Below are 55,624 nucleotides of genomic sequence, written 5' to 3' on the forward strand. Positions count from 1 at the left end.
GGCATGTCAGGAAGAACGGGGTCATAGGCATTGCTGTTGCTGCGCAACAGATCGCGGGACAAGCCACGCTCCTGCAGAGGCTTGTCCCAAAGAAGGTTGCAATCAACTATTCGGCAACAACCGGCACGTGATGCTCTTGATGTAGCGCGTTTCCGGGATAGCCGGGTGTACCGGGTGGTCCGGACCCTGACCGCCGCGTTCCAGCAGCTGGATATTGCGGTCCAGGTGGCGGGCGCTGGTGAGGAGGATGTTCTGCAGATCGTCCTCAGGCAGGTGCATCGAGCAGGAGGCGCTGACCAGGATGCCGTCTTTGCTCAGCAGGCGCATGGCTTGCTCGTTCAGGCGACGGTAGGCGCCTTCGCCGTTTTTCAGGTCTTTCTTGCGTTTGATGAAGGCGGGCGGATCGGCAACGATCACGTCGAAGCGCTCTTCAGCGGCTTTCAACTCTTTCAAGGCCTCGAACACGTCGCCTTCAATGCAGGTGACTTTCTCGGCGAAGCCGTTCAGCCCGGCGTTGCGTTCAACACCATCGAGCGCGAACCCCGAGGCATCAACGCAGAACACTTCGCTGGCGCCGAATGCGCCAGCCTGGACGCCCCAGCCGCCGATGTAACTGAACAGGTCCAGCACGCGTTTGCCTTTGACGTAGGGTGCCAGACGCGCGCGGTTCATGCGGTGGTCATAGAACCAGCCGGTCTTCTGACCTTCCATGACCGGCGCTTCGAATTTCACGCCGTTCTCTTCCAGCGCCACCCACTCCGGTACCAGGCCGAACGCGGTTTCGACGTAGCGGGTCAGGCCCTCGGCGTCGCGCGCCGCGGAATCGTTTTTCAGCAGGATGCCACTCGGCTTGATCACTTGAATCAGCGCCGCCAGGACGTCGTCCTTGTGATGCTCCATGGTCGCAGAGGCCAGTTGCACCACCAGGATATCGCCGAAACGATCGACCACCAGACCCGGCAACAGGTCGGAATCACCGTACACCAGGCGATAAAAAGGTTTGTCGAACAGGCGCTCGCGCAGCGACAGGCAGACGTTCAGGCGATGCACCAGCAGCGACTTGTCCAGCGGCAGCTTGACGTCGCGCGACAGCAAGCGCGCGCAGATCAGGTTGTTCGGGCTCATGGCGACGATGCCCAGCGGTTTGCCGCCCGCTGCTTCCAGAATCGCTTGAGTGCCCGCAGCAAAGCCGTTGAGCGGGGTGGCGGCAACGTCTATTTCGTTGCTGTAGATCCACAGGTGACCGGCGCGCAGGCGACGGTCGGCGTTGGGCTTGAGGCGCAAGCTAGGCAGGGACATGACGTCGCTCCGGAAAAAAGAGCGGGATTATAACGCGTGATCTCGCCCGCGCGCGTCTGGCGATGAATTAACCGGCTAGCGGTCTGTCGGACCCAGAGAGTGTTTCAACGGTTGTCGAAGCATGGGCGGTAAGGGTTAGAATCGCCCCCTGACCTTGAGTGTGTAGTTATGTCCCAAGAGCTTACTTCCGAGCAGATCCAGCAGGCGTTGCAAGGCATCAGCGTTCCGCCCCAGCCGCAAATCATGGTCGATTTGCAGATGGAGCAGTACATGCCCGACCCTGATCTGGGTGTGATCGCCCGGTTGATCGCACAGGACCCCGGCCTCTCCGGCGCTCTGCTGAAAATCGTCAACTCGGCGCATTACGGTCTGACGAACAAGATCGCTTCGATTCAGCGCGCGGTGAACCTGCTGGGCAGCCGGTCCATTATCAACCTGATCAACGCGCAGTCGATCAAAGGTGAGATGACTGACGAAACCATCGTGGTGCTCAACCGCTTCTGGGACACCGCTCAGGACGTCGCCATGACCAGCCTGACGCTGGCCAAACGACTCGGCTCGCAGACGGTGGACGAATCCTATGCGCTGGGCCTGTTTCACGATTGCGGCGTACCGTTGATGCTCAAGCGTTTTCCGGAGTACATGAACGTGCTGGAGCAGGCGTACGCCAACGCCGGCCCGGACTGCCGTGTGGTGGACACGGAAAACCGCGTTCTCAACACCAATCACGCGGTTGTCGGGTACTTCACGGCCAAATCGTGGCGTTTGCCCGAACATGTCAGCAACGCAATCGCCAATCATCACAATGCGCTGGCGATCTTTCAGGACGATACGGGCCGTAATGCGCCGCTGAAAAACCTGTTGGCGACGCTGAAGATGGCCGAGCACATCTGCTCGTCCCATCGTGTATTGGGTAATCAGGCCGTTGACCATGAGTGGAACAGCATCGGTCACCTGATCCTCGATTACGTCGGCCTGTCCGATTACGACTTCGAAAACCTTAAAGAAAGTATCCGTGAACTGAGCGCGCACTGATCACGTGCGCCTGCGGTCCCGTCTCCTCCGAGCTGCTGCCTCATGCCTGAATTACCTGAAGTCGAAACCACCCGTCGGGGCATCGCGCCTCATCTGGAAGGGCAACGCGTCAGTCGCGTGATCGTTCGTGACCGGCGTTTGCGCTGGCCGATTCCCGAGGATCTGGACGTCCGTCTGTCCGGCCAGAAAATCGTGGTCGTGGAGCGACGCGCCAAATACCTGCTGATCCAGGCCGAGGTCGGGACATTGATCAGCCACTTGGGCATGTCGGGCAATCTGAGGCTGGTCGAGGCAGGGCTTCCCGCACTCAAGCACGAGCACGTCGACATCGAGCTCGAATCCGGGCTGGCGCTGCGTTACACCGACCCGCGCCGCTTTGGCGCGATGCTCTGGAGTCTGGACCCCCACAACCATGAGTTGCTGATTCGCCTGGGGCCTGAACCGTTGACAGACCTGTTCGATGGCTTGCGTCTGTACGAGCTGTCGCGCGGACGGTCGATGGCGGTCAAGCCGTTCATCATGGACAACGCCGTCGTCGTGGGCGTGGGCAATATCTATGCGACCGAAGCGCTGTTTGCGGCGGGTATCGATCCGCGCCGTGAAGCCAAGAGCATTTCCAAGGCGCGCTACATAAAGCTGGCCATCGAGATCAAACGCATTCTGGCGGCGGCCATCGAACGGGGCGGCACGACGTTGCGTGACTTCATTGGCGGCGACGGCCAGCCGGGGTATTTCCAGCAGGAATTGTTCGCATATGGTCGCGGCGAAGAGCCCTGCAAGGTCTGTGGCACCACGATGCGTGAGGTCAAACTGGGACAGCGGGCGAGCGTGTATTGCCCCAAATGTCAGAAGTAGGGCGCGGTATCGTGCGGATGTGTGTCGCGAATGAAACAGACATCCGCTTGCTTAACCCCGATCCCTGTTTATAGTGAGCACCATCACTTTTCGTTGAGCCTGAAGGACCACGCCATGCGCCCGTTTCGTATTCTCGCCGCTATCCTGGCCTTGTTCTTCGGCTTGCAGATGACACCGGCCATGGCGCAGGTCGAGGCAGCGGGCAGCGGTGATCCTGTCTACCAGATTCAGAATCCCCCGGCTTACGCGATGATGGGCGACCTTCTGATCGCACGTCCGCTGCTGATCGTGGCAACCGTGATCGGTGCGGGGTTGTTCGTGATCGCATCGCCGTTCGCTGCGGCGGGCGGTAATCTCGGCGCGACGGGCAAGGCGCTGGTAGTCGATCCCGGTAAAGCAGCCTTCGTGCGGTGCCTGGGTTGCACCACGAGTGGCTACGGCAAGCACGACTGATCCGTGCAGGCGCGCACCAGGTGCAGCGGCGCGTCGGGTCTGAACGTCGTCGATTGACCGACACCGCGAGGGTCACTCGCGGCTTCCACGCTGGCGTTGTTCTTGCGCCATAACAGCACTTGCAGATCGCCAAAATCGCGCTTGGTCTCCCTGACTCGGTGACCGCGCTCGCGCAGGTCGCTCAATTCCTCTTCGGTGAACGCACCTGCCTCGTATTCCACCACGTCCGGAATGTACTGGTGATGGTAGCGCGGTGCTGAGGTCCATTGGCTGACGGGCTGATCGTCCAGGTATTGCAGTATCGACAGCAGCATCACACTGGGAATCCGGCTGCCGCCTGGCGTACCGAAGGCTGTGAACGCCTGAGGGCTTTCAATGAAGCTGGGGCTCATGCTCGACAGCGGGCGCTTGCCGGGCTCGATGATGTTCGCCTGGCTGCCGACCAGTCCGTAGGTATTGCTGCCTTTGGGGTCAACGGCGAAGTCGTCCATTTCATCGTTCAAAAGTACACCCGTCCCGGGCACTGTGAACGTTGAGCCGAACGGCAGGTTCAATGATAGCGTTGCCGCAACGGCGTTGCCCTCGTTGTCGAGGACCGAGAAATGGCTGGTGTTGTCACCTTCTCGCCAGCGCGGAGCGGGCGGCAAGCTGTTGTTGGGCGTGGCCCGGTGAGGATCGATGCTGCCCGTCAGTTCAAACAGATAATCAGGTGCCAGTACCTGGGCGATCGGGTTGGGCACGAAGTCAGGATCGCCCAATAACACTCGATCTCGAAAAGCACGCCGCAGGACCTCCACCACGTAATGGGCGCGCTGCACCTTGTCCGATTCCCGCCACGGCAATTGCTGCAGCATGAACAGGCTTTGTGCCAAGGCGATGCCGCCCGCGGAAGGCGGAGGCGCGCTGATCAGTTCGCGCTGGTCTGCCAACTGGAAGCGAAGCGGCGTTCGGGTGATGACGTCGTATTCTTCGAAATCGTGGTAGTTCCAGATACCACCCGCTGCGCGAACGCCGCTGACCATGGCCTGTGCCGTCAGCCCGCGGTAAAAGCCGGCGCGACCTTTGTCCGCGATGCGATCCAGGGTCTGCGCGAGTTCGGGCTGTTTGATGACTTCGCCGATGTCAGGCACGTCGTTATTGCGCAAGAACAGGCGCGCACTTTCCTTATTGGCGCGCAGGGCGAACAACCGCCAGCTGGCGCGCTCCCGGTACACCTCATCGACCTTGAAACCGCGATAAGCCACGCGGATGGCCGGGGCCATGGAGATGCGCAAGGGCAAGCGGCCGTAACGCTCGGCGAGTTCCACCAGAGCGGCCGGTAAGCCCGGAATCGCGGCGGCCAGCGGACCATTCAGAGAAAGATCCGGCTGCGCGACGCCATTGCGATAAAACATCTTGAGCCTGGACTTGAGCGGTGCTTTTTCCCGCGCATCAAGAAACTGATACTGCACAGGCTCCCCTGCCTGACGCAGCAAAAAGAACCCTCCACCGCCCATACCTGAACCGTAAGGCTCGACCACGGCAAGCGTGGCGCTGATCGCGATCGCGGCATCGAAAGCGTTGCCGCCGTCGACGAGGATTTCCCGACCGGCGGCAGTGGCAATGGGGTGTGGGCTGGCAATGGCGGCCTGATCAGGGTGATCAGGACTGGCTTGGGCAGAGAGGGCGCACAGTGAAAGCACTGTGCAAAACAATGAGGGTCGTCGCCTCAGCATCGATGTCATGCGTATCTCGCCTCACGTCAACAGGCATTACACCCAGTGTTTTCGGCGAAAGCGCGGAAGCCGACAAAATTTGCCTCTGGTTATGCCTTACGAGTAATCAACTGGTATTTGGCCATGAGCTCTTCTTTGCTCTCGACGTGATTCTCATCCAGCGGAATGCAGTCCACGGGGCAGACCTGCTGGCACTGCGGCTCGTCGTAATGGCCAACGCATTCGGTGCACAGGTTCGGGTTGATCACATAGATCTCCTCACCTTGGGAAATCGCTTCGTTCGGGCACTCGGGTTCGCAGACGTCGCAATTGATGCAATCGTCGGTGATGATCAGGGACATGGATACTCCTGCCGCGGTCGACACCGGGGCATATCTGAACTAATGCGGCGAATTGTGCCGCATTAGCGCACGGTATGCACCTGCACATGACTCACGAACCGGGCTTAAACCTTTCCTTGAGCGCCTGAGCGACAGCCGGGTGTACGAATTTGGTGATGTCTCCGCCCAACGCCGCAATTTCTCTGACCAGCGTAGATGAAATGAAGGAATAGCGTTCGGACGGCGTGAGAAAAAGACTTTCCACGTCGGGCGCCAGCTGTTTGTTCATGTTGGCGAGCTGAAACTCGTACTCGAAGTCGGACACGGCACGCAGTCCGCGCAGCAGGATATTGGCGTTCTGCTCCTGGGCAAAATGCGCCAGCAGACTTGAGAAACCCACGACTTCGACGTTTGGCAGGTGTTTGGTGACTTCGCGAGCCAGTGCTACACGCTGTTCCAGAGGGAATAACGGGTTTTTCTTCGGGCTGGCGGCAACGGCTATGACCACTTGATCAAACAGGCGCGAGGCGCGTTCCACCAGATCGCCATGGCCCTTGGTGATTGGATCGAAGGTGCCTGGGTACAACACTCGGTTCATCGCGTCGTCCTGGTCGGAGTCCGTAGGGGACTCGGATGGTAGCGCAGCGGGGGCAAGGGGCCAAGTCGTACCCTCGCCTGTATCGGACCCCTGCGCTTGATGCGCTGTATCGTCTGTAGGAGCGTCAAGTACGCTTCAATCTGTCCAGCAACTCCGTCGCCAGCTTTGCCGTCAACCCATACACCGACAGCTGAGGGTTAGCGCCGATGCTGGTCGGAAACAGCGATCCGTCATGAATCGACAGGTTTTCCAGTTGGTGGTGCCTGCCCAGGCTGTCAGTGACGGCGTTTGCGGCGTCTTCGCCCATGGCACAGCCACCCATGACGTGCGCGCTGCCCAGGCGCGTGCGGAAAATCTCGAGTCTGAGGGAGTCGATCAGCGAACGCGCCTGAGCGGCGGTTTTCACATAGTCGGCGTCGCCGTGTAACGGCATGACGGCTTTGGCGCCGCCCGCAAACTGGATCTCGGCCATGGTGTGCAGCGACCGACGCACGCCGTCCCAGGCATAGGGCGACACTTGATAATCCAGTACCGGCGTGTCATCGCCGCGCAGTTCGACCGTCCCGCCGAGGCTGTCGGGGTGAAAACCATCGCGCAGCAGCGCCAGCATCATGTGCGTGTGCGGCAACTGGGCCATGCGCTCGGCATTCTTCTGACCATAATCGCCCAGCAACGTCGCCGTCAGCGCAGGCTGCAAGGGCGGGACCTCAAGCTTGTAGGCCATGGGGCCTGTCACGCCGTCGCGCCACTGAAAATGATCGGAGTAAATCGATTGCGGCGCGCCGTAGAACGGATTGATGACCTTGTCGAACAGGCCCGCCGAGAATGCCACCAGGTGCAGGAAAGTCCGCTTTCCCAGGCGGCCATGCGGGTCTGGTGCCTTGGAGCGCATCAGCAGGGCAGGGCTGTTGATGCCGCCGCCGGCGAGCACGGTGTGCCGCGCCTTCACGGTGATGTGGCGCCCAGTGGGCGCGACGCAACGTTCATCCATCGCCTGGCACTCTACGCCGAGTACTTTGCCCTTTTGGATGATCAGGCGGTCGGCGCGAGTCAGGTAAAGCAGCTCGCCCCCTCGTTCCAGCATTGCAGGAATGGTCGTCACGAGCATGGATTGCTTGGCGTTGGTCGGGCAACCCATTCCGCAATAGCCCAGATTCCAGCAGCCGCGCACGTTGCGCGGGATGACATGCCAGCTGTAGCCGAGTGCCTCGCAGCCTTGGCGAATGACGTCGTTATTGGCGTTTGGCGGCATGATCCAGGGCGCGACGCCCAGTCGTTGTTCCATTTTGTCGAACCACGGGGCCATTTCGGCCGGGCTGTGTCCTTTCACGCCATGCTCGCGGGCCCAGTGATCGAGGGTCTGGTCCGGCGTGCGAAAGCTCGATGTCCAGTTGATCAGCGTAGTGCCACCCACCGCGCGGCCTTGCAGGATCGTGATGGCGCCGTCCTTGCTCATCCGGCCGATGCCCTCCTGATACAGCGTCGAATAGGCCTCGTCCTCCAGCAATTTAAAGTCGGAGCTGGTTTTCAACGGTCCCTCTTCGATGATCACTACGTTGAGGCCGGCTGCGCTGAGGATTTCCGCCGTGGTGCCGCCGCCTGCACCGCTGCCGATGATGACCACATCGGCTTCCAGCGTCAGGTCCCGCTCAAGCATCGAGCCGTTATGGGTCTTCCAGCCGCGAGCAAGACCCTCGCGGAACGTGTCGGGAACAGGCATAAAACCTCGTTATTTTTATGTGTGCTGGATCAGATTTTCGGTGGTCCGGGATACCCGCACGCGGCCCATGACTCAGCCCGGCTGTACCAGGCCATGAGCACCAGCTGCAGCAATGAGCCGTGGCCCTGGCGCAAAAGATTCAGCGAGCTGTTTTGCCAGCGGCCGAGAAAATGTCGTATTTGCTCGGCGTCGGCGGTTTCCCAACCGCCCCAGATCCCCGTCAGCGGTCCTCGGGTGATGGCCATGGCCAGCACATCGAAGAGTTGTTGAGTCAGCTTGAGCATCTCCGGGGAAAGACGCGCCAGGCCACTGTCCAGGCTGTGCAACGTGGCTTCCACCGCGTTCTTTACGGTGACCGCCGCCGTTGCGCCCTCGAGCATGACCGGAATCACGGCCTGCAAAAACGGCATGTCGCTGACACGCAGTACGCTGAAACCCGGCGCGGCCGTGGTGCTGGAGCATCCGCTGAGACTCGCCGTTACGCCTGCCGTGGACAGAAATACCGTTGCCCCTAACCCGAGTTTCAGGACGCAGCGTCGGGAAACGCCCGAAGCCGCGACCCTCATCGCACGAACACCCGATGGATCAGCTTCTGTATCGCCTTGCCATAAGGCGGATATATCAGCCGCGCGGCATTGAAACGCTGCTTGATGAACACGCCTTTGGCCTTGCTGAAGGTCAGAAAGCCTTCGTGACCGTGGTAGTGCCCCATCCCGGATGCACCGATACCGCCGAACGGCAAGTCGTCTTGTGCGACATGGAGCAGGGTGTCGTTCAGACAGACGCCACCGGAATGCGTCTGTTCCAGTACGCGTTTTTGCTCCGCCTTGTCGTAGCCGAAGTAATACAGCGCGAGTGGGCGAGGTCGTTGATTGATGTAGTCGAAGGCCTGCTCGATGCGGTCATAAGGGATGATGGGTAACAACGGGCCGAAAATCTCGTCCTGCATGACCAGCATCTCGTCTTTGACGTTGAGCAAGAGGCTGAACGGCATGCGTCGTCCCTGGCCTTCTTCGTACAACGAGATGACGTTCGCGCCCTTGCTTTTCGCGTCGGCCAGGTAGCCGTTCAGCCGTGCCAGGTGCCGCGGGTTGATGATGGCCGTGTAGTCCGGGTTGTCGGCCAGGGTTGGATAGAAGCCGGTGACCGCCTTTTTGTACGCCTCGACAAAATCCATCACGCGGTCCCTCGGCACCAGCACGTAATCCGGCGCGACGCAGGTCTGGCCAGCGTTCAGCGTTTTGCCGAAGGCAATGCGCTCGGCAGCGTCCTTCAACGGCACGTCATGGGAGACGATGGCGGGCGACTTACCGCCCAACTCCAGTGTGACGGGCGTCAGATTCTCTGCCGCCGCGCGCATCACGTGTCGCCCCACGCTGGTGGCGCCGGTGAACAATAAATGATCAAAGGGCAGTCGGGAAAACGCCACGCCGACGTCCGCCTCGCCCAGCACCACCGACACCAGGTCCTCGGGGAAGACCCGGGCGAACAGCTTCTTGAGCAACTCGCCTGTCGCGGGTGTCGACTCGCTGAGCTTGAGCATCACCCGATTGCCGGCAGCCAATGCGCCCACCAGCGGGCCAATTGCCAAATACAGCGGATAGTTCCACGGCACGATCACGCCAATCACGCCCAGTGGCTGATAGATGACTTTTGCTGAGGCGGGCTGGAACGCCATTCCCACACGGCGCCGAGACGCGCGCATCCACGTTTTTAGATGGCGACATGCGTAATGGATGTTGTGGAGACTTGGCATCAATTCGGCGAGCAGCGTCTCGTCGGCGCTGCGGTGACTGAAGTCCGCACTGATGGCGTCGATCAACGCCTGGCGCTCGTCGCTGAGCAATTGACGAAGGCTGTCGAGCCACTGCAGGCGTTGCCCGGCCGCTGGCATCGGGTCCGCCGCGAATGCCCGCCGCTGACTGTCGAACAGTCGTTGAAGTTCGGCATTCGGGTCGGGTAGATCGCCAGGCAGAGGCAGGCGGACGGATTCAACAGGCATCGCTGCAGTTCCTTTTGGACGTTGTAGCGTTGTTTTTAGAGTCATTGCTCTAGAAAGTCAAATGCGCTCGTCATGTTCATCGCCGGCATTGTCATGCCGCTTGCACCGCGCAAATCCGCGGGCCAGACTGCTTGCGCCGGTTCCTGGCGAACCGATTCGCTACACGTGACATGGAGTCTCAATGCGTACGGACTATCTGGCGTTCTTCTTTTCCCTTTTTCTCTCGCGGTTGGCCGATCAGATTCTGTTGTTTCTGGTTCCGCTGATTGTCTTCCAGACCACCCAAAGCGCCTCCTGGGCAGGTGTGGCGTTTTTCGTCGAGACGCTGCCGCGCTTTTTGGCATTCCCCATCTGCGGCGCACTGTGCGACAAGTACGCCCCGATCCGCTTGTTGCACATCAGTCAGATGTACCGCGCAGTGATCTGCGTGGTTGCGATGGTCTTGTACGGAGTGTTTGGCGGGATTTACTGGCTGGTATTGCTTTCCGCGATCTGCGGGGTGCTGACCACTCAAGGGATCATGGCGCGTGAAGTGGTGATGCCCCATATCTTCGCGGACTATCGATACGGCAAGACGCTGTCCTACTCACAGATCGCCGACCAGACCGGGCTTGTCCTCGGCCCGCTGCTGGCGGCACTCTCGCTGGAGTTCTGCCCGTGGCCAGGCGTGGTCGTCGGCGTCGCGTTGCTGTTCGTGCTCGCTGACGTCGCGATGCGTGAGTGGCAGCGCAGCAGCAACGTGACACTGGAGACGTTCGAGCAGCATGCAGACATCTGGTTTCAACCCTTGCGGATTGCTTTCAGCCACATCCGGCGGTCCGCCGAGCTCAAAAAAATCATTTGCCTGGCGGCAGGCGTGAATCTCATCGTGGGCGTGACGCTGGCCAGCTCGGCGGCCATGGTCATCGGCTCATTCGGTGAAAGCAAAGACTTCTACGCGGCGCTTCAAGCGTCGGGCGCGCTGGTCACCATTGTGATTCTGTTCGGGCTGGCCCGTATCACGTTGCCGCTGTCGGTGCTTGGCAGGGTGTCTTACTGCGCCATCACGCTGGGTGCGCTGATCACCGCCACCGGTGCGGCCTCCGAGATTTACCTGATGGGCTTCCTGCTTATCGTCGGTTTCGACAAGATGTTCAATGTCTACATGCGGACCATCCGTCAACGCGTGATTCCCGTGCGAGATTTCGGCAAGACCGTCGGCGTCATCACACTGCTGAACAACCTGACCCAACCGCTGGCCGGTTTGTTGGTGGGGGTGTGGGCCGTGTCGATGGGGTTACGGGGCGTGATTCTCGCGCTGGCACTGGCCGCCGTGGTGATTGGCGTTGTCGTGGCCGTCGCCACCCGGACGAAGGTGGCGGCCCCCGTCGAGTCATGAGGGCTGCACCGCATCGCGGCGCTTGCGTTAAGATCGGACACATTCCTGTCACGTCCCAACGTTCGAGTCGAGCATGGCGCCGCGCATCAAAACCTTACGCATCAAGACCCGTGAACGCATCGTGCAGAGCAGCCTGGAGCTGTTCAATCAGCAGGGTGAGCGCAGCGTCAGTACCAACCACATCGCTGCGCACATGGAGATCTCGCCGGGCAATCTGTATTACCACTTCGCCAACAAGCAGGCGATCATCGCCGAGCTGTTCAACGAATACGAAGCCTTGGTGGACAGTTTCCTGCATCCGCCCAAAGGTCGCTTGCCGGGTGTCGAAGACAAGCGTCATTACCTGACCGCGATTCTGGACGGCATGTGGCGCTACCGTTTTCTGCACCGCGACCTTGAACATCTGCTCGAAGCCGACCCTGAGCTGGCGGCACGCTATCGGCGGTTTTCGCAGCATTGTCTGATCAAGGCCATGGCCATTTACGGCGGCTTCGTCGAAGCAGGGATTCTGGACATGGACAAGGTGCAGATCGAATCGCTCACGCTCAATGCCTGGATCATCCTGACCTCCTGGGTGCGTTTCCTCTGCACCACCCGGGAAAACGCCACACACCTGAACGAAGACGCCATTCGGCGCGGCGTGTATCAGGTGCTGATGCTCGAACTCGCTTACGTTACGCCCGAGGCTCGGGAAGCCGTGCATGCCCTTTGCGCCGAATTTTATGTGCCGCTTAACAAGGCACTGGAGGACGCGAGCTGAAGTGCGGCGCTCGTTCGCTCAAATGGATTGTCTTATCGCTATAGCCACTTTCACTGTCTGCAGGAGCCTGTCATGTCCATCGCGCAATTGATCAGCCCGCAACAACTGGCCGAACGCCAACAAGAGCCCGGGCTTGTGATTCTGGATTGTCGTTCCTCACTTGATGACCTGGATTACGGTCAGCGCAGCTATGCCGAGGGGCACATAGAGGGTTCTTCCTACGCAGACCTGCTCAATGACCTGAGCGGTCCCGTTACCAAAGGCGTCACCGGTCGCCATCCGCTGCCCGATCCGCAGGTACTGATCGAGCGCCTGCGTTTTTGGGGTGTCAATAACGACAGCGACATCGTGCTCTATGACGATGGCCCCGGCGCCTACGCCGCCAGGGCGTGGTGGTTACTGGCATGGCTGGGCAAGCGTGATGGCGTGTACATCCTTGATGGCGGGCTGAAGGCCTGGCATGCGGCGGGACTGCCATTGAGTCTGGACCCGCCGGAACATCGACAAGGTTCGTTCCAGGGCGCGCCCGATCAATCCCTGGTGTTGAGCGCAGCGGATTTGCAGGGGAGGCTGGGAGCGCCGGAGATGACCTTGATCGACGCCCGGGCGCCGGCGCGCTTTCGCGGTGAGGTCGAGCCGATCGACCCTATAGCAGGGCACATTCCCGGTGCTCAATGCGCAGCGTTTACCGACAACCTGGCCGCCGACGGACGTTTTCTCCCGGCCGAACAGCTCAAACAGCGGTTTGCACACACGCTGAAAGGGCGCTCGCCAGACCAGTTGGTGGCCTATTGCGGTTCCGGTGTCACGGCATGTCATAACCTGTTTGCCCTGTGTCTGGCTGGCTATCCGCTGGGCAGGTTGTATGCGGGGTCCTGGAGCGAGTGGATCAATGATCCGGCCCGAGGTATTGCGACGGGGGACTGACGACGGCTGTAGAAAACGGTGGGAGTGAGATCACGCTAGATCTGCCCCATCGCCCATCGCAGCAAAAAGAACACCACCAGACCGCCTCCTATGGTCGCCAGCAGGTTACGGCTGAACGCTGCAATCGCGATTGCAGCGATGCCGGCCAGCAAGTACGCGTTCTGGAACGACACCTGCCAGTGCTGGCCGTCTGGCAGCAGCATGCCCGGTACCACGATGGCGGTCAGGACGGCAGTTGGCACGTAGTGCAGGCCTTGTCGCACGACCGGCGGGAAGCGCAGGTTCGGCCAGGCGAAGAGGCTGTAGCGCATCAGGAAGGTGATCGCGCTCATGCCCAGAATCAGCCACCAATAACTCATGGATGCACCCCCTCGCGGGATCGGTCGTGAGGGCGCGCCGCCTGCCGACGTTCAAGCAGAACACCCACGGCAATCCCGCTGAACGCGGCAGCCATCAGCCCCAGCTTGTACGGCAGTGACCACGTGACCAGCGCCACGGCGCCCGCCACCAGGGCAGCGGCGATCTGCGGCTGATTGCGTAACAGCGGCACTACGATGCCGATGAACGTTGCCAGCATCGCGAACTCCAGGCCCCAGCTCGCCATGTCCGGAACCGCCTGACCGAACAATACGCCCACCAGTGAACTGCCGACCCAACAGGCGTAAAGTGCGCTCGCCACGCCGAGCCAATACCAATGCGCCAGCGGTTGGCGGCCGTGGACGATGTAGTAACGCTGCACAACCGCAAACGTTTCGTCGGTCAGCCAGAACGCCAGCAGCAATCGCCAGCGTTGGGGCAAACCCTGGACCTGCGGCTGCAAGGTGGCGCTGTAAAGCACATGGCGCAGATTGACGATGAAGGTGGTCAGCAGGATCACCACGGCGCTGGCGCCGGCGCCCATCAGACTGACAACGATGAACTGTGCGGACCCGGCATAGACGAACAACGACATGCCGACCGCTTGCCACAGCGACAAGCCACCGACACCGGCGAGGGTTCCGAAGATGATGCCGAACGGCGCGATGCCGACGAGCATAGGCACACTGTCGCGAAGACCGCGGACGTAGAGTTGATGGCGGGACATGCTGTTCTCCTTATGCCCCGAATGTTAGGCGGGTGCGGGAGCGCTGTCTTGAACGATCTTGCACAGATCAAAACCGGTCTTGAACCGTAGCAGCCGGCATTGCTGGCGAATGCGGTGGTTCAGTCACATCAACGGCGACTGACACTCCGCATTCGCTGCCCTCGTAACCTCGGACGGCTCCTACAAGATCCGCGTCGTTCTAAAGACATGGGGACGCCGCTGATGCTGTAGGAGCCGGCTTGCTGGCGAATGCGGTGTCTCAGCAACATCGATGGTGGATGACACACCGCGTTCGCAGCCCTCGTAACCTCGAACGGCTCCTACAGGATCGGCGGCGAATGAGGTTGTCTCCGTGGGAACGCCGTGCTCCCAGGTTCTTCGGCAATTTGAACAGTGAAGCGTCAGACCATCAGGCCTGCTTGAGCCCCGTGCACATCCACCAACCACTCCGGAATCCGTTTCTCCAGGTAATAGTTCGGCGTTCTGATCGTGCCTCCGACAAACCCCACATGACCACCATGGTTCTGCAGGTCGAACTGGGTGCTTGAGGACAGCTCGCCCGCATCAGGCAGGCTGTGCTTGAACACGAACGGGTCGTCGATTGATTGCACCAGCAGCGTCGGCGTGCGAATCGCGCCGAGGAAATAGCGGCTCGAGGCGCGATGGTAATAATCCTGAGCGTCGACAAAACCGTTGAGCGGCGCGGTCACTTTTCCATCGAATTCCCAGAACGTGCGCAGATTGTCGAGTGAGCCCAGCGCGGCGAGGGCGGCGAGGCCTTCGTTCAGGCCCTCATGCTGAAAGCGGCGCTGTTTGTCGCGGATATACCCGACCATCTCGCGCATGAAATGCCGTTGATAGACCTTGGAAAACCCCTGCCCGATGCGGTCTGCGCATTCGTCCAGGCGAAACGGCACCGAAACCGCCGCCGCGCCTTGCAGGTCGCTGTCCAGACCGGATTCGCCCAGGTGCTTGAGCAGGATGTTGCCGCCCAATGAATACCCGACCGCGTAAAGCGGGGCCAGTGGTCGTGCGGTGCGGATGTGTGCGATGACGGCCGCCAGGTCTTCGCTCGCGCCGGAATGGTAGCTGCGCGGAAGCAGATTGGGTTCGCCCGAGCAGCCTCGCCAGTTCAGCGCGACGCTGGTCCAGCCACGTTTCTCCATGGCTTGCTGCAGACCAACGACGTATGGCGAGTTGGAGGAGCCGGTAAGCCCATGCAGCACCAGCACGATGGGTACTTTCGCGTCGTGCGGACCGTACCAGTCCATGTCGAGGAAGTCCCCATCCTCCAGCCAGAGCCGCTCGCGCCGACGATCCAGGTGAATGGTCTTTCGCCAGAGCGGGCCCCAAAGGGTTTGCAGGTGCGGGTTGCCGAGTCCGAATGCGGGAATGAACGGACGGCTGTCAGCTGGCGACAACACTTCTTTCCCACAGCGCGTAATGCACTTGCCCGGCCTTCTTCTCCCGGTGCAGGCGCCAGTTGGCCGGCAGGCCGAGGGTCGACGGCGCAGTTTCGCTCTCGGTGTAGATCCACGCGTTATCCGCGAGCCAGTTGCGCTCTTCCAGAAGCGTGCAGGCGGGTGTCAGCAGATTCTGGTGGAACGGTGGGTCGAGAAAGACCACGTCGAACTGCTCAGCCGATTGCGACTCCAGGTACCGCAGTGCGTCGGTGGCGTGCGTCTTGCCGACGGTGCAGCGCAACGTGCCCAGGTGCTCGCGCAGACTGGAAATGGCCGTTGAGTTGGTGTCCAGCGCCAGGCCCATGCCGGCGCCACGTGACAAGGCCTCCAGGTACAACGCGCCGCTGCCTGCGAATGGGTCGAGCACGCGGGCGCCTTCGATATAAGGCGCCAGCCAGTTGAACAGCGTTTCACGAACACGATCCGGCGTGGGACGCAGGCCCGGCCCGTCAGGGAAACTCAGACGCCGACTGCGCCATTCGCCGCCGATAATCCGCAGTTGGCCCAGGCCCGTGTGGATTTTGTGCCCCTTGTGGATACGTGGCGGCTTGGAAGTCGAGGTCATTAGTGCTCCGGAACGCCGAGCGGTTGCTCAGCGGGTTTATCAGTAGGGGGCGGTAGCGGCTTCTGCGGGACGGTCGGACCGGCCGTCACGATCACCAGCTTGTCCGCGTCCAGATGCTTGTTCATCACCGTCTTGATCTGCTCGACGGTGACGCTCTGGGATTGGGTCATGAAGTCTTCGAGATAGCTCAGGGGCAGATTATAGAAGCCAATCGCACCCAGTTGCCCAACGATCGCCGAGTTGCTGGCGGTCGAGAGCGGGAAGCTGCCCGCCAGTTCGCGCTTGGCATCGTCCAGTTCTTTCTGGGTCGGGCCGTTGGCGAGGAAGTCACGAGTGATGTCCTTGACCAGCTTGAGCGTGTTTTCGCTCAGTTCCGCTCGGGTTTGCAGGCCGATCATGAACGGCCCGCGCGCTTGCATCGGGGTAAAGCCCGAAGAGACGCCATAGGTCAGGCCGCGTTTCTCGCGAACTTCCGTCATCAAACGGCTGCCGAAGCCGCCGCCACCGAGGATCGAATTGCCCAATGACAGCGCGGCATAATCCGGATCGGCACGGTCGATGCCCAGTTCAGCCAGCATCAAGTGCGTCTGCTTGGACGGAAATTCGATATGGGTTTCGCCCGGTTTGGGCTCGGTCGGTTCGACGGTCTTCGCCAGGGCCGGCCCTTTCGGTAACGACGCTGAGACCTGTGCCGCCACGGCTTCGGCGTCTTCGCGTGACAAGTCGCCGACCAGCGCGATGACTGCGTTGCCGGCCGCATAAGCCTTGGCATGGAAGGCTTTCAATTGAGCCAGAGTGATAGGCGCGATGCTTTTGGCCGTGCCCATGCTCGGGTGCGCGTACGGGTGATCGCCATACAGGCGCTTGAACAATTCGTCGCCCGCCAGTTTGCCCGGGTTCTGCTTCTGGTATTCGAAGCTGGCCATCAGCTGGTTCTTGATCCGCGCCAGCGAGTCGGCCGGAAAGGTGGGTTTGCCAACGACTTCCGAGAACAGCTTTAGCGCAGGCTCGCGCTTGTCCGGGGCGCTGAGGCTGCGCAACGACGCAATGGCCATGTCGCGGTAGGACCCGTTGCCGAAGTCGGCGCCCAGGCCCTCGAAACCTTGGGCGATGGCGCTGACATCCTTGCCTTTCACGCCCTCGTTGAGCATGGCGTTGGTGACCAGCGCGATACCCGGCGTCGCGCCGTCCTGGCTGCTGCCTGCAGCGAACAGCAGGCGCATGTCGAACATGGGCAGCTCATGGGCTTCGACGAACAGCACGCGAGCGCCCTCGGCGGTTTTCCACGACTGAATGTTCAGCGAGCGACGGGCGGGCGCTTTACCATCGAGTTCTTTCAGCGAATCGAGGGTATTGGCGGCTTTGTCGATCGCCTTGGGTGCGTCGGCGGTGGTGTCGGCCATCACCGAGGCCATGCTGAACAGGCCGAGGGTTGCAGCGAGCAACAACGCAGGGGCCCGCGTTCGCGCAAAGCGTATTTCGTCGCGCTTACTCATGGGCTTTCTCCTCCGGCAGAACGTATGCGACCGCCAGGCGTTCGCGGGTGAAATAGGTGCGTGCGGCCTTCTGGATGTCTTGCGGCGTGACGCTCTGCAGGGCGGCCAGTTCCTGATCGATGAGCCGCCAGGACAGGCCGACGGTTTCCAGTTCGCCGATGGTGCTGGCCTGACTGGTAATGGAGTCGCGTTCGTAAACCAGGCCGGCGATGACCTGGGCACGCACCCGCTCGAGTTCTTCCGCAGTGGGCGGCTTGGTTTTCAGCTCATCGAGCAGACGCCAGATACCGGCCTCGGTGTCAGCCAGGGTTTTCTTCTTCTGCTGGTTAGGTGTGGCGCTGATGGTGAACAGGCTGTCGCCACGGGTGTAGGCGTCGTAGTCCGACGATGCGCCGGTGACCAGTTCTTCGCCACGCTCAAGGCGGGTCGGGATACGGGCGCTGTAGCCACCGTCAAGCAAGGCGGAGATCAGTCGCAGCGCGTTCACCGACTGAGGGTCGGTGGCCGTGGAAAGGCTCGGCACGTTGAAACCGTACATCAGGCTCGGCATCTGCGTCGCGACATGAACGGTGATCTGGCGCAGGCCTGGCTCTGGCAGTTCAAGCGGTTTTTTCGAAGGCGGAACATCGCGGCGCGGAATCGGCCCGAAGAAACGCTCGGCCAAAGCCTTCACTTCGTCGGGTTTCACGTCACCGACCACCACCAGGGTCGCGTTGTTCGGCACGTACCAGGACTCATACCAGTGACGCAGCTCTTCGACCTTCATGCGGTCCAGGTCGGCCATCCAGCCGATGGTCGGCGTGTGATAACCGCTGGCAGGGTAGGCGATGGCCTTGAAGCGCTCGTAGGCTTTGGCGTTGGGCTTGTCGTCCGTGCGCAAACGACGTTCTTCCTTGATGACTTCGATCTCGCGGGCGAACTCTTCCGCAGGCAGTTTCAACGTCGCCATGCGGTCGGCTTCCAGTTCCAAGGCTACGCTCAAACGGTCACGGGCCAGCACCTGGTAGTAGGCGGTGTAGTCGTCGCTGGTGAAGGCGTTCTCTTCGGCGCCCAGGTCGCGCAGGATCAGCGACGCTTCACCCGGACCGGCCTTGGAACTGCCTTTGAACATCATGTGCTCAAGCGCGTGGGAAAGGCCCGTCTGGCCGGGCGTTTCATAGCTGGACCCGACCTTGTACCAGACCTGGGACACCACAACCGGCGCGCGATGGTCTTCGCGCACGACCACCTTCAGGCCGTTATCCAGCGTGAATTCGGACGTGGGTTGAGGATCGGCGGCGTTGGCTGCAAGGGGCAAACAGAGTGTGCCGAGCAGCAGGCCTGCGGCACAGCGGGCGAGAGCATTCATTCGTAATTTGAACCTTCGAGGCGGCCTGCTTGAACTTAGCGTCGGCGGGCGCGGGGGTGTTAGGATAGCGGCCAGTTTGGCTGCCGACTATGTCTAAGACTCATGCTTGGGAATCGGACTACGATGAAATCCGCCGCTATGGCGCATTTCTGTAGGGATTGCCGGGAGTGTTGAGCGATTGTCGAATAAAGCGTCGCTCGGCCAACAGATGAACAAGCAGACATAAAAGCAGTCTGTTTCGCATTGACAGAATTTTTCAGAGGCGCCGCTCTGGCGCGTCGCTACCTTGAGATAGCCGTCCTCCATGTTTGGTTCCAACGACGACAAGAAGACCCCAGCCCCGGCTGGCGAGAAGAAAGGCCTGTTCGGATGGCTGCGCAAAAAGCCGCAGGAAACCGTCGCAGAACAGCCAAAAGATTTACCTGCAGCAGCCCCCGAGCCTGTCGTCGAACAGACGCCGGTTGCTGCTGAGTCGCAGATTGCCCCTGCAATACCTGCCGAGCCCGTGCCAGAGGTCATTACCGCTCACGAGCCCGCGCCGATCGGCGAACCGCCTTCCAGCGAGCCCTGGCTGAGATTGCCGGTTGCCGAAGAACCGGTCGCATTGACGCCTGAGAGCGAGCCGCACGTGACTCCCGAGATCCCGGCTCACACCGCTTCTCATGTGCAATCTGACGTCGCCACCCCGCATTCGCCTGCGCAACCTGCGGTAGTGGACACCACGTCGTTCGAGGTGCCCCCGTCAATCGAGCCGATCCCTGTTGCTTTGCCTGACCCTGTGGCCGGTGATGATTTGCCCGCGATGTCGCAGTCGTCCCCGATCACGCCGGCTCCGGTCGCCACCCCGGTTGTACCGGTTGTCGAAGCGCCCGCCGCACCGGCACCCGTACCCGCCGAGGCGAAACAACCCGGTTTCTTCGCGCGTCTCAAGCAGGGCCTGTCCAAGACCAGCGCCAGCCTGGGCGAAGGCATGGCCAGCCTCTTTCTGGGCAAGAAAGCCATCGACGACGACATGCTCGATGAACTGGAAACCCGCTTGTTGACGGCTGACGTGGGTGTCGAAGCCACTTCGCTGATCGTGCGCAACCTGACGCAGAAAGTCGCGCGCAAGCAACTGACCGACAGCGATGCGCTCTACAAGTCGTTGCAAAGCGAGCTGACCGAAATGCTTAAGCCGGTGGAAGCGCCCCTGGTGATCAAATCCGAGCACAAGCCTTTCGTGATTTTGGTCGTGGGCGTCAACGGTGCGGGCAAGACCACCACCATCGGCAAGCTGGCGAAGAAACTTCAACTGGAAGGCAAGAAAGTCATGCTGGCGGCGGGAGACACCTTCCGTGCTGCTGCTGTCGAGCAATTGCAGGTCTGGGGCGAGCGCAACAAGATCCCGGTCATCGCCCAGCACACTGGTGCCGATTCCGCTTCGGTGATCTTTGACGCCGTGCAGGCCGCCAAGGCGCGGGGCATCGACGTGCTGATTGCCGACACTGCCGGTCGTCTGCATACCAAAGACAACCTGATGGAAGAACTGAAAAAGGTTCGCCGCGTGATCGGCAAGCTCGACGAGCAGGCGCCGCACGAAGTGCTACTGGTGCTCGATGCGGGCACCGGTCAGAACGCGATCAATCAGGCCAAGCAGTTCAACCAGACGGTCCAGTTGACCGGGCTGGCGTTGACCAAGCTCGACGGTACCGCCAAAGGCGGCGTGATCTTCGCATTGGCCAAGCAGTTCGGTTTGCCGATTCGCTACGTCGGGGTTGGTGAGGGCATCGACGATCTGCGTACTTTCGAGGCTGAACCCTTCGTTCAAGCCCTTTTCGCCGAGCGGGAGCGCACATGATTCGTTTCGAACAGGTCGGTAAACGCTATCCGAACGGACACGTCGGCTTGCATGAGCTGAGCTTTCGAGTGCGTCGTGGCGAGTTTCTGTTCGTGACCGGTCACTCGGGTGCCGGTAAAAGTACCTTGCTCCGTCTGTTGCTGGCGATGGAGCGCCCGACCACCGGCAAGCTGCTGCTGGCCGGGCAGGACCTGGGCCAGATCAGCACGGCTCAGATTCCGTTTCTGCGTCGACAGATCGGTGTAGTGTTCCAGAACCATCAGTTGCTGTTCGATCGCACGGTGTTCAATAACGTCGCGTTGCCGTTGCAGATTCTTGGTCTGTCCAAGCCGGAAGTGACCAAGCGCGTCGACTCTGCGCTAGAGCGCGTGGCGCTGTCGGACAAAGCCGAGCTGTACCCCGGTGACTTGTCCACAGGGCAACAGCAGCGCGTGGGTATCGCCCGCGCCATCGTCCATCGCCCGGCCTTGCTCCTGGCGGATGAACCGACGGGTAACCTCGATCCACGCTTGGCGGCAGAAATCATGGGCGTATTCGAAGACATCAACCGTCTGGGCACCAGCGTACTGATCGCCAGTCACGACCTGGCCCTGATCGCGCGTATGCGCCATCGCATGTTGACGCTGCAACGCGGTCGACTGATCGGTGATGGGGAGGCTGGCGTATGAGTGCCACTCGCAGCCCCAAGGTGTCTGAGCGCGTTGCGCCAAAGGCAGCCCAGCCTGGCCCGCAGAAGAAAAAGAAGCACGATGACGACGACGGCCCAAGTTTTGGCATGTTGTTCAATGCCTGGGTCGAGGCTCATCGCTCCAGTCTGCTGGACAGTCTTCGCCGTCTGGGCAAACAGCCAATAGGCAGCTTTTTTACCTGCCTGGTCATGGCTGTGGCGCTGAGTCTGCCCATGGGCCTGTCGTTATTGCTGAGCAACGTCGAACGGTTGGGTGGCTCGTGGCAGCGTGCGGCGCAAATCTCGCTGTATCTGCAACTGGATGCTTCACCCAGCGAGGGCGAAGGACTGGTCACGCAGATCAAAGGAATGCCCGGCGTCGCCGAAGCGGAGTACATTAGCCGCGATCAGGCGCTGGGCGAGTTCCAGCAGCAATCCGGTCTGGGCGAAGCGCTCAAGGAGTTGCCTGAAAACCCGCTGCCGGGCGTTGTGCTTGTCACGCCACAAGAGGTTGACAAAGCGGCGCTGGAGGCGTTACGTACACGTCTCGCTGAATTGCCGAAGGTGCAGCAGGCTCAGCTGGATCTGGTCTGGGTCGAGCGTCTGGCAGCGATCCTCAAACTGGGTGATCGCTTCGTGTTCGGGTTGACGGTGTTGTTGGTGGTCGCGCTTTTGCTGGTCATCGGCAATACCATCCGTCTGCACATTGAGAACCGTCGTACCGAAATTGAAGTCATCAAACTGGTAGGCGGCACTGACAGCTACGTGCGCAGACCCTTCCTTTATATGGGAGCGCTGTACGGGTTCGGCGCGGGGATTCTCTCGTGGGGCGTACTGGCGTTTGGTCTGGACTGGCTCAACGAAGCCGTGGTCCGGCTTGCGGGGCTGTACGGTAGCAATTTCTCCCTGGCGGGCGTGCCCATGGCCGATGGTCTATCACTCTTGCTAGGGGCGGTGTTGTTGGGGTATATCGGTGCGTGGATTGCCGTCGCACGCCATTTGAGAGAGCTGGCACCTCGTTGAGTTTTAATGTTCAGGTAATGTTTGTAGCGTAAATTTTGTTTCATCTATTGACTTTTCAGCTAAGGGAACTTGTATAGCGGTTCCCGGTCAATCTTTGCAGTGCTGAACTGCACGAGTCATGTGTCGGAGGTTTTTTCGTATGACCAATTCTTTGCAACCTGCTTATGCCTTGGTTCCGGGTGCAAACCTGGAAGCCTATGTGCACACGGTGAACAGCATTCCGTTGCTGACGCCCGAGCAGGAGCGTGAACTGGCCGAGAGTCTCTATTACGAGCAGGATTTAGGGGCGGCTCGGCAGATGGTGCTCGCCCACCTGCGTTTTGTCGTGCACATCGCACGCAGTTATTCCGGTTATGGACTGGCTCAGGCTGACCTGATCCAGGAAGGTAACGTCGGCCTCATGAAGGCCGTGAAGCGTTTCAACCCAGAGATGGGCGTGCGTCTGGTGTCGTTCGCCGTACACTGGATCAAGGCCGAGATTCACGAGTTCATCCTGCGCAACTGGCGGATCGTGAAAGTCGCGACCACCAAGGCTCAGCGCAAGCTGTTCTTCAATCTGCGCAGCCAGAAGAAGCGTCTGGCGTGGCTGAACAACGAGGAAGTGCATCGCGTGGCCGAAAGCCTCGGTGTTGAGCCTCGTGAAGTGCGTGAAATGGAAAGCCGTCTGACCGGTCACGACATGGCGTTTGATCCGGCTGCAGAAGCAGACGATGACAGCGCGTTCCAGTCGCCGGCCAACTACCTGGAAGACCATCGTTACGATCCGGCACGTCAGCTGGAGGATTCCGACTGGACCGACAGTTCGACTGCCAACCTGCACGAAGCGCTGAACGTGCTCGACGAACGCAGCCGTGACATCCTCTACCAGCGCTGGTTGGCGGAAGAGAAAGCCACGCTCCATGACCTGGCGGAGAAATACAAAGTGTCCGCCGAGCGTATTCGCCAGCTCGAAAAGAGCGCGATGAACAAGCTCAAGCTGTCGATTGCTGCCTAAGCGCCAAGCGCTGAAATGAAAAACGCCCCGAGATGATCGGGGCGTTTTTGTTTTCATGCTGCGGGGCCATTCAGTGTAGGAGCGCGCTTGCCCGCGATTGCATCTCATCAGCCGCTATGTACGTGTCAGGCAGACCGCCATCGCGGGCAAGCGCGCTCCTACAGTCCGATGTTGTCGCTGATCATCACCACTTACGGCTGTGATTCAACTCCACCAGATACTCATCCCCGCCCAACTGGCGCATCTGCTGACGAATCCATCCAGCGCGCCGCGAGACATAGCTGCTGGGATTGCTGGCGCTCCACTCGCGCGGATTGGGCAGCACGGCGGCCAGATAGCTGGCCTGTTGCATCGAGAGCTGGTTGGCATTGACGTGGAAGTGATGCTGCGCGGCCGCCTGGGCGCCGAATACCCCGTCGTCCCATTCGACGCTGTTGAGGTAGACCTCAAGGATCCGTTGCTTGGACCAGAACACCTCGATGAGCGCGGTGAACCACGCCTCCAGACCTTTGCGCAGATAGCTGCGGCCGGACCACAGGAACAGGTTCTTGGAGACTTGCTGGCTCAGGGTGCTGGCGCCCCGGATGGAACCGCCACGCTCATTGTGAACCAGTGCGGCCTGGATGGCGTCGATATCGAAACCCCAATGCTCGGCGAACTTCTGGTCTTCGCCGGCAATGACCGCGACTTTCAGGTCGTCGGAGATTTTCTCCCATGGCTCCCAGTCGCGCTGCAGATCAATGGGTTGGCCGTTGAACCAGGATTCGACCTTGCGCTCCACCATCAACGCCGTGAACGGCGGAGGGACCCAGCGGAAGATCAAAACCAGTACGACACTTGCCGCTGCGAACCAGAGCAGGCCTTTAGCGACACGACGAAGGAGGAAACGCAGCATAGAGATGGCTTGGCCGAACCCGTTGAGCGGGCCATTATACAGACCACGCGCCATTGGACGACTTTGCCTGGAGTTGCATATGTTACGAACGTTTCTGATGTTGGCCGCATTCTTTGGATTCACTGGCGTCGCGTTGGGGGCTTTTGCGGCTCACGCCCTTAAAAATCGACTCAGCCCCGAGTACCTGGCGATCTTCCATACCGGGGTGCTCTACCAATTGATTCATGCGTTGGCGATCTTCGGCGTTGCCCTGCTGGCAATGCAGATTCAGGGGCGACTGGTCGCCTATGCGGGAGTCGCGTTCACGCTCGGCATCATCCTATTCTCTGGCAGCCTTTATCTGCTGACGCTGACCGGCGTGAGCAAACTGGGCATTATCACGCCCATTGGCGGACTGTGCTTTTTGATAGGCTGGTTCATTCTCGGCTGGACGGCCTGGCGTCTGGGCATGGACACCCTGTAAGCCTGACCCGCAGGTCCGGGTTGAGACGAATGGCGTGCCTTTGCCTTGGTCATCCCGGCTGATCGGGCTAGAATGCTCGCCCCCTAAAATGATGGCTGCCCTTCGCATGCGCATTCAATTGAACGGTGAATCCTTTGAACTGCCCGACGGCGCGACCGTTGCGGCATTGCTGACCCGCCTGGACCTGGTCGGGCGTCGAATCGCGGTCGAGCTCAATCTGGATATCGTCCCGCGCAGCCAGCACGAAGCCACCACGCTGAACGAAGGCGATCAGGTCGAAGTGGTGCATGCCATCGGCGGCGGCTAGTCGCTCATAACCGACGGCACCACGCCCCGCCCCAGAAAGCACTGCAAGAACCTCAACCGTAAAGAGGATTTCCGATGAGCAATGTTCGTAACGACAAGCCGTTCACAGTGGCGGGTCGTACTTTCCAGTCGCGCCTGTTGGTCGGCACTGGCAAGTACAAGGATATGGAAGAAACCCGTCTGGCGATTGAAGCCTCGGGTGCCGAGATCGTCACCGTTGCGGTGCGCCGGACCAACCTGGGTCAGAACCCGGGCGAACCGAACCTGCTCGACGTGCTGCCGCCGGACCGTTACACCATCCTGCCCAACACCGCTGGTTGCTACGACGCCATTGAGGCCGTACGCACCTGCCGTCTGGCCCGCGAGCTGCTCGACGGTCACAACCTGGTCAAGCTGGAAGTCCTGGCGGACCAGAAGACTCTGTTCCCCAACGTCATCGAAACCCTCAAGGCCGCTGAAACGCTGGTCAAGGACGGCTTCGACGTGATGGTCTATACCAGCGATGACCCGATCATCGCTCGCCAGTTGGCAGAAATCGGCTGTTGCGCGGTCATGCCGCTGGCCGGTCTCATCGGCACCGGCCTGGGGATCTGCAATCCTTACAACCTGCAGATCATCCTCGAAGAATCTAAAGTCCCGGTGCTGGTCGATGCCGGTGTCGGCACAGCTTCCGATGCCACCATCGCGATGGAACTGGGCTGCGAAGCGGTGCTGATGAACTCGGCCATCGCTCATGCGCAACAGCCGGTGCTGATGGCCGAAGCCATGAAACACGCTATTCTGGCAGGCCGTATGGCTTACCTGGCTGGCCGTATGCCGAAAAAACTCTATGCCAGCGCGTCCTCGCCGCTGGATGGTCTGATCAAGTAAGAGCCTGTTGATGATTGATTCGCAAAAGCCCGATGCACTTCCGGACGACGAAGTGATGAACGACGAAGACGGTAAAGAGCAGGGCGATGACAGCCATCATCGGCGCATAAAAAGCTTTGTGATGCGCGCCGGTCGGATGACCGAAGGCCAGCAGCGGGGTCTGGACCAGGGCAAGCCGCTGTTCGTGCTGCCATTGGCCGATGCACCGGTGGATTTCGACGCCGTGTTCGGTCGTTCTGCGCCGCGCACCCTGGAAATAGGTTTCGGCATGGGGCACTCCTTGCTGGAGATGGCCGCCGCTGCGCCTGATCAGGATTTCATCGGTGTTGAAGTGCACCGACCGGGTGTCGGTGCTCTGCTGAACGGCGTGTTGACTCAGGGCCTGACCAACGTGCGGGTCTACGATTGTGATGCGATCGAAGTGCTCAACCGCTGCGTGGCCGACAACAGCCTCGACCGTCTGATGCTGTTCTTCCCGGATCCCTGGCACAAGGCGCGTCATCACAAGCGCCGTATCGTCCAGGCCGAGTTCGCCGCACTGGTGCGCAGCAAGCTCAAGCCGGGTGGCATTCTGCACATGGCCACCGACTGGGAACCGTATGCCGAGTACATGCTGGAAGTGATGAACGTCGCCCCGGGTTATCGCAACCTGGCCGAAGACGGCAAATGCGTCCCGCGCCCTGCGGAACGTCCGATCACCAAGTTCGAACGCCGCGGCGAGCGTCTCGGGCACGGGGTCTGGGATTTGAAGTTCGAAAAGATCGCCTGATTCATCCGGCGATGAGTCACCTGTGGGAGCGAGCAAACTTGCTCCCACAGGGTATGTGCCCGCGATGCGAGCGCGGAGTGTCAGCGGATGATCATTTGGTCCGCCACAACCCCGATCAACACCAGCACCACCAACAACACCGGCGCCAGGCTGTAGTGGCTGAACTGGCCCAGGCCGAAGACCACGCCAAGGGCAGGCGTCAGCCGGGCAGTCGCACACACATTTCGTCTGGCGCAGCGTGTAACGACAAGTACGTCAGCCCGTCGTTGTCAGTCTTGCGCTCGATGAGGGTGTCGTCGGGGTAAAAGTTGCACTTTCGTCGCGACATCGGTTCGGTTGTTTCGCTGTCGATGACCCTGAATTCGAAGGGTTTCTTCGTGGGCTGTAACGGTGGCTCCGCCGTCAGCTTTGCAATCGTTCGAGCAAACGTCTGTTCCTCATAGCCCTTGTCGAAGGTCTTCCAGTCAAAGCAGTAAGCCTCATCCCTGATCAAGAGCCAGTCCCTTCGACGAAATGTGTTCGACACTTTAAATTCAGAACCCAAAGGGAGCGAGCGGTGTAGGTGCTTCAGTTCTGAGGAACGAGAAACTGGCCTGAAGTACGGCTGCATCAGGTTCGGAGCTTGCTCTGGCGAGTAAACGAAATTGCGCTCCCATGGCATCAGGCGTGTCTGGCAGATTAGTTTCACACCTTACCCCTCCTGCCATTCATCAGCCCCCATGGTGCGACACACCTCATGGCGCTTGGTGATCCTGCGGTAGGCGATGTGGACCATTTCCATGACGGTGAAGTGTGCGCTGCTCAAGTCCTGACAGTGCGGCATGATTTCATCTATGCCGACGATCACGGCGTCTTCAAGCTCAACGGTGTAGTAGTTCTCCTGCGTCCCATGACTGGAAGTGCGGTAATAATCGAGACGGCATACATCCAGTGATTCGCCCGTACAGAAGGCATGGAAGATGAGCGGCGATGATTTGTCGATGGACTTTGTGATGATCATTGGAGTGTGCATCCGCTTTCCCGCAGTCCCGCCTTTAGGCACCCTGACAACGTGCTCCACGCCCTGAACGAGAATCTGATCCTCGTGGCCGAGCTGCCAGAGACCGCCAATGGATTCATCCGTCATTGCCCCGGCACTGATCAATCCTTGTCGGCTGCCCTTGATCGTCATGTAGGCAGGTGTTGGCATGTTGCTACTCCTTTGCGTGATGGGTATTGGTCATAGAGGTGACGGAGGCGCCGTGGGCTGAATTGCCGCGCGCTCAAGCGAACGAGTGTCAGTCGCCCTCTGGTTATTCCACATGGGCAGGCAACCAGGGCTTGGCGAGATTTAGCGTGATCAGGTAGCGCTCCTCGTCAGGATGGCGGTCATCCTTGAAGCGGTGGATATAGAACAACGCTTGGTATTTATCGCCAGCCTGCCAGAAAGTCCTTCCGCCTTTGTTTGGGTCGCGTAATCGGGCTCGCCACTCGGGTGTGTCTTCTATCGGTGGCGCACTGATACGACGCATTGGAACCCAGCCGCCCGCTCGCCACTGGTTCTGTATATCCAGAAAAACCTTGAGGGCATCATCGAGCAGCAAGGGTTCCAATTGGGGGGACATGCGCACGCTACCGACCCGTTCGTTGCGAAAACTGATCGCAAAGAAGCGCGCCTTGGGTGTGACGAAGCCATATTGAGGGTCTACCAGACGCAGTCTCGCATCGGTCTTCGGGTATCTTCCCCAGTATTCGTTTGGGATGGCCGGCCCTATCGAAGCCGTTGAGCGCTGTCGCATGTCTTCCCAAGGCTCGCCAATGAGCAGCGCGATTTCCGGATCGTCCGAGATCGCCTCCACCAAGGTCTGGCCCGTCGCAACCAGCGCCCAGAGCAACAGCGGAAAGCTGACTATTCGCCAACGGCCCTTCAGGAGTTTTCTGAGGCTCATAAACCAAAGCCTCCTGCCAACGTGACGGAGAATCGCCGCATGAATTCGGCCGTTCATTTGTATTTCACATGTGCAGGCAGCCAAGGTGCGCCGAGATCAAGGTTTATCAGATAGCGCTCTTCGTCGGGGTGACGAACGTCCTTGAAGCGGTGGATATAGAACAACGCTTGATATTTATCGCCCGCTTGCCAGTAAGTGGTTCCGCCTTTGTTGGGGTCTCGTAATCGGGCTCGCCACTCGGGCGTGTCCTCAATGGCGGGGTCCGTTTCCGGCCATATCACGGTCCACCCCGCCTTTCGCCATTGGTCCTGTATGTCCAGAAAAATCTTGAGGGCGTCATCAAGCAGCAAGGGCTCCACTTGGGGAGACATGCGTATATCGCTTACCCGCTCGTCATCAAAGGCGATCGAGAAGAAGCGCGCCTTGGGCGTGACGAAGCCATATTTAGGGTCTACCAGACGTAGTCTCGCGTCGCTGTCCGGATATCTACCCCAATAATGACCCGGTATGGCGGGCTCTATGCTGGCGGTTGACCTTTGGCGCATGTCTTCCCAAGGCTCGCCAATGAGCAGCGCGATTTCGGGGTCGTCGGAGATTGCTTCCACTAGCATCTGGCCCGTGGCAACCAGCGCCCAGAGCAACAGCGGAAAGCTGACGATCCGCCATCGGCCTTTGAGAAACTTTCTGAGGTTCACAGGAGCGGAGCTCCGGCAGCAATGTCCTTGATCGACTGTTCAACAACCGGGCGTTGGTCACTGTTCAGCAGTTCGTTGAAGCGGTTGGCAGCCCTCAAGACGAACGGCATCCGCTGCTCAATGTCGGAAAGGTCCGCCAGCGGGTTGCGGCTGAACTCGAGGGTTCGGCCATCGCCCAAACGCTGACATTGGTTGGCGAGGGTCACCTCAATGGCTTGCGCCACGCCGGAAGGGAAGCCAGTGACGTAGGAAAAATGATTACCGCGCAACAGCATGACCAGTTGGGTGTCGCTGTACATCGTCGGTTGCAGAATGTTGGCTTGCTCATGCCACGCTAGATGCTCCACGCTGTTAACGATATCGCCGCGGTCAATTGCCTCAAAACCGAGAAGAATGCGTTTATGAGATTGCCCAAATCTCAACGTCTCCTGCGCCACCGGCCACAGCACCGGAAACTTCGAATGCCCATAAATGTTGGCTCGTTGCTTAAGACACTCCCTAAACTCCGCCAGCCCACGCTTGGCGTAAAACGCGTGCAGCGGAAAGATGTCGAGAAATAGTGTGGTATTGCCCAGCGCCATCATTTCGTAGACGTGTTGAAACTGGCGCGAGGTCAGGGACGGCGACTCGGCGTCGCCGCGAATACCCAGCGATGGCACGGGATTTTGGGCGTCCGCCTGTCGGTAGCGATCCAAAGCCTCGGCCTGAGGCTCCATCTGGCCTGGCGTGAGCAACCCTGATTGCGCACGCAGTTCGCGCAGGTGTTTCAGCGCTTCGTCTTCTTGCTGGATGTGGTCGACGGCGCTCCTGGCGTGCAGCAGCCCGCAACCCACCTGCTTGGACGCGAAGGCCGCCAGCCCCGCCCACTGAAAGCGCTGATCGTGGAGCCATAAACGTGCGTAGGCGGCGTTAATCGCCCGGTTGCGCGCCACCGGGTCGGCAATCAGCACACCGTCGGGCGCGACGATGGACTCGGCCTCCCGTTGGTAGATACGCCACAGGCCTTCGCCGGTCAGGATCGGTATTTCTGTAACCGGGTATTTTTCGCCGTCCCGGTAGATGAATCGGGTGTCGCAGTCGGCCAGCGCCCGGGTGCTTTGGTTGAGCACTTGCGTATCGCTGGGATGGTCTCGAAAACACTGGGTCATGATACGGTCTCGGGGTGATGTGGGCGAACCCTATCAGCCGAAAACTGCCTGCGCGCATCGCCTCAATAATCAAGACGAGTCCTACGTGGTGAGTATCAAAAGACTTCAGAAAGACTTTTCCTTGTAATCAGAAATGTCCTACTTGTTTCAAAACGGACCCGCTGTTTTACCGAGTCTCCAATGGGCATGGTATGAGGGGCTTGAGGTTCTGAGGATTGCTTGAGTTGACGCTGAAGTCATCGGTGCCGAACATCGATCATTGTAGGAGCCGGCTTGCTGGCGAATGCGTGGGGTCAGCACGTTTGTGTTGACTGACCACCGCATTCGCCAGCAAGCCGGCTCCTACAGGTCGAGAACGATGCAGGCTCTGTGGATCACTTTCGGTCCGCCACAACCCCGATCAACACCAGCACCACCAAGAGCACCGGCGCCAGGCTGTAGTTGTTGAACTGGCTCAGTCCGCGAACCACCCAAGGGGTGGCATAGATCAGCGCAGCGCCGCTGCCGATGGTGCACAGCAAAGCCATGACCGGGACGCGCAGGGCGCCGGCAAAGCTGCTCAGACGTCCTTCGATCCAGCCTTTGATGTCGGCGCCGAACAGGATCAGCAGGCAGCCCACCAGCGCCAGTGCGATTTCCGAAAGGTTGCTGCGACTCCAGCGCGAGACGGTGGCCAGCAGGTCGAGTACGAGGTCCATTCAGTGTCCTTAGCGTTAAGCCTTAAAGAAGAAAGTACTGCAGCAGGTCATTGAGAAACAATTGACCGCGCGCAGTGGCGACCAGCCGGGCCGGATCGGCTTCCAATAAGCCCCGTTGTTCGGCTTGCTGACGCGCGCTGGCCAGCGAATCGACGGTTAGACCGGTGCGACGCTGAAATAATGCAGCATCGACGCCTTTTGTCAGGCGCAAGGCGTTCATCAGGAATTCGAACGGCATTTCGTCCACCGCCAGTAGCTTCTCTCCAGCTTGGTACGACTTGGCGGGGTTCAGATAATCCTTGGGCAAACGCGTTTTCCAGGTCCGCACGATACGTCCGTCGGGGTGGCTGAGCTTGCCGTGGGCGCCTGCGCCGATCCCGATGAAGTCGCCGAAGCTCCAGTAGTTCAGGTTATGCCGCGCGGCACGCCCGGCCTGTGCGTAGGCCGAAACCTCGTATTGCGCGTAGCCGTTTTCCCTTAGCAGGGTCTGACCCGCTTCCTGAATGTCCCAGAGAATGTCGTCTTCCGGCAGCGTCGGTGGTTGATTCCAGAATACGGTGTTCGGCTCGAGCGTCAGCTGATACCAGGACAGGTGCGTCGGCGCGAGCGCGATGGCTTGACGCAAATCACCCAAGGCATCGTCCTGCGATTGATCCGGCAGCCCATGCATCAGGTCGAGGTTGAAGTTGTCGAAACCGGCCTGACGCGCCATGTCGGCAGCGCGAACGGCCTCATCGCCGTTGTGAATGCGACCGAGCGCCTTGAGTTTGGCTTCCTGAAAACTCTGGATGCCGATGGACAGGCGATTGATACCGAGGCCGCGATAAGCGCTGAACTTCACCTGCTCAAAGGTGCCTGGATTCGCCTCCAGCGTGATTTCGATGTCGGGTGCAAAGCGAATGCGCTGCTCAACGCCCTTGAGCAGGCGTCCGAGGGCGTCGGCGCTGAACAGGCTGGGCGTTCCACCGCCAAAGAAAATCGTGCTCAGCTCGCGGCCATAGACGTGCGGCAGGTCTTGATCGAGGTCGGCCAGCAGTGCGTCCACGTACTCCTGCTCCGGCAGCACCGGGCTGGCGGTATGGGAGTTGAAATCGCAGTACGGGCATTTGCGCACGCACCACGGAATGTGGATGTACAGCGACAGTGGCGGCAGTTCGGACAAAGGAGAACGCGGTTGCTCCGAGCTGAAACCGGCCGCACCGAGAATCAGCGGCCGGGTGGTGGAATCCTGCGTCATTGCTGCCCGATATCCAGTTGCAGACGCTGGCGCAGAAGCGCCATGGCACGGGCGCGATGGCTGATCTGGTTCTTGTCGGCAGGACTGAGTTCGGCGCTCGACAGATTACGCTCCGGCACCCAGAACAGTGGGTCGTAGCCAAAACCGTGCTCGCCACTGGCGGCGGTGAGGATGCGCCCGTGCCACAGGCCTTCGCAGAGGATGGGCAGTGGATCGTCGGCATGGCGAACCAGCGCCAGCACGCAGACGAATTGCGCACCGCGCTGCTCTTGCGGCACGTCTTTAAGGGCGTCCAGCAGCTTGGCGTTGTTGGCGGCATCGCCTTGGCCGTCGGCATAGCGGGCTGAATAGATACCTGGTGCGCCGCCGAGGAAATCCACGGCAAGGCCCGAGTCGTCGGCCAGCGCAGGCAGACCGGAAATGCGCGCCGCGTTGCGGGCCTTGAGGATCGCGTTTTCGACGAACGACAAGCCGGTTTCTTCAGGCTCGACGCTGCTGAACTCGCCGATCGAGCGCAGTTGCACGCTGCCACCGAGCATGGCCTGCAGTTCTTTGAGTTTGCCGGCGTTATGGCTGGCCAGTACGAGCTGGGTGAAATTCATTATTGGTCCGAGAAAATCTGTTGGTTGAAGCTGAGTGTGTGCGTGTCGCCATCACCCGCTTTGACGTTGATCGTGAAGACGTAAGTGGCCGAACTGTCGGGCTCTACCGCGAACTGCGCGAGGTAATTGACCGAACCGTTTTCGCTGAGCGGTCTGAAGCTCAGGGCTTTCTTGCGCCCGGTCAGATCGGCGACCGAGCCGTCGACGCTGGCAGTGACGGTCTTGTCACCCTTGATCACCGCGATGTTGATGACGGCCTGCCCTTTGCTGCGGATCAGGCCGTTGTCTTTGGCGATCTGCGGTTGCAGCAGCCCCGATGCAAACGCGTTGTAGTGAACGATCACGTCGCCAAACGGCTGCTGTCGGTTCGGGCTGGCACTGTCAGCGGCCATGGCCGGAGTGGCCAGCGCAAACAGCACGCCGAGCATTGCGATCAGACGAGCCATGATCATTCTCCTTATTGTCGGGATCACACGGCGATCTGATGGTCCTGCAGACCCGGGCTGCTGACCCGATAGATGCCGATCTCACCCAACAGATTAGGCCATAGCTTGCTGGCCCAACCGTGGCGATGCTGCTGATCGACGGCCAACCGATCAATGACCTTGGCCGAACGGCCCCGGCACAGTTCTTCGAAGTCTTCGAAGGTGCAGAAGTGGATGTTCGGCGTGTTGTACCACGTGTACGGCAAGAACTCGGACACCGGCATCCGGCCTTTGCTCGCCAGGTACCAGCGGCAACGCCAGTGACCGAAGTTCGGGAACGTAATGATGCATTGACGACCGACGCGCAGCATTTCGTCGAGGATCTTGTCCGGGTAATGAACGGCCTGAAGGGCCTGGGTCATGACCACGACGTCGAAGCTGTTGCTGGCGAAGTTGCCCAGCCCCTTGTCCAGATTCTGCTCGATGACGTTGACACCGCGCGCAACGCAGCGGGCAATGTTATCGGCGTCGTTTTCCAGGCCGTAGCCCGTGACGTTTTTGTTGCTCTGCAGCCAGGCCAGCAACTCGCCGTCACCGCAGCCGAGGTCGAGCACACGGCTGCCTGCCGGTATCCAGTCTTGGATGATTTCCAGGTCGGCTCTCATGGTGTCCTCAGAGTGCAATTCGGTTCATGTAGCTGGAGAAGGCCTGCAGGTAGCGCGGGATCGGCATCAGGAAGGCGTCGTGGCCTTGCGGTGCGTCGATTTCCAGATAACAGACGTCCTTCTTCGCGGCCATCAGGGCGTCCACCAGTTCGCGCGAGCGCGCGGGCGAGAAACGCCAGTCGGTGGTGAACGACATGACGCAAAATTTCGCGCTGACGTGGGCGAAGGTCGCGGCCAGGTCGTCGTTGAAGTTCGCAGCCGGGTCGAAGTAGTCCAATGCTTTGGTCATCAACAGGTACGTATTGGCGTCAAACCGGCCGGAAAACTCTTCGCCCTGATAGCGAAGGTAGCTTTCGACCTGAAACTCGACGCTGTGGAAGTCGTAGTTGAGCTTCTCGCTCTTCAGGCCACGGCCGAATTTCTCGCCCATGGAGTCATCGGACAGGTAGGTGATGTGCCCGACCATGCGCGCCAGCATCAGGCCGCGCTTGGGAATCACGCCCATTTCCTGGAACGAACCGCCATGGAATTCGGGATCGGTCAGAATCGCCTGCCGAGCGACTTCGTTGAAAGCGATGTTCTGTGCCGACAGTTTGGGCGCCGATGCAATGGCCAGGCAGTGGCGAACACGGTCCGGGTAGGTCATGGTCCATTGCAGCGCCTGCATGCCGCCCAGACTGCCGCCGACGATGGCCGCCCACTGCATGATGCCCAGGGTGTCGGCCAGACGTGCCTGGCTGTGTACCCAGTCTTCGACGGTCAACACCGGGAAGTCGGCGCCAAACGGCTTGCCGGTTTCCGGGTTGATGCTGCTGGGACCGGTCGAGCCGTTGCAGCCGCCCAGGTTATTCAGGCTGACGACGAAGAATTTGTTCGTGTCGATCGGTTTGCCAGGGCCGATGCAGCTGTCCCACCAGCCCGGCTTGCGGTCTTCGGCGCTGTGGTAACCGGCAGCGTGGTGGTGCCCGGACAAGGCGTGACAGATCAGCACCGCGTTGCTTTTGGCGGCGTTGAGCTGGCCGTAGGTTTCGTAGATGAGGTCATAGGCGGCCAGCGAGCGACCGCAGGCCAGCGCCAGAGGCTCGCTGAAATGCGCCGTTTGCGGCGTGACTAGACCGACAGAATCTTCGGGAAAGACCGTGGACATCGACCCTGCTCTCGCTGAAATGAGGCGTAAGTCTAAAGATCGCGGGGGGTAGCGGCAACAAAGTAAATAATTGAAACGATTGATGATGGCTTTTGATTCTGCCCGTAGGGCGTAGGAGCGCGCTTGCCCGCGATTGTGTTGAGTCAGGTATCAATTACCAACCCGATCTACTGCTATCGCGGGCAAGCGCGCTCCTACAAAGTTATGCTTCAGATCAACCGCCACAACTCCTGCGGCATACCGGCATAAGCCGCCAGCTCAGGCATGACGTATGACTGCAGCACCTGGATCGCCAGGAAAGCGAAGATCGGCGAGATGTCCAGGCCGCCCAGGTTCGGGATGATGCGGCGGAATGGCGCCAGAATCGGCTCGCTGATCTGGTAGGCCAGTTCAGCGGCCGGATTGTGAGTGCCGGGCGCGATCCAGGACACGATCACCATGATGATCATCGCGACCCAGAAGATTTTCAGCAGCAGCGAGGTGATTCCGATGATCGACCACATCAGCAGGTGCGGTACGTCGCCGATGGTGCCATAGGTCATCATCAGCACGAACGCCATCAGCAACGCCTGGATCACGATGGCCAACAGCAGCGAAGATGTGTCCAGACCGAACACGCTGGGCACGATGCGGCGGATGGGTTTGAGCAGCGGCTGGGTGGCGCGCACGGCGAACTGGCTGAGCGGGTTGTAGAAGTTGGCTTTGACCAGTTGCAGCACGAAGCGCAGCAGAACAATGGTCAGGTACAGGCTGATCAGCGTCTGGATGACGAAAATCGTGGCGCCGGTGAGTGCATTCATGAATTGCTCCTTATTTGCCCAACAGTTCGGCCATCTCGGCCGAGCGATGTGCTGCGGCGCCAAGCGCTTTTTCTACCATCGCTTCGAAACCGTCCGCCTGGAACGACTTGATCGCGGCTTCAGTGGTGCCCGCAGGGGACGTGACGCGACGACGCAACTCGGCGGCATCGACGTCGCTTTCGGTGGCCATGCGCGCGGCGCCCAGCGCAGTCTGCTCGGCCAGCTGTTTAGCGACCTCTTGGGACAGCCCCAGCTTCACGCCTGCAGCGGTCATGGCTTCGATCAGCAGAAAGAAATACGCAGGCCCGCTGCCGGAGACGGCGGTCACGGCGTCGATTTGCGTTTCTTCTTCTACCCACAGGGCGATACCCACTGCGGACAACAGGGTTTCGGCTTGCTGGCGTTGCGCCTGGGTGACTTCAGCGGTGGCGTACAGTCCGCTCACCCCCTGACGCAGCAGCGCGGGGGTATTCGGCATGCAGCGGACGATGGGCTGCTCGCCCAGCCAGGCCTTCATGCTGGCGCAGGTGATACCGGCCGCAATGGACACCAGCAACTGGCTCGGCTTGAGCGCTGGCTTGAGCGCTTCGCAGACGGTTTTCATCATCTGCGGTTTCACCGCCAGCAACACCACATCAGCGCCTTCGATGGCTTCAGCATTATCCGCCACGACCTCAATGCCGTGCTCTTTGGCCACACGCTCGCGGGTTTCTGCGCCGGGATCGCTGGCGCGTATCAACTCTGCTTCGACGCCCTGGGCGCGCATGCCGCCAATCAAACTCGCCGCCATATTGCCGGCGCCGATGAACGCGATACGGGTCTTGCTCATGAACGATTTCCTGTGAGGCGAAGGTTAGGGCTGCCCATAGTTACGGGCGCCGAAGAGGGCAGTGCCGATCCGCACCCAGGTCGCGCCTTGTGCGATGGCGGCTTCCAGGTCGTGGCTCATGCCCATGGAAAGGGTGTCCAGCGGCAGGTTCAGTTGATCTTGCAAGGTACGTACAGCAGCAAAAGCAGCGTTCTGTTCGTCGCTGTCTTCTGTCGGTTCGGGAATTGCCATCAAACCGCGCAATCTCAAATGAGGCAGGGCGCTGATGGCTTGAGCCAGCGCAGGCAGGTCTTCAGGCGTGCAACCGGATTTGCTGGCTTCGCCACTGACATTGACCTGAATGCAAATGTTGAGCGGGGGCAGATCGGCGGGACGTTGTTCGGACAAGCGTTGTGCGATTTTCAGACGATCCACGGAGTGTACCCAGGCGAAGTTCTCGGCAATTGCACGCGTCTTGTTGGACTGGATGGGGCCGATGAAATGCCAGATCAAGGGCAGGTCGCTCAATTCGGTCTGTTTGCCGAGGGCTTCCTGCAGGTAGTTCTCGCCGAAATCGCGAAGCCCTGCGGCGTACGCTTCGCGCAGCTCGCTAGCCGGCTTTGTTTTGCTGACGGCGAGCAGACCCACGGACGCCGGATCGCGATGGGCCGCCTGGGCTGCGGTGTGAATTCGCTCTGCGAGCGTTGAAATGTTCTCTGCTATCGTGGACATTGGTTTGCGCCAGCAGGGCTAAAGTCTGCGGCATTCTATGTGATGAGGAGCTGTATGGATATTACCGAGCTGCTTGCCTTCAGTGCCAAGCAAGGCGCGTCGGACTTACATCTCTCTGCCGGCCTGCCACCAATGATTCGCGTCGATGGTGATGTACGGCGGATCAATCTGCCGGCATTGGACCAGAAAGAGGTCCAGGCGCTGATTTACGACATCATGAACGACAGGCAGCGCAAGGACTTCGAGGAAGACCTGGAAACGGACTTCTCTTTCGAGGTGCCGGGCGTGGCGCGGTTCAGGGTCAACGCGTTCAATCAGAACCGAGGCGCGGGCGCGGTGTTCCGGACCATTCCGTCGAAGGTCCTGAGCATGGAAGAGCTGGGCATGGGGGAAGTGTTTCGGAAGATTACGAACGTCCCTCGGGGCCTGGTGCTGGTGACCGGGCCGACCGGATCGGGTAAGTCGACGACGCTCGCTGCAATGATCGATTACCTGAACGCCAACAAACACCACCACATTCTTACCATCGAAGACCCGATCGAATTCGTTCACGAGTCCAAAAAGAGCCTGATCAACCAGCGTGAAGTGCATCGCGACACTCACGGCTTCGCCGAGGCGTTGCGTTCGGCGTTGCGGGAAGACCCTGACGTGATTCTGGTGGGTGAGCTGCGCGACCTGGAAACCATTCGGCTCGCCCTGACCGCCGCGGAAACCGGGCATCTGGTGTTCGGCACGCTGCACACCACGTCGGCGGCAAAAAGCATCGACCGCATCGTGGACGTGTTCCCGGCTCAGGAAAAATCGATGATTCGCTCGATGTTGTCCGAGTCGCTGCATGCCATCGTGTCCCAGGCATTGCTCAAGAAAGTGGGCGGTGGTCGGGTGGCGGCGCACGAGATCATGATCGGCACGTCTGCGATCCGTAACCTGATCCGGGAGGACAAGGTGGCGCAGATGTATTCGTCGATTCAGACCGGCGGTTCACTGGGGATGCAGACACTGGATATGTGCCTGAAGGACTTGGTGAGCAAGGGCTTGATCACCCGGGAAAGCGCGCGCGAAAAAGCGAAGACGCCTGATAATTTTTGATGGCAATGCATTGATGCACTTGTAGGAGCGCGCTTGCCCGCGATTGTGGTGTGTCTGTGACAAATACTTTGTCTGACACAACCCATCGCGGGCAAGCGCGCTCCTACAGTGCCTGCATCACATCAAGGGTCAGCGCTGGGCGATCCGCACCGTGCCTTTCTTCGTCGGTGCCTGCTTCGGCAGCACGCGCTTGGCAACCACGTAGTGGCTGTCCCAGTACGGCTTTTTCAGCGTATCGATGGTCACCGACTTGCCGCGACGAGGCGCATGAACGAACTTGTCGTCACCGAGGTAGATGGCGACGTGGTTCACTTTGCGGCTCTTGATGTTGAAGAACAGCAAATCGCCCGGCTTGAGGTCTTTACGATCCACTTTTTGCCCGTGGCCTTCGGCCATGGCATTGGAGGTGCGTGGCAGATCCACTTCGCTCACATCGTTGAACGCATATTTGACCAGACCGCTGCAATCGAAGCCTTTGGTTGGGCTGGTGCCGCCCCAACGATAAGGAGTACCGATGGCTTTCACGGCCCGGTTTACCACATTGCTGCTTTGCTTGGTGCCCGGCTGCCCTGCATTAGCGAGGGCGACGGTGTTCTGCGAAATCTTGCGAGAACTGTGGGCCTTCTTGCCCTTGGTTGCTCGGCTGTTTTTGCTTGAAGTCTCAAGCGGGGTTGCTGTTTCTTCGAGGGCGGCAATTGCTGCGCGTTGTGCGGCAATGGTGCGCGATACGGTTTCCGATGATCCGGATTTGGCAGTAAAACCCGTAAAGCTCGAAGGTAACGTTTGCTCACGATTGGTGGCGTGGGCGGCCAATGGCATAAATAGGCAAATAGTTAGCCATGTCTTGAAAAATGGACGCATTAGGCAGGGCTCATAGTGGTCAGCGCGCAACTTTATAACAGCTTTTGCATCGTTTCTGAGGCCATTTGTCGAACAATTTATTGCCCGTAGAGTCAGTTTCGGCAGCAAAACTGTCACATGACTCCGCGCATCACCTTGCAGAACAAGGGTTTGCGCCAATCAACAGAGGTTCAAACCATACGTCGGAGGGCGATACGAAAGTCACAAAACTTACGCATATTTTTTTCTATCAGTGCAAACGAGGTAAGCAATGAACACCTATCAACCTGACGTTCAACGTCCGGACACCCACAGCAAGGTTATGGGTTATGTGCTGTGGATCGTCGGATTCACAGGTTCCCACCGCTTTTATTACGGCAAGCCGGTAACCGGCACAATCTGGTTTTTCACCTTCGGGTTGTTGGGGATTGGCTGGCTGATCGACCTGTTTCTGATCCCGTCGATGGATCGTGAAGCGGACTTGAGGTTCAACGCAGGCACCACCGATTACAGCGTCGCGTGGATTCTGCTGACGTTCCTCGGGATTTTCGGCGTCCATCGCATGTATCAAGGTAAATGGATCACCGGCATCCTTTATCTGCTGACGGGCGGGCTTGCGTTTCTGGGTGTGCTTTATGACTTCTGGACGCTGAATGATCAGATCTCGATGAAGAACGCCCGGAGGTAAGTTTTCCGCTCGGTTCCTGTTGCGGTCCAGAGGACGCTTACTCCCACAGGTCTGAAGCAGCCTGTGGGAGTGAGGTGTGTCGGATCGGCCGCTGAAAGGTCACCCGATGTAACTGATCCGCCCATCCACAAAGGTGTACTTCACCGCGCCCGGCAGGCAATGGCCGAGGAACGGGCAGTTTTCGCCTTTCGACAGCCACTTCTCGCCAGCGACGGTGGAAGCCGCCGGGTCGAACAGCACCAGATCAGCAGGCGCACCGGCAGCCAGTTTGCCTGCCGGCAAACGCAATGCGTCAGCAGGGCCTGAGCTCAGGCGCGCCAGCAGCGTCGGCAGGTCGAGCAAGCCATCCTCGACCAGCGTCATTGCCAGCGGCAATAGCAATTCGACGCTGCTGATGCCCGGCTCCGTCGCACCGAACGGTGCCAGCTTGGCGTCGCGCTCGTGCGGCTGGTGGTGGCTGGAGATGGCCTGAACCACGCCTGACTTCACCGCTTCTCGCAATGCATCGCGGTCAGCGCGGGTGCGCAGCGGCGGCTGTACATGGTAGAGGCTGGAGAAGTCGATCAGGGCTTCGTCTGTCAGGATCAACTGATAGAGCGCCACGTCAGCGGTCACCGGCAGGCCGCGCGCCTGTGCCTGCGCAATCAGGGCCACGCCGCGCGCGCTGGTCAGCTGAGTGAAGTGAGCGCGCACGCCGCTTTGCTCGACCAGCAGCAGGTCACGGGCCAGTGCCACCGTTTCAGCGGTTTCGGGTATGCCCGGCAGGCCCAGGAAGGCCGCTGTCGGGCCGTCATGAGCCAGTCCGCCTTGCGCCAGATCATCATCCTGTGAGTTGAAAATCACCGTCAGGTCGAAAGTTGCTGCGTATTCCAGCGCACGGCAAAGGGTGCGGTTGCTACTGAAATTGATCAGACCGTTGGTGAAGGCCACGCAACCGGCGTCACGCAGGGCAATCAGCTCGGCCAATTGCTCGCCTTCCAGGCCTTTGCTCAGTGCGCCGATCGGAAATACTTTGCTGTGTCCGGCTTCGCGGGCGCGATCCAGAATCAGCTCGGCAACCGCCGAGGTATCCAGCACAGGTTTGGTCCGAGGTGGACAGCAAAGGCTCGTCACGCCCCCGGCTGCGGCCGCGCGGGTTTCCGAAGCGATGGTGCCTTTGCGGCTATAGCCTGGCTCGCGCAACGATACGTTCAGATCGACCAGTCCTGGTGCTGCCACCAGCCCTGTGCCGTCGATGGTTTGTGAAGGCGTGAAATCGGCAGGTGCCGCGCCCAGCGCAAGGAGCTTTCCGGCTTCCAGGTGAATGTCGATGACTTGGTCCAGACCGCTGACAGGGTCGATGACGCGAGCGCCGAGGATGCTGAACTTCACTGCGCGTTCTCCTGCTCGAACTGGCGTTGGGCGGTCTGGCCACTCATGGCCATGGACAAGACGGCCATGCGCACGGCGATGCCGTAGGTCACTTGATTGAGGATGACTGAATGCGAGCCATCGGCCACCGCCGACTCGATTTCCACGCCTCGGTTGATCGGGCCGGGGTGCATGACAATGGCGTCTGGCTTGGCGCCGGCGAGGCGGGCAGTGGTCAGGCCGAACAGGCGGTAGAACTCGCCTTCGCTCGGCAGCAGGCCGCCCGACATGCGCTCGCGTTGCAGGCGCAGCATGATCACCACATCGACGTCTTTCAGACCTTCCGCCAGATCGGTGTAGACCTTCACGCCATACTGTTCGACGCCAATCGGCAGCAGGGTTTTGGGAGCGACCACGCGGATGTCCGGGCAACCCAGTGCCTTGAGGGCGATCATGTTCGAGCGCGCCACGCGTGAGTGCAGGATGTCGCCGACGATGGCCACCGAGAGGTTCTCGAAATTGCCCTTGTGTCGGCGGATCGTGAGCATGTCCAGCATGCCCTGCGTCGGGTGCGCATGACGGCCGTCGCCGCCATTGATGGTCGCCACCTGCGGGCAGACATGCTCGGCGATGAAGTGCGCCGCGCCTGAATCGCCGTGACGCACGACGAACATGTCGGCCGCCATGGCTTCAAGGTTGCGCAGCGTGTCGAACAAAGTTTCGCCCTTGCTGGTCGAGGATGTCGACACATTCAGGGTGATGACATCCGCCGACAGCCGTTGTGCCGCCAGTTCGAAGGTGGTGCGCGTGCGGGTCGAGTTCTCGAAGAACACGTTGCACACGGTCTTGCCGCGCAGCAACGGCACTTTTTTCACCGCCCGTGCGCCGACTTCAAGGAAGGAGTCGGCGGTGTCGAGGATTTCGGTCAGCAGTTCGCGGGGCAAACCGTCGAGCGAGAGAAAATGTTGCAACTGACCCTGATGGTTCAGCTGCAGCGGGCGCTTGGCGTCGAGAGGCGTCATCGCAAAAGACTCTTAGAGGGCGGCGGAATCGGTGGAAAGGTCTTGCAGTTCAAGCGTCAGTGGCGTCGGACCGGACAGCTTGACCCGTTCGTTCGGAGACAGATCGAGCGTCGCGCCGGTCACATTTGGACGGATCGGCAGTTCGGCAGCGTCCAGATCAAGCAGCGATACCAGCGTTACGCTGGCCGGCCGGCCGTAGTCGAAGAGTTCGTTCAGGGCCGCCCGAATGGTTCGGCCGCTCATCAGCACGTCATCGATCAGCACCAGATGCTGGCCCTCGATCTCGAACGGCAGTTCGGAAGGGCGCACTTGCGGGTGCAGGCCGTTCTGACTGAAGTCATCGCGGTAGAAGGAAACATCCAGCGTCCCGAGCGGCGACTGGCTGTTCAGGGCTTCGAGCAAGGCCTGCGCAACCCATACGCCGCCGGTACGAATGCCGATGAAGCGCGGCTCGCTGATGCCACGTTTATGCAGGTGCGCGTTCAGATCGATGGCCATCTGGCTGATCAGTTCGGCGGGGTTTGGCAGGGTGCTCATGGTCGCTCCTTCAGAAGCCCGGTCTCATTCCTTGCGGCCGGCCGGGCTTAAACTCGAATTCTGTGCTGTTCAATGCAGTGCAGTGTCGGGCGCTCACGTGTCGAACAGCGCGCTGTTGGCTTCCAGCCAGCCTTGCAGCAGCAGCGCTGCGGCGATGGCGTCCACCGGGTTGTCGCGGTAGCTGCCACGCTGGCCGCCGCGCGACATGCGTTCACCCTTGGCTTCAAAGGTGGTCAGACGTTCGTCATGGGTGTACACGGGCAGGTTGAACCGGCCGTTGAGCTTGCGCGAGAACTTCTCCGCGCGTGCGCTCATTTCGCTGGGGGTGCCGTCCATGTTCAGCGGCAGCCCTACGACGATGGCGTCGGGCTTCCACTCGGTGATCAGCGCCTGGACCTTTTCCCAGTCCGGAACGCCGTTCTGCGCCTTCAGGGTGCACAGCTCGCGGGCCTGGCCGGTAATGACCTGGCCGACAGCGACGCCGATCTGTTTGGTCCCGTAGTCGAATCCCAAAAGCAGGCGCAGTGCGGCCATCAGGCGTGGCCCGCCTGGCTGGTCAGCAAGTTCAGGTTGACGCCCAGTTTGGCCGCCGCCGCATCGAGGCGTTGTTCGCTGTCGAGCTCGAACAGAATCGCGGGGTCGAACGCGCAGTTCAGCCAGGCGTTGGCGGCGAATTCGGCTTCGAGCTGCCCGGCGTCCCAGCCGGCATAACCGAGAGTGATCAAATTCTGATCAGGGCCGTAGCCGTCGGCGATTGAAAACAGGATGTCCTGCGACGTCGACAACGAAATGCCGCCCAGATCGACCGTGGCCTGAAAAATCTGACCGGTCGGGTGCAGGACAAAGCCGCGATCGGTTTGAACCGGACCGCCGACGTGAATGGGGATGTGCTGACAGCGAACGGGTGGCGCCATTTCCGGGCGTAACTGCTCCAGAATGTCTGCCAGCGACAGGCTTTGCGGTCGGTTGATCACCAGACCCATTGCGCCATTGGCGTTGTGCTCGACGATGTAGGTCAAGGTCTGAGCGAAGTTCTCATCGTGCATGTGGGGCATGGCGATCAGAAACTGATGCTTGAGGTATGACGGAGTGACGTTTTTCATGAGCCCTAGTGTGGCGCCGTGGGGCTGTTGTGACAACTGGCAGAACCGACCCAAGGGCGGATAAATCGCGACAGGGTTCAGGTTTCATGTTTGGTTACGCACAGGTTGTAGGAGTGAGCTTGCTCGCGATTCGATGGTATGACCGCTGAATGTGCGTCGAATGTACCGGCCAATCGCGAGCAAGCTCACTCCTACAGGAAAATGTGGCGGGCGATCAATTACTGGACAGCTTGTCCCCACGGGCAAACTTCCAGGTGCGGATGATTTCGAGCCGGTCGATATCGGACAGATCGCCGCTGAACGGGGCAAAAGGCGCCGCCAGTCGCACGATTCTCTGAGCGGCCTGATCCAGTAAAGGCTGTCCCGACGACTCAAGCACCAGCACTTCATACAAGGAGCCGTCGCGGTTGATCGACACCATCATCCGCAGGCTGCCGTAGATCTGCTGGCGCCGGGCTTCTTCGGGGTAATTGAGGTTGCCGATGCGCTCGATTTTCTTGCGCCAGTCCTCTTTGTACCAGGCGCCCTTGTCACGCATGGTCGAGGCGGCACTCAGGCGGTGGATTTTCGGGCGCTTGGCGTAAGCCTGCTGCTCATCGGCGAGTTCGGCCTCCAGGCTGGCGATTTCGCTATTCAACTGGGTGCTGTCGAACGTCGGCGCGGCTTTCTTGGCCTCTTCAGGTTTGACTTCGTCGCGCTTGGCGACGGTTTTTTGTGGCGCTTGCGCCTTGGTGGCAACAGCGGTCTTTGGCGCTTCCTGCTTAACCACCTGTTTGGCCGCAGGCGGAGGCGTCACCTTGTTGATCTTGGTGTCCTGGTACGGCGCGATTTCGGTGGTCTTGGGCACAGCCTTCTTGTCGAGGGTGCCGCTGCCTTGCTGGTTTTCCTGGGCGAGGAAGTCAGCGTCTTTGGGCTTGGTGTCACTTTTGAAGGGGGCGAGGGTGATTTCCAGTGTCTGGCTGATCTTTTCGGGTTTGACGTAGGTGAAGCCCACGCCAAGGATCAGCGCCAGGTGGACAAGCGCCGCGATCATCAAGGTAAAACCCAGGCGATCGGCCGGGCGCACGGCGGTGCGGGTCAGGGCCATCGGGAGATCACTGTCGACCGCAGCGTTCATCGACGCTCCGGAATCACACAAACCAGCATTGCGGAAACCCACCTAAGGCGAAATTCAGGCCGCGCATGATAACGCAATGTCTGGGGGTTCTTGGGCTTTGATATCGGCGGGCCGATTAGTGGGCGAATTTCAGTTGTCGAGGGATGTACTGGCAATACGGCCCTCTTCGCGAGCGAGCTCGCTCCCACAGAAATGCAGCGGTTCTGGACAGCCCCAAAAATTGGATGGGTCTCCAACTTCCTGGGGGCAGTCCATCTGTGGGAGCGAGCTTGCTCGCGAATGGGGCGATTAGGTCTACCGGGCCTGCAGTTTCTTCTCGATCACATCCATCAACATCCCGCCGATGTCCGTGCCGAACGCATTGTCGATTTCACGGATGCAGGTCGGGCTGGTAACGTTGATCTCGGTCAGGTGCTCGCCGATGACGTCCAGGCCTACAAACAGCAGACCTTTTTCGCGCAAGGTCGGGCCGATTTCGCCGGCGATCCAGCGGTCGCGTTCCGTCAGGGGGCGTGCTTCGCCACGGCCGCCAGCGGCCAGGTTGCCTCGGGTTTCGCCAGCGGCCGGGATGCGCGCCAGGCAGTAAGGGACAGGTTCCCCGTCAACCATCAGGATGCGCTTGTCGCCGTCCTTGATCGCAGGCAGGTACGCTTGCGCCATGATCTGCTGCTGGCCGTGGTGAGTCAGGGTTTCCAGAATCACTGACAGGTTCGGGTCGCCGGCGCGGTGACGGAAGATCGAGGCACCGCCCATGCCGTCCAGCGGCTTGAGGATGACGTCACCATGCCTGGCCGCGAACTCACGCAGGATGTCCGAACGGCGGCTGACCAGCGTCGGCGGCGTGCACTGTGGGAACAGCGTCGCGAACAGCTTTTCGTTGCAGTCGCGCAGGCTTTGCGGTTTGTTGACCACCAGCACGCCGGCACGCTCGGCTTGCTCCAGCAGGTAAGTGGCGTAGACGAACTCCATGTCGAATGGCGGATCCTTGCGCATCAGGATCACGTCCAGATCGTCCAGACCGCTGTCGACTTCGGCCTCCAGTTCGAACCAGTGCGCTGGATCGGCAAACACTTTCAGCGGCTTCATCCGCGCGCGAGCCTGCCCGGCATCCTGATAAAGGTCGTGCTGTTCCATGTAGAACAGTGACCAGCCGCGCGCCTGCGCGGCAAGGAGCATGGCCAACGAGCTGTCCTTTTTATAGGAAATGCGCTCGATAGGGTCCATGACAATTCCCAGGCGAATGCTCATGGGGCAATATCCTCTGATCGGTAATGGCCGCAACGGGCCTGAAAACAGGCGTCAGGGTGGCGCTGCGCAGGCTTGGGGTCAAGGGGCAAGCGTGGCGCATTTGCTTTATGGATTGCGTCTGGAGAGTGTGCTAAAAAGGCTCGGCATCTGGCGTCACGGCAGATGTCATTTGGCCCTTTCAGAAGGGTTTTAGCGATCCACCAGCACCAGACGCCCGGCAGAAGGCAGCCCATCTGAATCGCCGCGGCGATGGTAGAGCAGACATGGAACAGCGTTCAGCCCCACTGAAAGTGATGATCATCGACGACTCCCGAACGATTCGTCGCACTGCCGAGACCCTGTTGAAAAACGTCGGCTGTGAAGTGATCACCGCGGTAGACGGTTTCGATGCGCTGGCCAAGATCGCTGATAATCATCCAAGAATCATTTTTGTCGACATCATGATGCCCCGACTCGACGGGTATCAGACGTGTGCGTTGATCAAGAACAACCGGGCATTCAAGTCTACGCCGGTGATCATGTTGTCCTCCAAGGACGGGCTGTTCGACAAAGCCAAGGGGCGAATTGTCGGTTCCGATCAGTTTTTGACCAAACCGTTTAGCAAGGAAGAGCTGCTCAGTGCGATCAAGGCCCATGTGCCAGGGTTCGTTGCAGTAGAACAACAACTATCTTGATGCCGGGCCCTCACCCAGGGTCGGCTGTTTCTATGGGGAAGCACCATGGCTCGAATTCTGATCGTCGATGACTCGCCGACTGAAATGTACAAGCTGACCGGGATGCTGGAAAAACACGGCCATGAGGTCCTCAAGGCCGAGAACGGCGCCGACGGCGTGGCACTGGCACGTCAGGAAAAACCCGACGCCGTGCTGATGGACATCGTCATGCCCGGCCTGAACGGTTTTCAGGCGACCCGTCAGCTGACCAAAGACGCTGACACCAACATGATCCCGGTCATCATGATCACCACCAAGGATCAGGAAACCGACAAAGTCTGGGGCAAGCGTCAGGGCGCGCGGGACTACCTGACCAAGCCGGTCGACGAAGAAACCCTCATGAAAACCCTGAACGCGGTCCTGGCAGGCTGAGGCCCGCCAGCGGTCATGGCTCAGTTGCAAACCGCCTTTCAGCTGCTGCTCGATATCGATCAGCGCTGTCGTTCGCTGGCTGCCGGACTGCCCTTGCAGGAAACCCGGCAGCAAGGCTGGAGCGGCATTGGCTTTCGCATGGGCGAGCGCTACTACGTGGCGCCCATGGGCGAGGTTGACGAAATCCTTCACGAGCCACGTTATGCCACGCTGCCGGGCGTCAAACCCTGGGTCCGGGGGGTCGCGAACCTGCGCGGGCGGCTGCTGCCGATCATGGACCTGTGCGCATTCTTCGGCCACGACCTCTCGCCATTGCGCAAGCAGCGGCGGGTGCTGGTGATCGATCACCGTGAGGTGTTCGCCGGGTTACTGGTCGATGAGGTCCTGGGTATCCAGCACTTCAATGAACGAAGCCTGATGCCGGAGTCGCTCGACGACAGTGACCCCGCCGTCGCCCCCTATGTTCAAGGTCGATTTTTGCGCGAGCAGGCTTGGCGGGTTTTCAGTCCCAGGATCCTGGTGCAATCGCCGGGGTTTATGAATGTCGCACTTTAATACGCTCTGGCAGGGCGCCGGAGATGGGTTTGGTCGTCGCAGAGCCGCAGGTGTTCGCGATAAAGGGGCCAGGCGGCCGTACTGCCCGTTGGCGCCAGCAAGCCGACCCCTGCCGTAAACGGTGTGCATCCCGGCTGTTGATGTTCGGGCGCTCCAAAAACAAACCGAGGTTCAGGCGGAGCCCTGAGAAATGAGTAATACCGGCAAATCACTCGAAGGCGCGCGCAGCCGCTCGCAGATCATTGCGCTGTTTGTGGGCCTGATCGTTCTGATCATGTTGCTGTTCGTCAATTTCGCGTACCTGAGCACGCAATCCAACTACGACAAGCAGTACATCGGTCACGCGGGTGAGTTGCGCGTGTTGTCTCAGCGGATCGCCAAGAATGCAACGGAAGCGGCGGCGGGTAAGGCCGCCGCGTTCAAGCTGCTCGCCGATGCCCGAAATGACTTCGATACCCGTTGGCAATACCTCAAAAAAGGCGACAAGAACACCGGCCTGCCCGCAGCGCCTGCCGAAGTCGGCGATGAACTTAAAGCGGTGCAGAACGACTGGGAAAACCTGCGAAAAAGCACGGATGTGATTCTTTCCCGCGAACAAACCGTCCTGTCCCTGCATCAGGTGGCGGCTACCTTGGCCGAAACCATCCCGCAACTGCAGAACCAGTCGGAAAAGGTCGTCGATATCCTTCTGCAGAACCGCGCACCTGCCAGTCAGGTCGCCTTGGCTCAGCGTCAGTCCCTGCTCGCGGAACGCATTCTGGGGGCGGTGAACACGGTGCTGTCGGGCGACGAAACGGCTGTGCAGGCCGCCGATGCCTTCGGGCGTGACGCCAGTCAATTTGGCCGTGTGCTCAACGGCATGCTGGACGGCAATGCGACGCTGAAAATCGCTCAGGTCGAAGACCGCGACGCGCGTGCCCGACTGGCGGAAATTGCCGAGCTGTTCCAGTTCGTGTCCGGGTCGGTCGACGAAATTCTGGAAACGTCGCCGGAACTGTTGGAGGTTCGCGAGGCGGCTGGCAATATTTTCAACCTGTCGCAAACCCTTCTGGACGAAGCGTCAGTGCTGGCCAACAGTTTCGAGCATCTGGCGGGCGGTCGCGCGACCAACAGCTACGGCGGCTATATTCTCGGTTTGCTGGCCTTGGCGTCCATCATCCTGATTGGCCTGGTAATGGTGCGTGAAACCAACCGCCAGCTTCGAGAAACCGCCGAGAAAAATGAGCGTAACCAGACGGCGATCATGCGCCTGCTCGATGAAATCGAAGACCTCGCCGATGGCGATCTGACGGTGGCGGCCTCGGTGACCGAGGACTTCACGGGCGCCATCGCCGATTCGATCAACTACTCCATCGATCAACTGCGCGAACTGGTGGCAACCATCAACCTCACGGCCGAGCAGGTGTTTGGCGCGGTGAAGGACACCCAGACCACGGCGACTCAACTGGCCGCAGCGTCCGAACATCAGGCGTTGCAGATTGCGGCTGCGTCGAACGCGGTCAATGACATGTCCAGGTCGGTGGAGCAGGTGTCGGCGAACGCCTCCGAATCGGTTGCCGTGGCCGAGCGCTCCGTGGCCATTGCCAACAAGGGCAACGAGGTGGTGCACAACACCATCAACGGGATGGACAACATTCGCGAGCAGATCCAGGACACGTCCAAACGGATCAAGCGCCTCGGTGAATCATCCCAAGAGATCGGCGATATTGTCAGCCTGATTGACGACATTGCCGACCAGACCAACATCCTTGCACTCAATGCGGCGATCCAGGCGTCCATGGCCGGCGATGCCGGACGCGGGTTTGCCGTGGTGGCTGATGAAGTGCAGCGGCTGGCCGAGCGTTCGTCCTCCGCCACCAAGCAAATCGAAACCCTGGTCCGGGCGATCCAGAATGACACCAATGAAGCGGTCATCTCGATGGAGCAGACGACCACCGAAGTGGTGCGTGGCGCACGATTGGCGCAGGATGCCGGTGTGGCGCTGGAGGAAATCGAAGGTGTTTCCAAGGTGCTCGCCGCACTCGTGGAAAGCATCACCAATGCCGCGCAACAGCAGGCTGCCTTGGGTCAGCAGATTTCAGCCACCATGACCGTCATCCAGCAGACCACGACCCAGACCACCTCGGGCACGGCCGCCACTGCGCAGAGCATGGGGAATCTGGCGAAGATGGCCAGCGAGATGCGCCGTTCGGTGTCCGGCTTTACACTGCCGGTATCACGGGATCAGCATTGATCGTCACGCCAAACGACTTGGGCAACTGGAGCCATCATGGCTGACCGTCACGACTATGTGGCCCTGGAGTGGGTCAAGGGCGAAATAGCCGAAACCCTTAAGCACGCACGGCAGGCGCTCGATGCCTTCGCCGGGCGACCTCATGATCCGGCCGCGATGGACGTCTGCCTGGACTTCATTCATCAGGTGCACGGCAGCCTGCAGATGATCGAGTTCTATGGCGCTGCTTTGTTTGCCGAGGAAATCGAGCAGTTGGCACTGGCCCTGCAACAAGGGCATGTGGGTCAGGAAACCGAAGCGATTCAGTTGCTGCATCAGGCGATGAGTCAACTGCCGGTGTACCTGGAGCGTGTGCATTCCGCTCGTCGCGACCTGCCCTTGGTGGTGTTGCCGCTGCTCAATGACCTGCGCAGTGCCCGTGGTGAAAGCCTGCTGTCCGAAACCAGTCTGTTTTCGCCGCAATTGCTTTCCATTCCTGAACTCGATGCCCGGACCCTGGCCGAGCGGGACAGCCCCGAATTGCCAGCAAAGCTGCGCAAGCTGCGTCAGACCCTGCAAACCGCGCTGGTCGGTCTGCTGCGCGAGCAGGACGTGCAGACGCAGCTGGATTACATGGGCAAGGTGTTCGCGCGCCTTGAAATCCTGTGCAAGGACGCTCCGCTTGAACCGTTGTGGCGCATTACGTCGGCCCTGGTCGAAACCATGGCCAATGGCAATTTCACCAACAGCCCGGCGCTGCGCAGTCTGTTCAAGGATGCCGACAAGGAGCTCAAGCGCCTTCTTGAACAGGGCATCGCCGGAATCAACCAGCCCGCGCCCGACGAGCTCTTGAAAAGTCTGCTGTTTTACATCGCCAAATCTGACAGTCAGGCCCAGAGGATGATGGATTTGAAGGATCAATATGGCCTTGTCGAAGCGTTGCCGGAAAGCGCGCTTGTGGATGAGGAGCGCGCCCGGATGGCCGGGCCCGATCGCGACGCCATGCGCTCGGTGATCATTGCGTTGTGTGATGAGCTGGTTCGCACCAAGGAACGTCTGGATGTATTTGTTCGAGGTGATCGTCAGCACGTCAGCGAGCTCAATACATTGTTGCCGCCGCTTCGACAGATTGCCGATACCTTGGCGGTGCTGGGCTTTGGCCAGCCACGGAAGGTCATCATCGACCAACTGACGGTGGTTCAAGGCATGGCACAAGGGCAGCGCGAACCCAATGACGCCAGCTTGATGGACGTCGCCGGTGCCTTGCTGTACGTCGAAGCGACGCTGGCGGGCATGGCCGGCACGGTCGATCAGAGCAGCCCTGAAGAGAGTCGCCTGCCTACAACGGATCTGAGCCAGATCCATCAGTTGGTGATCAAGGAAGCGCGCGTCGTACTGCAACAAGCCAAGGATGTCATCGATGATTACATCGACGGCGAACTGGACCGTGAACGGCTGGCACCGCTGTCGGCTCAACTCATTCAAGTGCGCGGCGCGCTGGCGATGATTCCGCTGGCGCGGGCATCCGGTCTGCTGGCGGCCTGCAACGCCTACATCGTCGAACATTTATTGGTCGACGAAGCGCGCCCGGCCTGGTCGCAGCTCGATCACCTTGCCGATGTCATCATCGGTATCGAGTATTACCTGGAGCGCATGGCCGAAGATCCCGAAGCGCCGGGCGAGCATGTGCTGGATCTGGCGGAAGAAAGCCTGGCCCGGCTGGGGTACTCGCCGATCGCGGACATCGTGGACGTACCTGTCCTGGAAGAGGTTGTCACCGACGAAGAGTTGAGCGAGCTGCATGAACGGCAGGCGCTCATCAGTCCCAGCAAAAGCATTGCCGAAGTGCTGGCCACGCCGCTGTCGACCGTCAACCCGCCCGCCAGGCACGTGCCCGCCAGTCTGTTGCCGCCGCCCAAAGGCGAAGAGGCAGTGGACGATGAGCTACGTGACGTGTTTCTGGAGGAAGCCGATGAGGTGCTCGCTGCGCTGCGCGAGTACCTGCCGCGCTGGTTGGCGGACGCCGGCAATGTGTCTGCACTGGGCGAAATTCGCCGGGCCTTCCACACCCTTAAAGGCAGTGGTCGAATGGTGCGGGCCTTGATTCTGGGCGAGCTGGCCTGGTCGGTGGAAAACCTGCTGAATCGGGTGCTTGAGCGCAGTGTCGAGGCCGACGGTCGGGTGCATCAACTGCTCATCGATGTTCAGATGCTGCTGCCGGATGTGATTCGTGATTTCGCCGAAGACGTTCAGCGACAGCGCGACGATGTCGACCTGCTGGCGGCACGCGCCCATGCGTTGGCCCAGGGCGAATTGGCCGAGCCTGCCACGCAGATGCCTGCTCAGCCCGCCCAGCCGGAAGAAGAGGGCTTCGACCCGCAATTGCTGGAGATCTTTCGCCAGGAAGCCCAGACGCACCTGGAAACGCTCAACCGTTACCTTGACCTGTCTGCGCTGGACGACTCGCCGTCCTTCAGTGACGAGTTACTGCGTGCGCTGCACACGCTCAAAGGCAGCGCCTACATGGCGGGCGTGCTGCCGATGGCCGAGCTGGCGAGCCCGCTGGACCAGTTGGTGCGTGAGTTCAAAACCAATCAGATGGCTGTCGGTCAACCGGAAATTGATTTGCTGCGGTCCGCCGAACCCTTGTTTCACAAAGGTCTGGCGCAACTGAAGGTCGATCCGTTGATGCCGATCGAGGGTGCGGCGGCTTTTATCGACGCCGCTCGCGCGTTGTTCGACGCGCGTATGACCGAAGCCCTCAGCGGCGACGACGAAGGTCGGCGAAGCCGGCGTAATCCGCAGCTGATCGCCAGCTTTCTCGCCGAAGGCATGGACATCCTGCTGGATGCAGAAAACCTGCTCAAACGCTGGCGGCAGCATCCGGGCGAGCGTCAGGAGCTTACGGCCTTACTCGACGAACTGACCATGCTGGGGCACGGCGCGCACATGGCCGACCTGCCACAGGTCGACGAGCTGTGCGAAGCGTTGCTGGACCTGTATGGGGCCGTGGAGGAAAGCAGTCTTGCCGTCAGCGAACGGTTCTTTCATGAAGCCGAGAACGCCCATGAAGCGCTGATCAACATGCTTGATCAGGTCGCGGCGGGGCAGCAGGTTCAGGCCTGTCCGGAGCGTGTGACGGCACTGCGCGAGCTGCTCGACGAAGCGCTGGATCCTGGCGCGATGGGTGTGATCAAGCGCGAAGGAGGGCTGACAACGAGTGTGACCGAACTCGGCGAAGCCACGGGTGTTCTGGACGCGGGATCCGAAGAGGTCCCACCGCCGCGACAGCCGCCACGCGATGAGCTGGATCAGGAGATTGTCGACATCTTCCTCGAAGAAGCCGTCGACATCCTCGACAGCGCGGGTCAAGCGTTACAGCGCTGGCTGGATGACCCCGAAAACCCGTTGCCGTTGTCGTCGCTGCAACGTGATCTGCACACCCTCAAGGGTGGCGCGCGTATGGCTGAAATCGGTGAAGTGGGTGATCTGGGACATGAGCTGGAATCGCTGTATGAAGGCCTGATCGACCGACGCTGTGCGCACTCGCCTGAATTGGCCGAACTCCTGGTGCGCAGTCACGACCACCTGTCCCTGATGCTTGAGCAGTTGCAGAACCGCGCACCGTTGGCCGATCCCGAGCCTCTTATCGAGGCGATTCGCGAATTCCGCCAGAACCACTGCTACGTGTTGTCCCAGGAGGGTGGCGCGCGCAATGTCGGCTCGATGATTCAACCGTTGGACGAGCGTGATCCTGAGTTGCTGGAGATCTTTCTCGAAGAAGCCGACGACATCATCGAAAGCTCCAGCGCAGCGCTGGTGCGCTGGCAGGCGGACCCACAGAACACGCTGGAAATTGAAAACCTGCTGCGCGACCTGCATACGCTCAAAGGCGGTGCGCGGATGGTCGAAATCGCGCTTATTGGCGATCTCGCTCATGAACTCGAGTCGCTGTATGAGGGCCTGGCGTCCGGAGCGTTGAAGAACAGCGCGTTGCTCAACGGCCTGTTGCAAAGCGGCCATGACATGCTCGCTGACATGGTGGACGCCGTCAGAGGGTATGAGCCACTGCCCAACCCTGCGCTGCTGATCGAAAGCATTGCGCACTATTCGTCGTCGGGCGCGATCCAGGAGGTGGCTACCCCGCCTCAAGAGGACTCACCGGCAGTGGCTCCCCCTCCTGGCGCAGAGCCCCCGGCGGCCGCCGTGGATGGCGACGCCGAGCGCGCCGGACCCGAAATGGTCAAGGTGCCGGCTGAGCAACTGGAGGATCTGGTCAATCTGGCGGGCGAAACCTCGATCTTCCGTGGCCGCATCGAACAGCAGGTCAGCGACGCGCAGGTCACCCTGGCCGAAATGGAAACCACCATCGAGCGGATGCGCGATCAACTGCGGCGTCTGGACATCGAAACCCAGGGGCGCATTCTCAGTCGCGATCTTCAGTCCGAACGATCGGGCTATGAAGAGTTCGACCCGCTGGAAATGGACCGCCACTCGCAACTGCAGCAGTTATCACGCGCGTTGTTCGAGTCGGCGTCTGACCTGATGGACCTCAAGGAGACGCTGGACACCCGAGCGCACGAAGCCGAGACGCTCTTGTTGCAACAGGCCCGGGTGAACACCGAGCTTCAGGAAAACCTGATGCGCACGCGCATGGTGCCGTTCGAGCGCATGGTGCCGCGCTTGCGTCGGATCGTGCGGCAGGTGTCGGGCGAGCTGAACAAAAAGGTCAAGTTCGATGTGATCAACGCCGAAGGCGAGATGGACCGCAATGTGCTTGAACGCATGGTCGCGCCGCTGGAGCACATGCTGCGCAACGCTGTCGATCATGGTCTGGAGAGCGGTGAGAAACGCCTGGCGGCCGGCAAGTCGGAGACAGGACACATCACCTTGAGTCTGGCCCACGAGGGCGGCGATATCGTCATCGAAATGAGCGACGACGGCGCCGGTGTGGATTTCGAAGCGGTACGGCGCAAGGCGATCAAACGTGGCTTGATCAGTCCGGATGCCGAACTGAGCGAGCACGACACGCTGCAATTCATTTTGCAGGC

General features: G+C 60.2%; 58 protein-coding genes (1 of these 58 cut by a window edge). 21 read left to right on the forward strand and 37 right to left on the reverse strand.

Going from position 1 to position 55,624, the window contains the following annotated elements; genetic code table 11:
- Positions 1–102: 102 nt before the first annotated feature.
- Positions 103–1,299 carry a class I SAM-dependent rRNA methyltransferase gene (locus BMY73_RS17265; RefSeq protein WP_092408573.1) on the reverse strand — a complete coding sequence of 399 codons (1,197 nt, stop codon included), beginning with the start codon at positions 1,297–1,299 and terminating at the stop codon, positions 103–105.
- Positions 1,300–1,467: 168 nt separating this feature from the next.
- On the opposite strand from BMY73_RS17265, the gene BMY73_RS17270 reads away from it, so the two are divergent.
- The 3 genes from BMY73_RS17270 to BMY73_RS17280 all read left to right on the forward strand — a co-directional run bounded on the left by BMY73_RS17270 (position 1,468) and on the right by BMY73_RS17280 (position 3,642).
- Positions 1,468–2,334: an HDOD domain-containing protein gene (locus BMY73_RS17270; protein WP_092408575.1), complete on the forward strand. Its 867-nt coding sequence runs from the start codon at positions 1,468–1,470 to the stop codon at positions 2,332–2,334.
- A 42-nt stretch (positions 2,335–2,376) separates the two neighbouring features.
- Positions 2,377–3,189: a bifunctional DNA-formamidopyrimidine glycosylase/DNA-(apurinic or apyrimidinic site) lyase gene (gene mutM, locus BMY73_RS17275; RefSeq protein ID WP_092408577.1), complete on the forward strand. Its 813-nt coding sequence runs from the start codon at positions 2,377–2,379 to the stop codon at positions 3,187–3,189.
- 114 nt (positions 3,190–3,303) lie between these two features.
- Positions 3,304–3,642 (forward strand): multidrug transporter, encoded by a 339-nt coding sequence (locus tag BMY73_RS17280; RefSeq protein ID WP_092408579.1) that lies wholly within the window; start codon positions 3,304–3,306, stop codon positions 3,640–3,642.
- On the opposite strand, the gene ggt is transcribed toward BMY73_RS17280, so the two are convergent.
- The 6 genes from ggt to BMY73_RS17310 form a co-directional block, all read right to left on the reverse strand.
- Positions 3,624–5,366, reverse strand: coding sequence for a gamma-glutamyltransferase (ggt, locus tag BMY73_RS17285; RefSeq protein WP_371914982.1), 1,743 nt, complete (start codon positions 5,364–5,366; stop codon positions 3,624–3,626). The two genes, BMY73_RS17280 and ggt, sit on opposite strands and share 19 nt — an antisense overlap.
- A gap of 80 nt (positions 5,367–5,446) precedes the next feature.
- Positions 5,447–5,698 carry a YfhL family 4Fe-4S dicluster ferredoxin gene (locus BMY73_RS17290; RefSeq protein WP_062385527.1) on the reverse strand — a complete coding sequence of 84 codons (252 nt, stop codon included), beginning with the start codon at positions 5,696–5,698 and terminating at the stop codon, positions 5,447–5,449.
- Positions 5,699–5,789: 91 nt separating this feature from the next.
- Complete coding sequence (gene coaD / locus BMY73_RS17295; RefSeq protein ID WP_092408583.1) at positions 5,790–6,275, reverse strand: pantetheine-phosphate adenylyltransferase; 486 nt, start codon at positions 6,273–6,275, stop codon at positions 5,790–5,792.
- Positions 6,276–6,399: 124 nt separating this feature from the next.
- Positions 6,400–7,995 (reverse strand): GMC family oxidoreductase, encoded by a 1,596-nt coding sequence (locus BMY73_RS17300; RefSeq protein WP_092408585.1) that lies wholly within the window; start codon positions 7,993–7,995, stop codon positions 6,400–6,402.
- A 29-nt stretch (positions 7,996–8,024) separates the two neighbouring features.
- Positions 8,025–8,561, reverse strand: coding sequence for a twin-arginine translocation pathway signal protein (locus BMY73_RS17305; RefSeq protein WP_092408587.1), 537 nt, complete (start codon positions 8,559–8,561; stop codon positions 8,025–8,027).
- A complete protein-coding gene (locus BMY73_RS17310) occupies positions 8,558–9,997 on the reverse strand; it encodes a coniferyl aldehyde dehydrogenase (RefSeq protein WP_092408589.1) in 1,440 nt (479 codons plus the stop codon). The genes BMY73_RS17305 and BMY73_RS17310 overlap by 4 nt, the downstream gene beginning before the upstream one ends.
- A 181-nt stretch (positions 9,998–10,178) precedes the next feature.
- Between BMY73_RS17310 and BMY73_RS17315 the strand changes: the two genes are divergently transcribed.
- The 3 genes from BMY73_RS17315 (at position 10,179) to BMY73_RS17325 (ending at position 13,062) form a co-directional block, all read left to right on the forward strand.
- Positions 10,179–11,375, forward strand: a complete 1,197-nt coding sequence (locus BMY73_RS17315) for an MFS transporter (protein WP_062385518.1) — start codon at positions 10,179–10,181, stop codon at positions 11,373–11,375.
- A gap of 73 nt (positions 11,376–11,448) precedes the next feature.
- Positions 11,449–12,135, forward strand: coding sequence for a TetR/AcrR family transcriptional regulator (locus BMY73_RS17320; RefSeq protein ID WP_092408591.1), 687 nt, complete (start codon positions 11,449–11,451; stop codon positions 12,133–12,135).
- Positions 12,136–12,207: 72 nt separating this feature from the next.
- Positions 12,208–13,062: a sulfurtransferase gene (locus BMY73_RS17325; RefSeq protein ID WP_092408593.1), complete on the forward strand. Its 855-nt coding sequence runs from the start codon at positions 12,208–12,210 to the stop codon at positions 13,060–13,062.
- A gap of 35 nt (positions 13,063–13,097) precedes the next feature.
- On the opposite strand, the gene BMY73_RS17330 is transcribed toward BMY73_RS17325, so the two are convergent.
- The 6 genes from BMY73_RS17330 to BMY73_RS17355 form a co-directional block, all read right to left on the reverse strand.
- Positions 13,098–13,421: an AzlD domain-containing protein gene (locus BMY73_RS17330; RefSeq protein WP_092408595.1), complete on the reverse strand. Its 324-nt coding sequence runs from the start codon at positions 13,419–13,421 to the stop codon at positions 13,098–13,100.
- Positions 13,418–14,146 (reverse strand): AzlC family ABC transporter permease, encoded by a 729-nt coding sequence (locus BMY73_RS17335; RefSeq protein WP_062385510.1) that lies wholly within the window; start codon positions 14,144–14,146, stop codon positions 13,418–13,420. Before BMY73_RS17335 ends, BMY73_RS17330 begins: the two co-directional genes overlap by 4 nt.
- 401 nt (positions 14,147–14,547) lie before the next feature.
- The gene (locus tag BMY73_RS17340) at positions 14,548–15,567 is read right to left on the reverse strand and encodes a hydrolase (RefSeq protein WP_092408597.1); all 1,020 of its coding nucleotides are present in this window, start codon (positions 15,565–15,567) and stop codon (positions 14,548–14,550) included.
- Positions 15,554–16,174, reverse strand: a complete 621-nt coding sequence (rsmD, locus tag BMY73_RS17345) for a 16S rRNA (guanine(966)-N(2))-methyltransferase RsmD (RefSeq protein WP_092408599.1) — start codon at positions 16,172–16,174, stop codon at positions 15,554–15,556. Before rsmD ends, BMY73_RS17340 begins: the two co-directional genes overlap by 14 nt.
- Positions 16,174–17,670, reverse strand: coding sequence for a M16 family metallopeptidase (locus BMY73_RS17350; protein ID WP_092408601.1), 1,497 nt, complete (start codon positions 17,668–17,670; stop codon positions 16,174–16,176). The genes rsmD and BMY73_RS17350 overlap by 1 nt, the downstream gene beginning before the upstream one ends.
- A complete protein-coding gene (locus BMY73_RS17355) occupies positions 17,663–19,018 on the reverse strand; it encodes a M16 family metallopeptidase (protein ID WP_092408603.1) in 1,356 nt (451 codons plus the stop codon). The genes BMY73_RS17350 and BMY73_RS17355 overlap by 8 nt, the downstream gene beginning before the upstream one ends.
- 304 nt (positions 19,019–19,322) lie before the next feature.
- Here BMY73_RS17355 and ftsY point away from each other — a divergent pair, with 304 nt between their 5' ends.
- The 4 genes from ftsY (at position 19,323) to rpoH (ending at position 23,539) form a co-directional block, all read left to right on the forward strand.
- On the forward strand, positions 19,323–20,855 hold the full coding sequence (gene ftsY, locus BMY73_RS17360; protein ID WP_092408605.1) for a signal recognition particle-docking protein FtsY: 1,533 nt from the start codon (positions 19,323–19,325) through the stop codon (positions 20,853–20,855).
- Positions 20,852–21,523 (forward strand): cell division ATP-binding protein FtsE, encoded by a 672-nt coding sequence (ftsE, locus tag BMY73_RS17365; protein WP_062385499.1) that lies wholly within the window; start codon positions 20,852–20,854, stop codon positions 21,521–21,523. The genes ftsY and ftsE overlap by 4 nt, the downstream gene beginning before the upstream one ends.
- A complete protein-coding gene (gene ftsX, locus BMY73_RS17370) occupies positions 21,520–22,545 on the forward strand; it encodes a permease-like cell division protein FtsX (protein ID WP_062385497.1) in 1,026 nt (341 codons plus the stop codon). Before ftsE ends, ftsX begins: the two co-directional genes overlap by 4 nt.
- A gap of 139 nt (positions 22,546–22,684) precedes the next feature.
- Positions 22,685–23,539: an RNA polymerase sigma factor RpoH gene (gene rpoH / locus BMY73_RS17375; RefSeq protein ID WP_062385495.1), complete on the forward strand. Its 855-nt coding sequence runs from the start codon at positions 22,685–22,687 to the stop codon at positions 23,537–23,539.
- 184 nt (positions 23,540–23,723) lie between these two features.
- On the opposite strand, the gene mtgA is transcribed toward rpoH, so the two are convergent.
- On the reverse strand, positions 23,724–24,434 hold the full coding sequence (mtgA, locus tag BMY73_RS17380; protein WP_092408678.1) for a monofunctional biosynthetic peptidoglycan transglycosylase: 711 nt from the start codon (positions 24,432–24,434) through the stop codon (positions 23,724–23,726).
- A 79-nt stretch (positions 24,435–24,513) separates the two neighbouring features.
- Between mtgA and BMY73_RS17385 the strand changes: the two genes are divergently transcribed.
- From BMY73_RS17385 to trmB, 4 genes are all read left to right on the forward strand, one after another.
- Entirely contained in the window at positions 24,514–24,897 is a 384-nt protein-coding gene (locus BMY73_RS17385; protein WP_092408607.1) for a DUF423 domain-containing protein, read from the forward strand.
- Positions 24,898–25,003: 106 nt separating this feature from the next.
- On the forward strand, positions 25,004–25,204 hold the full coding sequence (thiS, locus tag BMY73_RS17390) for a sulfur carrier protein ThiS (protein ID WP_082060903.1): 201 nt from the start codon (positions 25,004–25,006) through the stop codon (positions 25,202–25,204).
- A gap of 74 nt (positions 25,205–25,278) precedes the next feature.
- Complete coding sequence (locus BMY73_RS17395; protein WP_062385489.1) at positions 25,279–26,073, forward strand: thiazole synthase; 795 nt, start codon at positions 25,279–25,281, stop codon at positions 26,071–26,073.
- A gap of 55 nt (positions 26,074–26,128) precedes the next feature.
- On the forward strand, positions 26,129–26,842 hold the full coding sequence (trmB, locus tag BMY73_RS17400; protein ID WP_062385580.1) for a tRNA (guanosine(46)-N7)-methyltransferase TrmB: 714 nt from the start codon (positions 26,129–26,131) through the stop codon (positions 26,840–26,842).
- A gap of 80 nt (positions 26,843–26,922) precedes the next feature.
- Here the strand turns inward: trmB and BMY73_RS28345 are convergent, their stop codons facing one another.
- The 15 genes from BMY73_RS28345 to BMY73_RS17470 all read right to left on the reverse strand — a co-directional run bounded on the left by BMY73_RS28345 (position 26,923) and on the right by BMY73_RS17470 (position 37,727).
- Entirely contained in the window at positions 26,923–27,063 is a 141-nt protein-coding gene (locus BMY73_RS28345; RefSeq protein WP_175500203.1) for a hypothetical protein, read from the reverse strand.
- Positions 27,042–27,530 (reverse strand): hypothetical protein, encoded by a 489-nt coding sequence (locus tag BMY73_RS17405; RefSeq protein WP_092408609.1) that lies wholly within the window; start codon positions 27,528–27,530, stop codon positions 27,042–27,044. The genes BMY73_RS28345 and BMY73_RS17405 overlap by 22 nt, the downstream gene beginning before the upstream one ends.
- Before the next feature lie 3 nt (positions 27,531–27,533).
- Entirely contained in the window at positions 27,534–28,031 is a 498-nt protein-coding gene (locus BMY73_RS17410) for an Hcp family type VI secretion system effector (RefSeq protein ID WP_092408611.1), read from the reverse strand.
- A gap of 103 nt (positions 28,032–28,134) precedes the next feature.
- Positions 28,135–28,770: a hypothetical protein gene (locus BMY73_RS17415; RefSeq protein WP_092408613.1), complete on the reverse strand. Its 636-nt coding sequence runs from the start codon at positions 28,768–28,770 to the stop codon at positions 28,135–28,137.
- A 53-nt stretch (positions 28,771–28,823) separates the two neighbouring features.
- Positions 28,824–29,414, reverse strand: coding sequence for a hypothetical protein (locus BMY73_RS17420; RefSeq protein ID WP_256571199.1), 591 nt, complete (start codon positions 29,412–29,414; stop codon positions 28,824–28,826).
- Between the two features lie 47 nt (positions 29,415–29,461).
- Entirely contained in the window at positions 29,462–30,613 is a 1,152-nt protein-coding gene (locus BMY73_RS17425; RefSeq protein WP_092408617.1) for a DUF2515 family protein, read from the reverse strand.
- 374 nt (positions 30,614–30,987) lie between these two features.
- The gene (locus BMY73_RS17430; protein ID WP_062385487.1) at positions 30,988–31,311 is read right to left on the reverse strand and encodes a DUF3392 domain-containing protein; all 324 of its coding nucleotides are present in this window, start codon (positions 31,309–31,311) and stop codon (positions 30,988–30,990) included.
- A 22-nt stretch (positions 31,312–31,333) separates the two neighbouring features.
- Positions 31,334–32,548 (reverse strand): radical SAM family heme chaperone HemW, encoded by a 1,215-nt coding sequence (gene hemW, locus BMY73_RS17435; RefSeq protein ID WP_092408619.1) that lies wholly within the window; start codon positions 32,546–32,548, stop codon positions 31,334–31,336.
- Positions 32,545–33,150 carry an RdgB/HAM1 family non-canonical purine NTP pyrophosphatase gene (gene rdgB, locus BMY73_RS17440; RefSeq protein WP_370588149.1) on the reverse strand — a complete coding sequence of 202 codons (606 nt, stop codon included), beginning with the start codon at positions 33,148–33,150 and terminating at the stop codon, positions 32,545–32,547. Before rdgB ends, hemW begins: the two co-directional genes overlap by 4 nt.
- Positions 33,150–33,596, reverse strand: a complete 447-nt coding sequence (locus BMY73_RS17445; RefSeq protein WP_092408621.1) for a DUF4426 domain-containing protein — start codon at positions 33,594–33,596, stop codon at positions 33,150–33,152. Before BMY73_RS17445 ends, rdgB begins: the two co-directional genes overlap by 1 nt.
- Before the next feature lie 23 nt (positions 33,597–33,619).
- Positions 33,620–34,240, reverse strand: a complete 621-nt coding sequence (metW, locus tag BMY73_RS17450) for a methionine biosynthesis protein MetW (protein ID WP_092408623.1) — start codon at positions 34,238–34,240, stop codon at positions 33,620–33,622.
- Positions 34,241–34,247: 7 nt separating this feature from the next.
- Complete coding sequence (locus BMY73_RS17455; protein WP_092408625.1) at positions 34,248–35,387, reverse strand: homoserine O-succinyltransferase MetX; 1,140 nt, start codon at positions 35,385–35,387, stop codon at positions 34,248–34,250.
- Between the two features lie 209 nt (positions 35,388–35,596).
- Positions 35,597–36,187, reverse strand: coding sequence for a YggT family protein (locus BMY73_RS17460; RefSeq protein ID WP_062385478.1), 591 nt, complete (start codon positions 36,185–36,187; stop codon positions 35,597–35,599).
- 10 nt (positions 36,188–36,197) lie between these two features.
- The gene (gene proC, locus BMY73_RS17465; protein ID WP_092408627.1) at positions 36,198–37,016 is read right to left on the reverse strand and encodes a pyrroline-5-carboxylate reductase; all 819 of its coding nucleotides are present in this window, start codon (positions 37,014–37,016) and stop codon (positions 36,198–36,200) included.
- A 24-nt stretch (positions 37,017–37,040) separates the two neighbouring features.
- Entirely contained in the window at positions 37,041–37,727 is a 687-nt protein-coding gene (locus tag BMY73_RS17470) for a YggS family pyridoxal phosphate-dependent enzyme (RefSeq protein WP_062385475.1), read from the reverse strand.
- Positions 37,728–37,781: 54 nt separating this feature from the next.
- Here BMY73_RS17470 and BMY73_RS17475 point away from each other — a divergent pair, with 54 nt between their 5' ends.
- Complete coding sequence (locus BMY73_RS17475; RefSeq protein WP_062385473.1) at positions 37,782–38,816, forward strand: type IV pilus twitching motility protein PilT; 1,035 nt, start codon at positions 37,782–37,784, stop codon at positions 38,814–38,816.
- 129 nt (positions 38,817–38,945) lie between these two features.
- On the opposite strand, the gene BMY73_RS17480 is transcribed toward BMY73_RS17475, so the two are convergent.
- Complete coding sequence (locus BMY73_RS17480; protein ID WP_092408629.1) at positions 38,946–39,677, reverse strand: C40 family peptidase; 732 nt, start codon at positions 39,675–39,677, stop codon at positions 38,946–38,948.
- A gap of 250 nt (positions 39,678–39,927) precedes the next feature.
- Here BMY73_RS17480 and BMY73_RS17485 point away from each other — a divergent pair, with 250 nt between their 5' ends.
- Complete coding sequence (locus BMY73_RS17485) at positions 39,928–40,344, forward strand: NINE protein (protein ID WP_062385470.1); 417 nt, start codon at positions 39,928–39,930, stop codon at positions 40,342–40,344.
- Between the two features lie 99 nt (positions 40,345–40,443).
- On the opposite strand, the gene BMY73_RS17490 is transcribed toward BMY73_RS17485, so the two are convergent.
- From BMY73_RS17490 to gshB, 7 genes are all read right to left on the reverse strand, one after another.
- Positions 40,444–41,715 (reverse strand): dihydroorotase, encoded by a 1,272-nt coding sequence (locus BMY73_RS17490; protein WP_092408631.1) that lies wholly within the window; start codon positions 41,713–41,715, stop codon positions 40,444–40,446.
- Complete coding sequence (locus BMY73_RS17495) at positions 41,712–42,716, reverse strand: aspartate carbamoyltransferase catalytic subunit (RefSeq protein ID WP_062385466.1); 1,005 nt, start codon at positions 42,714–42,716, stop codon at positions 41,712–41,714. Before BMY73_RS17495 ends, BMY73_RS17490 begins: the two co-directional genes overlap by 4 nt.
- A gap of 12 nt (positions 42,717–42,728) precedes the next feature.
- Positions 42,729–43,253, reverse strand: coding sequence for a bifunctional pyr operon transcriptional regulator/uracil phosphoribosyltransferase PyrR (gene pyrR, locus BMY73_RS17500; RefSeq protein ID WP_062385464.1), 525 nt, complete (start codon positions 43,251–43,253; stop codon positions 42,729–42,731).
- Positions 43,254–43,346: 93 nt separating this feature from the next.
- Positions 43,347–43,787 (reverse strand): Holliday junction resolvase RuvX, encoded by a 441-nt coding sequence (gene ruvX / locus BMY73_RS17505; RefSeq protein WP_092408633.1) that lies wholly within the window; start codon positions 43,785–43,787, stop codon positions 43,347–43,349.
- The gene (locus BMY73_RS17510) at positions 43,787–44,356 is read right to left on the reverse strand and encodes a YqgE/AlgH family protein (protein ID WP_062385460.1); all 570 of its coding nucleotides are present in this window, start codon (positions 44,354–44,356) and stop codon (positions 43,787–43,789) included. Before BMY73_RS17510 ends, ruvX begins: the two co-directional genes overlap by 1 nt.
- Before the next feature lie 214 nt (positions 44,357–44,570).
- The gene (locus tag BMY73_RS17515; RefSeq protein WP_092408635.1) at positions 44,571–45,473 is read right to left on the reverse strand and encodes an energy transducer TonB; all 903 of its coding nucleotides are present in this window, start codon (positions 45,471–45,473) and stop codon (positions 44,571–44,573) included.
- Positions 45,474–45,767: 294 nt separating this feature from the next.
- A complete protein-coding gene (gene gshB, locus BMY73_RS17520) occupies positions 45,768–46,721 on the reverse strand; it encodes a glutathione synthase (protein WP_092408637.1) in 954 nt (317 codons plus the stop codon).
- A 263-nt stretch (positions 46,722–46,984) separates the two neighbouring features.
- Between gshB and pilG the strand changes: the two genes are divergently transcribed.
- From pilG to BMY73_RS17545, 5 genes are all read left to right on the forward strand, one after another.
- Positions 46,985–47,395: a twitching motility response regulator PilG gene (gene pilG, locus BMY73_RS17525; protein ID WP_062385455.1), complete on the forward strand. Its 411-nt coding sequence runs from the start codon at positions 46,985–46,987 to the stop codon at positions 47,393–47,395.
- Between the two features lie 45 nt (positions 47,396–47,440).
- Positions 47,441–47,806, forward strand: coding sequence for a twitching motility response regulator PilH (gene pilH / locus BMY73_RS17530; protein ID WP_002551739.1), 366 nt, complete (start codon positions 47,441–47,443; stop codon positions 47,804–47,806).
- Positions 47,807–47,821: 15 nt separating this feature from the next.
- On the forward strand, positions 47,822–48,361 hold the full coding sequence (locus BMY73_RS17535; protein ID WP_092408639.1) for a chemotaxis protein CheW: 540 nt from the start codon (positions 47,822–47,824) through the stop codon (positions 48,359–48,361).
- A 190-nt stretch (positions 48,362–48,551) separates the two neighbouring features.
- Positions 48,552–50,594, forward strand: a complete 2,043-nt coding sequence (locus tag BMY73_RS17540) for a methyl-accepting chemotaxis protein (protein ID WP_092408641.1) — start codon at positions 48,552–48,554, stop codon at positions 50,592–50,594.
- Between the two features lie 36 nt (positions 50,595–50,630).
- Positions 50,631–55,624 carry the 5' portion of an Hpt domain-containing protein gene (locus BMY73_RS17545; RefSeq protein WP_092408643.1) on the forward strand. 1,018 nt of this gene lie beyond the right edge of the window, so only the first 4,994 of its 6,012 coding nucleotides appear in the window; the start codon lies at positions 50,631–50,633; the stop codon falls past the right edge of the window.

It is taken from the genome of Pseudomonas sp. NFACC02 (assembly GCF_900110765.1).
Classification (GTDB): domain Bacteria; phylum Pseudomonadota; class Gammaproteobacteria; order Pseudomonadales; family Pseudomonadaceae; genus Aquipseudomonas.

Excerpts from the sequence above, each read along its gene's own strand:
- BMY73_RS17265 (WP_092408573.1), bottom strand. The coding sequence starts at position 1,299 with ATGTCCCTGCCTAGCTTGCGCCTCAAGCCCAACGCCGACCGTCGCCTG.
- BMY73_RS17270 (WP_092408575.1), top strand. The coding sequence starts at position 1,468 with ATGTCCCAAGAGCTTACTTCCGAGCAGATCCAGCAGGCGTTGCAAGGC.
- mutM (WP_092408577.1), top strand. The coding sequence starts at position 2,377 with ATGCCTGAATTACCTGAAGTCGAAACCACCCGTCGGGGCATCGCGCCT.
- BMY73_RS17280 (WP_092408579.1), top strand. The coding sequence starts at position 3,304 with ATGCGCCCGTTTCGTATTCTCGCCGCTATCCTGGCCTTGTTCTTCGGC.
- ggt (WP_371914982.1), bottom strand. The coding sequence starts at position 5,366 with ATGACATCGATGCTGAGGCGACGACCCTCATTGTTTTGCACAGTGCTT.
- BMY73_RS17290 (WP_062385527.1), bottom strand. The coding sequence starts at position 5,698 with ATGTCCCTGATCATCACCGACGATTGCATCAATTGCGACGTCTGCGAA.
- coaD (WP_092408583.1), bottom strand. The coding sequence starts at position 6,275 with ATGAACCGAGTGTTGTACCCAGGCACCTTCGATCCAATCACCAAGGGC.
- BMY73_RS17300 (WP_092408585.1), bottom strand. The coding sequence starts at position 7,995 with ATGCCTGTTCCCGACACGTTCCGCGAGGGTCTTGCTCGCGGCTGGAAG.
- BMY73_RS17305 (WP_092408587.1), bottom strand. The coding sequence starts at position 8,561 with ATGAGGGTCGCGGCTTCGGGCGTTTCCCGACGCTGCGTCCTGAAACTC.
- BMY73_RS17310 (WP_092408589.1), bottom strand. The coding sequence starts at position 9,997 with ATGCCTGTTGAATCCGTCCGCCTGCCTCTGCCTGGCGATCTACCCGAC.
- BMY73_RS17315 (WP_062385518.1), top strand. The coding sequence starts at position 10,179 with ATGCGTACGGACTATCTGGCGTTCTTCTTTTCCCTTTTTCTCTCGCGG.
- BMY73_RS17320 (WP_092408591.1), top strand. The coding sequence starts at position 11,449 with ATGGCGCCGCGCATCAAAACCTTACGCATCAAGACCCGTGAACGCATC.
- BMY73_RS17325 (WP_092408593.1), top strand. The coding sequence starts at position 12,208 with ATGTCCATCGCGCAATTGATCAGCCCGCAACAACTGGCCGAACGCCAA.
- BMY73_RS17330 (WP_092408595.1), bottom strand. The coding sequence starts at position 13,421 with ATGAGTTATTGGTGGCTGATTCTGGGCATGAGCGCGATCACCTTCCTG.
- BMY73_RS17335 (WP_062385510.1), bottom strand. The coding sequence starts at position 14,146 with ATGTCCCGCCATCAACTCTACGTCCGCGGTCTTCGCGACAGTGTGCCT.
- rsmD (WP_092408599.1), bottom strand. The coding sequence starts at position 16,174 with ATGACCTCGACTTCCAAGCCGCCACGTATCCACAAGGGGCACAAAATC.
- BMY73_RS17350 (WP_092408601.1), bottom strand. The coding sequence starts at position 17,670 with ATGAGTAAGCGCGACGAAATACGCTTTGCGCGAACGCGGGCCCCTGCG.
- BMY73_RS17355 (WP_092408603.1), bottom strand. The coding sequence starts at position 19,018 with ATGAATGCTCTCGCCCGCTGTGCCGCAGGCCTGCTGCTCGGCACACTC.
- ftsY (WP_092408605.1), top strand. The coding sequence starts at position 19,323 with ATGTTTGGTTCCAACGACGACAAGAAGACCCCAGCCCCGGCTGGCGAG.
- ftsE (WP_062385499.1), top strand. The coding sequence starts at position 20,852 with ATGATTCGTTTCGAACAGGTCGGTAAACGCTATCCGAACGGACACGTC.
- ftsX (WP_062385497.1), top strand. The coding sequence starts at position 21,520 with ATGAGTGCCACTCGCAGCCCCAAGGTGTCTGAGCGCGTTGCGCCAAAG.
- rpoH (WP_062385495.1), top strand. The coding sequence starts at position 22,685 with ATGACCAATTCTTTGCAACCTGCTTATGCCTTGGTTCCGGGTGCAAAC.
- mtgA (WP_092408678.1), bottom strand. The coding sequence starts at position 24,434 with ATGCTGCGTTTCCTCCTTCGTCGTGTCGCTAAAGGCCTGCTCTGGTTC.
- BMY73_RS17385 (WP_092408607.1), top strand. The coding sequence starts at position 24,514 with ATGTTACGAACGTTTCTGATGTTGGCCGCATTCTTTGGATTCACTGGC.
- thiS (WP_082060903.1), top strand. The coding sequence starts at position 25,004 with ATGCGCATTCAATTGAACGGTGAATCCTTTGAACTGCCCGACGGCGCG.
- BMY73_RS17395 (WP_062385489.1), top strand. The coding sequence starts at position 25,279 with ATGAGCAATGTTCGTAACGACAAGCCGTTCACAGTGGCGGGTCGTACT.
- trmB (WP_062385580.1), top strand. The coding sequence starts at position 26,129 with ATGAACGACGAAGACGGTAAAGAGCAGGGCGATGACAGCCATCATCGG.
- BMY73_RS17410 (WP_092408611.1), bottom strand. The coding sequence starts at position 28,031 with ATGCCAACACCTGCCTACATGACGATCAAGGGCAGCCGACAAGGATTG.
- BMY73_RS17415 (WP_092408613.1), bottom strand. The coding sequence starts at position 28,770 with ATGAGCCTCAGAAAACTCCTGAAGGGCCGTTGGCGAATAGTCAGCTTT.
- BMY73_RS17425 (WP_092408617.1), bottom strand. The coding sequence starts at position 30,613 with ATGACCCAGTGTTTTCGAGACCATCCCAGCGATACGCAAGTGCTCAAC.
- BMY73_RS17430 (WP_062385487.1), bottom strand. The coding sequence starts at position 31,311 with ATGGACCTCGTACTCGACCTGCTGGCCACCGTCTCGCGCTGGAGTCGC.
- hemW (WP_092408619.1), bottom strand. The coding sequence starts at position 32,548 with ATGACGCAGGATTCCACCACCCGGCCGCTGATTCTCGGTGCGGCCGGT.
- rdgB (WP_370588149.1), bottom strand. The coding sequence starts at position 33,150 with ATGAATTTCACCCAGCTCGTACTGGCCAGCCATAACGCCGGCAAACTC.
- BMY73_RS17445 (WP_092408621.1), bottom strand. The coding sequence starts at position 33,596 with ATGGCTCGTCTGATCGCAATGCTCGGCGTGCTGTTTGCGCTGGCCACT.
- metW (WP_092408623.1), bottom strand. The coding sequence starts at position 34,240 with ATGAGAGCCGACCTGGAAATCATCCAAGACTGGATACCGGCAGGCAGC.
- BMY73_RS17455 (WP_092408625.1), bottom strand. The coding sequence starts at position 35,387 with ATGTCCACGGTCTTTCCCGAAGATTCTGTCGGTCTAGTCACGCCGCAA.
- BMY73_RS17460 (WP_062385478.1), bottom strand. The coding sequence starts at position 36,187 with ATGAATGCACTCACCGGCGCCACGATTTTCGTCATCCAGACGCTGATC.
- proC (WP_092408627.1), bottom strand. The coding sequence starts at position 37,016 with ATGAGCAAGACCCGTATCGCGTTCATCGGCGCCGGCAATATGGCGGCG.
- BMY73_RS17470 (WP_062385475.1), bottom strand. The coding sequence starts at position 37,727 with ATGTCCACGATAGCAGAGAACATTTCAACGCTCGCAGAGCGAATTCAC.
- BMY73_RS17475 (WP_062385473.1), top strand. The coding sequence starts at position 37,782 with ATGGATATTACCGAGCTGCTTGCCTTCAGTGCCAAGCAAGGCGCGTCG.
- BMY73_RS17480 (WP_092408629.1), bottom strand. The coding sequence starts at position 39,677 with ATGCGTCCATTTTTCAAGACATGGCTAACTATTTGCCTATTTATGCCA.
- BMY73_RS17485 (WP_062385470.1), top strand. The coding sequence starts at position 39,928 with ATGAACACCTATCAACCTGACGTTCAACGTCCGGACACCCACAGCAAG.
- BMY73_RS17495 (WP_062385466.1), bottom strand. The coding sequence starts at position 42,716 with ATGACGCCTCTCGACGCCAAGCGCCCGCTGCAGCTGAACCATCAGGGT.
- pyrR (WP_062385464.1), bottom strand. The coding sequence starts at position 43,253 with ATGAGCACCCTGCCAAACCCCGCCGAACTGATCAGCCAGATGGCCATC.
- ruvX (WP_092408633.1), bottom strand. The coding sequence starts at position 43,787 with ATGGCCGCACTGCGCCTGCTTTTGGGATTCGACTACGGGACCAAACAG.
- BMY73_RS17510 (WP_062385460.1), bottom strand. The coding sequence starts at position 44,356 with ATGAAAAACGTCACTCCGTCATACCTCAAGCATCAGTTTCTGATCGCC.
- BMY73_RS17515 (WP_092408635.1), bottom strand. The coding sequence starts at position 45,473 with ATGAACGCTGCGGTCGACAGTGATCTCCCGATGGCCCTGACCCGCACC.
- gshB (WP_092408637.1), bottom strand. The coding sequence starts at position 46,721 with ATGAGCATTCGCCTGGGAATTGTCATGGACCCTATCGAGCGCATTTCC.
- pilG (WP_062385455.1), top strand. The coding sequence starts at position 46,985 with ATGGAACAGCGTTCAGCCCCACTGAAAGTGATGATCATCGACGACTCC.
- pilH (WP_002551739.1), top strand. The coding sequence starts at position 47,441 with ATGGCTCGAATTCTGATCGTCGATGACTCGCCGACTGAAATGTACAAG.
- BMY73_RS17535 (WP_092408639.1), top strand. The coding sequence starts at position 47,822 with ATGGCTCAGTTGCAAACCGCCTTTCAGCTGCTGCTCGATATCGATCAG.
- BMY73_RS17540 (WP_092408641.1), top strand. The coding sequence starts at position 48,552 with ATGAGTAATACCGGCAAATCACTCGAAGGCGCGCGCAGCCGCTCGCAG.